Raw genomic sequence first — 55,024 nt, 5'->3', positions numbered from 1 at the left:
CGAAGCCGCTGTCGCCGGCGTCACCGTGGGTGCAGCTGACCACCACCGACGCCGACTGGGACGACCTCTCCGCCGGGGATCTGCTGCGGATGACCGCCCACACGCTGTGGATCCGGGTCTTCGAGGAGTATGTGCTCTCCCTGGCCGCCGAGGGCCTGGTGCACGGGCCCGCGCACTCGAGCATCGGTCAGGAGGGAGGCGCGGTCGGCTCGATCCTCGACCTGCGTTCCGATGACTACGTCAACGGCTCGCACCGCGGCCACCACCAATTCCTGGCGAAGGCGTTCGGTCACGTCATGGAGGCCGCGACCGACGGCTTTCCGGAACTCACCGACGACGTCCACACCGTGCTATCCCGCGCGTTGGCCGAGATCTGCGGCCTGGCGGAGGGATTCTGCAAGGGCCGCGGTGGATCCATGCACCTGCAGTGGCGCGAGGCCGGGGCGATGGGCACCAATGCCATCGTCGGGGGCGGTGTGCCGCAGGCGCTGGGCTTCGCCTTCAATCAGCGGCGCTCGGGCACCGACGCGGTCACGGTCACCTACTTCGGCGACGGTGCCATCAACATCGGCTCGGTGCTGGAGTCGTTCAACCTGGCCGCCGCGATGAAGGTGCCGGTGTGCTTCTTCGTCGAGAACAACATGTACGCGGTGTCGACGCCGCTTTCCACCTCCACCGCCGAACCGAGGCTGTCCGCCCGCGGACTGGGCTTTGACATCCCGAGCTGGCGGGTGGACGGGATGGATCCGCTCGCCGTGCGACTGGCCATGGCCGAGGCGCTCGGCCACCTCCGCGCCGGAGGTGGGCCTGTTCTGATCGAGGCCGAGGTGTACCGCTTCTTCCACCAGAACGGGCCGTTCCCGGGCAGCGCCTTCGGCTATCGGACCAAGGAGGAGGAGAACAGCTGGCGGGCCCGTGACCCGCTGGATCTGTTGTGCCGGAACATAATTCGTCGTGGGCTGATGACCGAAGACCAGATCGACAAGAAGCGGCAGGAGATCACCGACGTCATGACGTCGATCGGCGCCGGCTTCTTCGAGCCGGTGCCCGACGGAGAACCCGGCCAGCGTCGGGTCAGGGCCGACAAGTGGCCCGATCCCGGGTTCGTCGACGTCGGCATCCGCGGTGATCTGCGCGAACTCGAGGGCAGTCGCTACGAGGAAGCCGACACGTTCCCCGGCAAGCTGGCCGAGCGGCGTTTCATCGACGTGGTCAGTGACGTGATGGGCCGGCAGATGGAACTCGACGAGCGCATCGTCGTGCTGGGCGAGGACGTCGACGGGCTCAAGGGCGGCACCAACGGTGCCACCAAGGCCGCGCTGGCGAAGTTCCCGGATCGCGTGCTCGGCACGCCGATCAGCGAGAACGCCTTCGCCGGGATGGGTGGCGGCATGGCCATGGACGGCCGCACCCGCCCGGTCGTGGAGTTCATGTATGCCGACTTCATGTGGGTGGCCGCCGACCAGATCTTCAACCAGATCGCCAAGGCCCGGCACATGTTCGGCGGCCACGGCACGGTCCCGCTGGTGCTCCGCAGCAAGCTGGCGGCGGGTACCGGCTACGGCTCCCAGCATTCGATGGATCCGGCGGGCATCCTCACCACCGCAGCGGGGCTGCGGGTGGTGGCACCGTCGAATCCGTTCGACTACGTGGGCCTGATGAACACCGCACTGCGGCTGGACGACCCGGTGGTGGTGCTCGAACACGTCGACCTCTACGCCGGCACCGGGATCGGACCCGTCGACGACCTGGACTACCTGATCCCGGTCGGCAAGGCGGCGTTGCGCAGCACCGGTGACGACGTCACCGTCATCTCCTACCTCTCCATGGTCGGGCACTGCCTGGAAGCACTGCAGCAGGTTCCCGAGGTGTCCGCAGACCTCATCGACCTGCGCTGGCTGGACCGCGCCTCCCTGGATTGGGACACCATCACCGCCAGCGTCCGCAAGACCAATCGGGTGCTGATCGTCGAGCAGGGAGCAGTCGGCACGTCCTACGGCGGCTGGCTCGCCGATGAGATCGGACGTCGCCTGTTCGACTGGCTGGACGCGCCCATCGCGCGGGTCACCGGCGGCATCGCCTCACCCAGCATCAGCAAGGTTTTGGAGCGGGCCGCCATCGCGCGGACCGAGGAGGTCGTCGAAGCACTGCGGCGACTGCCGAATTTCTGACCCCCGAACCAGACGAGGAGAGCACCCATGGCGACGTTGTTCCGCGTGCCCGAGGTTGCCGCCGGCGCGACCGAGGTCACCGTGTCGGAGTGGCTGGTAGACGACGGTGCCGACATCCAGACCGGCGCCGCGGTGGTGGCATTGGAGACCGACAAGGCGATGGTCGAGGTAGAGGCCGAGACGGGCGGTGTGCTGCTGCGGCGCCTGGTGGAGCCCGGCGCGTCGGTTGCGGTGGGGGCCCCGTTGCTGCTGCTGGGCAGCCGGAACGAGATCGGCGCCGACATCGACTCGTTGCTGGTCGAACTCGGCGTGCAGGGCAGCGCGCCGGCACCGCCGCCCCGGGCCGAGACCAACGGCCGCGGCCGCATCTTCGCGACACCGCTGTCGCGGCGGTTATTGGCCCAGGCCGGCATCGACCTCCAGGACGTGACCGGCACCGGACCGAACGGCCGGATCACCAAGAAGGACGCGTTGCAGGCGGCGGCGCGCAGGGATCATCAGCCACCGTCGACACCCGCGCCGGCGGCCGAGCCCGCACCGGTGCCGGAGCCTGCACCGCGGCCCGCCGGCGCCGCCGCGGGATCGTTCACCGAGATCGAGCACAGCCGCCTGCGCCGGGCGGTGGCCGCCCGCCTGACGTCCAGCAAGCAGACCGTGCCGCACTTCTACGTCAAGCGCTCCGCGCGGATAGACGCGTTGCTGCGGCTGCGGGCTGAGCTCAACGACGTTTCGCCACAGCGTATTTCGGTCAACGACCTGGTGATCCGGGCGGTGGCGGCGGCGCACGTGGCGGTGCCGGAGGCCAATGTCATCTGGACCGACGAGGCGATGCGGTCGTTCGCTTCGGTAAATATCGGGGTGGCCATCGCTTCGGAGCGCGGTCTGGTGACTCCGGTCCTGCGCAACGTGCAGGACACCACGCCCGGCGGGGTGGCCCGAAAGGTGCACGAGTTCGTCGAGCAGGCGAACGCCGGACGCCTCGCGCAGCGCGACCTCGAGGGCGGCGCCATCACGGTCACCAACCTCGGCATGTACGGCGTCGAGGAGTTCGCCGCGATCATCAATCCGCCGCAGTCGGCCATCCTCGCCGTCGGTGCCGGGGTGAAACAACCGATCGTCATCGAGGACAAGATCGACGAGGCGGACAAGGTCGAGATCGCCACCGTGGTCAACCTCGTGCTCTCGGTTGACCACCGGGCCATCGACGGCGCGTTGGCGGCGCGCTGGATGGCCACCCTCGTCGACATCGTCGAGAAGCCGCTGCGTCTGCTCATCTGACGCGCGTCCGTCGATCGCGGCGGGGGGTGAACCGTCTCGCACCCGGTTGGTGCAGAGTTCGAGATTTGTCACACTGTTTCGCATGACCGAGTTGGCCGCGAAACCCCAGCGCACCGACGATGCCCTGCCGTTGGGGCCGCGGTCGCTGGTGTGGCGCTATTTCGGCGACAACCGGATGTATCTCATCGGGCCACGACCCGCCGTGCTGCAGAACATGCTCGCCGAACTCGGCCAGGGTGTGCGTGACCACTCCACCTTCTTCGCCGACACCGCGGAACGGCTCAGGCGCACGATCCCGCCGATCTTCGACACCGTCTACGGTTCCGACGCCGACAACGCGGGGACGCAGGTCCGCGACTTTCATCACCACGTCAAGGGCGATCTGCCCGGCCCGGACGGGTCGGCCGGCCGCTACCACGCGCTGGATCCGGACACCTACTTCTGGGCGCACGCAACGTTCGTCGAGCAGGTGCTGTACTTCGCCGACACCTTCGTCAAGCGGCTGACCGATGCGGAGAAGGAACAGATCTACCTCGAATCCAAGACGTGGTACCGGCGCTACGGGGTCAGCGACCGCCCGATGCCGGCGAATTACGCCGATTTTCAAGAATATTGGGACCGGATGATGAACGAGATCATCATCGCGCACCCGACCGCCAAGTACGGGGTCGGCTACGTCACCAAGGGCTTTCCGCGCCCCAGGGCGGTGCGGCCCGCACTCTGGCGCGTCATCGCACCCGTCTTCAACCCGGTCGCCGCCTTCCTGACCACCGGTGGGCTGCCACCGCGGGCCCGCGTCCTGCTCGAGCTGCCATGGACCGAGCGCCAGGAGCGCCGCTACCAGCGCTTCGCCGGGGTCTGGCGCTCGCAGCCGGTGAACTGGGTGTGGGATCTTCTGCCAATGCGATTGCGCTACAACCGCTATGCGCTCAAGGGCTATGCCCGTTCCTGATCGGCGGCCTGACCCGACGACCCAAGCCATCGTCGACGCCGCCGTCATCGAGCGCGAGACCGTCCGACTGTTCGCCGACATTGCCGCCGAGCTCAAACAGGCCGCGCCGCAATCCAACTACTACGTCGAGGCGTTCACGCTGTCGATCCTGAAATTCCGCCGCCACCGGGTGCTGGGCCGGATGATCACCGACGACCCGGCCTGGTGCTGGCGTTGGCGTCCAGTCACCACGCCGCGGCGATCCAGCGGATGGCCGAAGCGCTGCGGGTGATCCCCCGACGGTTTGGCCGAGCGGATCGGCGAGCAGGGGGTCGACGAAATCGCCGATACGATTCTGCGCTACGCGGCCATGGTGCTGCTGCTGCCGAGCGCCCAACCTCTCGAGTCCGCCGACGACATCCGGGCGTTGCCACCGGCACTTTCTCCCCAGCCTTTTCGCGGTGTTAGGCGCTGTACCGGCCAAAACGCGTGCCACTGTTTCGTAGCTCACACTTTCGGGCAGCCACAGGCGCATGAGCACAGACGAACGGGAGCGGACCGAAAAGCCGGAAGTGACCGAGGAACACACCGCAAAGGCCAAGGAGATGGCCAAGGCGTATGACGAGGAACGTCCGACGACCACACTGCCCGGCAGCGGGGGAACTGTGGCGGGCACCGCCGTCAACGACTGGGTAGACGACGAGGACAAGGGGAAGGTCGACTTTTCCGGCCAGGAAGAGGCCAAGGAAGAGGCGGAAAAGGAATCCAAGCAAGAAATGAAGGAGCGCCGGGAGGCGGGCGAATTCCGTTAGGTGCCGTACAGTTTCGGCGTGACCTCTCTCGACCGGATCGCACCCGCGTTCGTTCAGATGGCTCACTCGATCGTGTGGGCGTCGGTCGCCACCGTCGGCGCCGACAGTCGCCCGCGCACCCGAATCCTGCATCCGTTCTGGGAGTGGGACGGCACTGATCTCTTCGGCTGGATCGCCACTGTGCCGAGTCCGGTCAAGCGGGCACATCTGGCGGCCCATCCCGAGGTGTCGGTGAGCTACTGGACCGGCAACCACAACACCTGCAGCGCAGAGTGCCTGGTCGAGTGGTACTCCGACGAGGAAACCCGCCGCGCAGTATGGGACAGGTTTGCCGGCGCGCCCGAGCCCGTGGGCTACGACCCCGGCATCATCCCGATGTGGGCCGACGGCCCCACCTCCGCTCAGTTCGCCGTGCTGCGGCTGAGCCCGTATCGGCTGCGCGTGATGCCCGGCACGGTGATGACGAAGGGCGAAGGCGAGACTCTCACCTGGACCGTGAGGTGAACCGGACAACGACCCGGCCCACCGGCGTCAGCGCGCTGCGGTTGGTCCCGAGGAATCCGCTGCCCCTCCGAAAGTTGCTGAAAGCCGTCCGGCACCTGGACAGGGGCCAGGAACTGATCCGCGACGGCGGCGGCGCGATCACCCGGCTGCAGGTAGGCCCCAAATGGCTGTTTCCGCCGCTTGTGGCGGTGTTCTCACCCGACGGCATCCGCGACGTGTTGGGACGCAACGACGCCCTGTCCGAGCGGTGCATCGTCCACAAAGAGGTCCGGCACATGGCGGGCGACAGCTTGTTCGTCCTGCCCAATGAGCAGTGGCGTCCGCGCAAACGCGCCCTGCAACCCGTGTTCACCCGGCAGAACGTCCGGCAGTTCGGCGGCCACATGTCCACGGCGGCCGACGCTTTCGTCGAGCGCTGGCGCGACGGCGGCGAAGTCGACCTGGACGTGGAGTGCCGCCGGTTGACCATGCAGTCTCTGGGCCGGTCGGTGCTCGGCGTCGACCTCAACGACCGCGCGGAGGTGATCGCGGAGCACATGCACGTCGCGTCCTCCTACACCGCCGACCGCGCGCTTCGGCCGCTGCGGGCACCGCGATGGCTGCCGACACCGGCACGCCGCCGAGCGCGTGCCGCGGTCGCGTCGATGCGCGCCTTCACCAACGACATCCTGCAGGCGTGCCGTGCCGATCCGACACGCGATGCGCCGCTGGTTCACGCGCTGATCGCGGCCGGCGATCCCGCATCCGGGCAGCCACTCTCCGACGACGACATCTGCAATGACCTGCTGATATTCATGTTGGCCGGCCACGACACCACCGCGACCGCGCTCACCTACGCGTTGTGGGTGCTCGGGCACCACGCCGATGTGCAGAACCGGGTGGCCGCCGAGGTGGCCGAGATCGGCGACCGCGAGCTGACCCCCGAGGATGTGTCCCGACTCGGATACACCGTTCAGGTGCTGCACGAGGCACTGCGGTTGTGCCCGCCGGCTGCCGGGGTCGGCCGGCTGGCAGTGCGCGACATCGAGGTTGACGGCTACCGCGTTGAGGCCGGTAGCCTGCTGGCGGTCGGCATCTATGCCCTGCATCGGGATCCGGCCCTGTGGAAGGACCCACTCGTCTTCGACCCCGATCGGTTCAGCCCCGAGAATTCGAAGGATCGCGACCGCTGGCACTTCATCCCCTTCGCCGGCGGGGCACGTGCGTGCATCGGTGAACACTTCGCCCGGTTGGAGACCACCCTCGCACTGGCCACGATCGTCCGGTCGATGGAGATCCGCTCGGTGGATCAGGACTTTCCGTGTGAGGTGCCGTTCACCACGGTGGCCAAGGGGCCGATCCGGGCGAGTGTCAGCCGACGCGGGTGAACAACACACCGCGGGCTCGAACGGCAGGAGCGCGAAAAGCGGTCGCCACGGCCCCTTGACCGTCTGCGCCGCCTCCGCCTTCGGCACCACCCGCGGATTGGTCAGTTCGATGGTTTTGCCGTAGCGCCGCATCCGGCCGCCGCCGGCGGCCATGGCGTTCTTCAGCCAATCGCGGTTCGGGCCGTACGTCAGCAGGACGGCAATGCCGTCGTCGGTGGTGAATACGGTCAGCGGGGTGCGGTACGTCGTGCCGGATTTGCGGCCGACGTGCTCGAGGATGCACATCGTCGGTGCCCACCCCGCCCATAGTCGCTGGACCGGGTTCGTCACGTGCCGGTTGAACCGTGCCAGCCATTGCGGAAGCTGCATGTGGCCATCAAACCCCGGGCGAACGCCGGCCGCGGCGTTCCGGTCGTTTGCGGTGGCCCGATGGGGCGATCAGACTCGTAGGTCATGGCCTACCTCAAGCCGCCCTGGTTCACCCGGACCGTCTTCAACCGGATCGCGATGGCGACCGGCATGAGCGACACCGAAACGCTGACCGTGACCCGACGCAAGAGCAGACAACCGCAGCACGTCCCGGTGATCCCGATCGATGTCGGGGGCACCAGATATGTCGTCTCCACCCGCGGCGAGTCCGACTGGGTGAAGAATCTGCGGGCCGACCCCAATGCCACGATCGGGTCGAAGAGCTACGTCGCCCGTGAGATCCCCGAGCAGGACCGACAGGCGATCCTGACCGCCTATCGGGACAAGGCGGGCCGCGCGGTCGAAGGGTACTTCCGCGATCTGCCCCGCGAGGCCGACCATCCGGTGTTCGTCGTCACCCCGAAGGGGTGACCACGCCACTACACCCTGTAGTTGACGCTGTCGGGGTGGCTGGGACACTGGTGGCCATGCGTGCCGACCACTTATCAGCCGAGGTATCGGCGAGGCTGTTCGCCGACGCGTGTGCCGTCATCCCCGGTGGGGTGAACTCTCCGGTGCGGGCGTTCTCCTCCGTCGGCGGAACCCCGCGGTTCATCACCTCCGCGTCGGGTTACTGGCTGACCGATGCCGACGGCAACCGCTATGTCGACCTGGTCTGCTCCTGGGGGCCGATGATCCTGGGTCACGCGCATCCGGCGGTCGTCGAGGCCGTCCGGCGGGTGGCCGGCGACGGTCTGTCGTTCGGCGCCCCGACGCCGTCGGAGACCGAGCTGGCCGCCGAGATCATCGGGCGCGTCGCCCCGGTCGAGCGGCTGCGGATGGTCAACTCCGGGACCGAGGCCACCATGAGCGCGATCCGGCTGGCCCGCGGCTACACCGGACGCGCGAAGATCATCAAGTTCTCGGGGTGCTATCACGGTCACAGCGACGCACTGCTCGCCGACGCGGGCTCCGGCGTTGCGACGCTGGGACTGCCGTCCTCGCCGGGGGTGACCGGCGCCGCCGCTGCCGACACCATCGTGTTGCCGTACAACAACATCCCCGCCCTGGAGGATGTGTTCGGCCGGTTCGGCGATGAGATCGCGTGCGTCATCACCGAGGCCAGCGCGGGCAATATGGGCACCGTCGCGCCCTTTCCCGGATACAACGCCGCGCTGCGCCGCATCACCGCCGCCCACGGCGCACTGCTGATCGCCGACGAGGTGATGACCGGATTTCGGGTGAGCCGCTCAGGTTGGTACGGAATCGATCCTGTCGACGCTGACGTGTTCACCTTCGGCAAGGTGATGAGTGGCGGGCTGCCGGCCGCGGCGTTCGGTGGCCGCGCCGAGGTGATGGAGCGCCTCGCCCCACTCGGGCCGGTGTACCAGGCGGGCACGCTGTCGGGCAATCCCGTCGCCATGGCGGCCGGGCTGGCGACGCTGCGGGCCGCCGACGATGCCACCTACGCCGCACTGGACGCCAATGCCGACCGGCTGGCCGGACTGCTGGCCGCGGCATTGACGGATGCCGGTGTGGCGCATCAGGTTGCCCGGGCCGGCAACATGCTGTCGGTGTTCTTCTCCGAGGAGCCGGTGACCGATTTCGCGGCGGCCAGGGCCACCCAGACGTGGCGGTTCCCGCCCTTCTTCCATGGTCTGCTCGACGCCGGCATCTACCCGCCGCCCAGCGCATTCGAAACTTGGTTCGTGTCAGCCGTGCTGGATGACGATGCCTTCGACCGTATCGCCGCTGCCCTGCCTTTGGCGGCCCGTGCCGCGGCCGAAGCACAGGATCCCAACGTCTGATGGTCGAGAAGACGACCGTGCACGTGATGCGGCACGGCGAGGTGTACAACCCGGACAAGATCCTCTACGGCAGGCTCGCCGACTACCATCTGTCGGATCACGGCCGGGCCCAGGCTCAGGCCGCGGCCGACTGGCTGGCCGGCAACGACATCGTCTACGTCGTCGCCTCACCGCTGGAACGCGCTCAGGAAACGGCGGCGCCGATCGCCGCGCGCCACGGTTTGTCGGTCGACACCGACCCCGAGCTGATCGAATCGTGGAATTCGTTCGAGGGATTGAAGGTTTCGCCGGGTGACGGCGCATTGCGCGATCCCCGTAATTGGAAGCTGCTGCGCAACCCACTCAAGCCGTCTTGGGGTGAGCCCTATACCCAGATCGCCGCGCGGATGGCCGAAGCGGTGCACCGCGCGCGTATCAAGGCCGCCGGTCACCAGGCGGTGTGCGTCAGCCACCAGCTGCCGGTGGAGACGCTGCGCCGCGCGCTGACGGGGTCGAGGCTCGCGCACGTTCCGACCAACCGCATGTGCAACCTGGCGTCGCTGACCTCGTTCCAGTTCGACGGCGAGCGGCTGGTCGGCTGGGGATATTCGGAGCCAGCGGGACGTCTGTGAAGCGGTTGGCGATGGTTCTGGCTGGCGCGGCGACGGTCGCGCTGGTCGGATGCTCGACCGGTGCCGACGCCGTGGCACAAGGCGGCACCTTCGAGTTCGTCGCACCCGGCGGCAAGACCGACATCACTTACGATCCGCCCGCAAGCCGTGGCCGGCCCGGCCGATTGACCGGACCCGAGTTGATGGATCCGGCGAAGACGGTCTCGGTCGACGATTTCCCGGGCAAGGTCGTGGTGATCAACGTGTGGGGGCAGTGGTGTGGACCGTGCCGCACCGAGATCACCCAGCTGCAGAAGGTCTACGACGCCACCCGCGCGCAGGGCGTGGCTTTCCTGGGCATCGACGTGCGCGACAACAACCGTGACGCCGCCCGCGATTTCATCGTCGACCGCAAGGTCACGTTCCCGTCCATCTATGACCCGTCGATGCGCACCATGATTGCGTTCGGGGGCAGATACCCGACCACGGTCATCCCGTCCACCGTGGTGCTGGATCGGCAGCATCGGGTCGCCGCGGTGTTCCTGCGCGAGGTTCTCGCGCAAGACCTGCAACCGGTGGTGGAACGACTGGCTGCCGAAGACGCGAAGGCGCCGTCGACATGACACTGGACCACGTCGACCGGTTGATGGCCGGCGGGCCCGTGATGCTGGCCTTTCTGGTCAGCGCGCTGGCGGGCCTGGTGTCGTTCGCCTCGCCGTGTGTGGTGCCGCTGGTACCCGGTTACCTCTCCTATCTGGCCGCCGTGGTGGGCGTGGAGGACGGGGTCGAGCCATCGGGTGCGGTGACGGTGGCCAGGAAGGCCCGTGTCCGGGTGGCGGGTGCCGCCACCCTGTTCGTCGCGGGTTTCACCTCCGTGTTCGTGCTGGGTACGGTCGCGGTGCTGGGCATGACGACCACACTTATCACCAATCAGGTTCTGCTGCAACGGATCGGCGGAGTCCTCACCATCGTGATGGGCCTGGTGTTCATCGGTTTCGTCCCTGCGCTGCAGCGCGATACCCGGTTCACGCCCCGGCAGTTGTCCACGATCGCCGGTGCGCCGCTGCTCGGCGCGGTGTTCGGCCTTGGCTGGACCCCGTGCCTGGGGCCGACGCTGACCGGGGTGATCGCGGTCGCATCCGCCACCGACGGCACCAATGTGGCCCGCGGCGTACTCCTGGTGATCGCCTATTGCCTGGGGCTGGGAATTCCGTTCGTGCTGCTCGCCTTTGGTTCGGCGCGGGCGGTGCAGGGGCTGAGCTGGTTGCGACGACACACCCGCGTCATCCAGATCTTCGGGGGAATACTGCTGATCTTGGTGGGGACTGCGCTGGTGACCGGGGTGTGGAGTGATTTCGTCTCATGGGTGCGCGACACATTCGTCAGTGATGTGACTTTGCCGCTATGAGAAGGATTTTCGCGTACTGCCGCAACACCTGGCGCACCCTGACCTCGATGGGGACGGCGCTGGTGCTGCTGTTCCTGCTCGCGCTGGGGGCGATACCGGGTGCCCTGCTGCCGCAGCGCAGCCTCAACGAGTCCAAGGTCGAGCAGTACCTCGCCGAGCATCCGGCCATCGGGCCGTGGCTGGACCGCGTGCAGGCCTTCGACGTGTTCTCCAGCTTCTGGTTCACCGCCATCTATGCGCTGTTGTTCGTCTCTCTCGTTGGCTGCCTGACGCCACGGCTGATCGAGCACGCCCGCAGCATGCGGGCCATGCCCGTCCCCGCGCCGCGAAACCTCAGCCGGCTGCCGAAGCACGACACCGCACGGGTGGCGGGCGATCCCGGGGCGACCGCGACCGCCATGGCAGACCGGTTGCGCGGCTGGCGCCGCACCACGCGGACCGAGGGCGGCGTCATCGAAATCTCGGCCGAGAAAGGCTATCTGCGCGAATTCGGCAACCTCGTCTTCCACTTCTCCCTGCTCGGTCTGCTGGTCGCGGTCGCCGCCGGGAAGCTTTTCGGCTACGAGGGCAACGTCATCGTCGTCGCCGACAGCGGCCCCGGATTCTGCTCGGCATCGCCGGCAGCTTTCGACTCGTTCCGGGCGGGCAACACCGTCGACGGCACGTCGCTGTTCCCGATCTGTCTGCGGGTCAACGATTTTCAGGCCCACTATCTGCCGACCGGTCAGGCGGTCTCGTTCGCCTCGAACATCGAGTATCAGGCGGGTGAGGACCTCGACACCGACACCTGGCGGCCGTACCTCCTCAAGGTCAACGAGCCGCTGCGGGTCGGCGGCGACCGGGTGTACCTGCAGGGCCACGGTTACGCCCCGACGTTCACCGTCACCTTTGCCGACGGACAGACGCGGACCCAGACGCTGCAGTGGCGGCCGGAGGATCAGATCACGTTGCTGTCATCGGGGGTCATGCGCTTCGACCCGCCGGGCGGCACCTATCCGGACGCCGGCGAACGGCGCAAGCACCAGATCGCCATCCAGGGACTGTTCGCGCCGACCGAGCAACTCCAGGGCACGCTGCTGTCGTCGAGCTACCCCGCGCTGAACGACCCGGCCGTGGCCGTCGACATCTACCAGGGCGACACCGGCCTGGACACCGGTCGGCCGCAGTCGCTGTTCGATCTCGACCCCCGCCTCATCGAACAAAAGCGGCTCACCAAGATGACCAGGATCAACCTGCGGGCAGGCCAGCAGGCCCGCCTCGAGGACGGCACCGTCGTCCGCTTCGACGGTGCCGTGCCCTTCATCAACGTTCAGGTGTCCCACGACCCCGCCCAGGTCTGGGTGCTGGTGTTCGCGCTCACGATGATGGCCGGGCTGTTGGTGTCGCTGGTGGTGCGGCGCAGACGGGTCTGGGTTCGGCTGACACCGGCCGCCGCGGGTACGGTAAGCGTCGAGCTGGGCGGCTTGGCCCGCACCGACAACTCGGGGTGGGGCGACGAGTTCGAGCGGTTGACGCAGCGGCTGGTGACCGACCGTGACGTGGCCGCCGCCGCTAAGGAGAAGGTCTGATGAACACCGAGCACATCGACGTGGGACTGGCCCGCTACTCCGACTGGGCCTTCACCTCATCGGTGGTCGTGCTGGTCGCCGCGCTGCTGTTGCTCGCGGTCGAACTGGCCTACAGCAGCGGCCGCAAGGTCGAGGAGAGGGAGCTGGTGACGGCGACGGTCGGCGCCGACAGCACCACACCGGGTGTCGTCGCCGCGGCGCCCAGGCGCCCCCTCGACGAACGCGTCGGTAAGTCCGGTCTCGCGTTGGTGTACGTGGGCATCGGGCTGCTTTTCATCTGCATCGTGCTGCGAGGTCTGGCCACTTCGCGGGTGCCGTGGGGCAACATGTACGAGTTCATTAATCTGACCTGCTTCTCGGGGCTGCTCGCGGCGACGATCGTGCTGCGCCGCCCGCAGTACCGGGCGCTGTGGGTCTTCGTCCTCGTTCCCGTGCTGATTCTGCTCACGGTGTCGGGCAGGTGGCTTTACACCAACGCGGCGCCGGTGATGCCCGCACTGCAGTCCTACTGGCTACCTATCCACGTCTCGGTGGTGAGCCTCGGCTCGGGGGTGTTCCTCGTTGCGGGCGTGGCCAGCATCCTGTTCCTTCTCAAGATGTCGCCGCTCGGCAGGCTGGACCTGGCCGATGGCACGCTCGCCCGCGTCGTGGGGCGTCTGCCCGACGCCCAGACGCTGGATCGGATTGCTTACCGTACAACGATTTTCGCATTCCCCATCTTCGGCTTCGGCGTCATCTTCGGGGCGATCTGGGCTGAGGAGGCGTGGGGCAGGTATTGGGGCTGGGATCCGAAGGAGACGGTGTCGTTCATCGCCTGGGTGGTGTACGCGGCATACCTGCACGCCCGGTCGACGGCGGGCTGGCGCGACAGGAAGGCGGCCTGGATCAACGTCGTCGGGTTCGTGGCGATGGTCTTCAACCTGTTCTTCATCAACCTGGTGACGGTCGGGCTGCATTCGTACGCTGGGGTCGGCTGAGAACGGCCGAGCCGATGAGAGGGGACTAGCCGGTGATTGACCAGCCGGGCGGCTTTCGCGGGCAGCAGCGCTTCACCGATCCGGCGGCCGCCCCGCCGGCGGAATCGGCCGACTCGACCCCGCCGAACGGGACGCCGAGCAGAGTTGGGCCGAGGCACGAGGCGGCGCCGAAGCACGAGGCGGCGCGGGACCCCGACGCGGCACCCCTGGAGAATCCACCGCCCTATCTCGACCTGTCCACGGTGGCCCTGCTGGGCCAGCCGAAGCGGGCCCCGTCGGAAGGCTGGCGGCGGTGGCTGTACCTGGCCACCTTCAAGCTCGTCAATGTCGGCGAAAGCCCGAAGGTCAAACGCCGCACCGAGCTGGAGGCGCAGGTACAGCGCCCGCTGCGGGGGTGCTACCGGATCGCCCTGCTCTCACTGAAGGGCGGCGTCGGCAAGACCACCATCACCGCCACCGTCGGCGCGACGTTCGCGTCGATCCGGGGCGACCGTGTCGTGGCCGTCGACGCCAACCCCGACCGTGGCACGCTGAGTCAGAAGGTGCCGCTGGAGACGCCGGCCACCGTGCGCCATCTGCTCCGCGACGCCGAGGGCATCGAGGCCTACAGCGATGTTCGCGGCTACACGTCGCAGGGGGCGAGCCGGCTGGAGGTGCTGGCTTCCGAGAGCGACCCCGCGGTGTCCGAGGCATTCAGCTCCGACGACTACATCCGCACCCTCGAGGTTCTGGAGCGCTTCTACAGTCTCGTGCTCACCGACTGCGGCACCGGGATGCTGCATTCGGCGATGTCGGCGGTTCTGCACAAGGCCGACGTGCTGGTGGTAATCAGTTCCGGGTCCGTCGACGGCGCCCGCAGTGCGGCCGCCACCCTGGACTGGCTGGACGCGCACGGCCACCAGGACATGGTCCGCAATTCCATCGCTGTGATCAACGCGGTGCGGCCCCGTTCGGGCAAGGTCGACCTGAAAAAGGTGGTGGATCACTTCTCCCGGCGCTGCCGCGCCGTGCGACAGGTGCCGTTCGACCCGCATCTGGAGGAAGGCGCCGAGATCAGCCTCGAACGTTTGCGGCCCGAAACCCGCGAGGCCTTGCTCGAACTGGCGGCTGTTATCGCCGACGGGTTTCCCGGCGCACCCCGCTCCAGCGATCTGTCCAATTAGGTATTCGCGGCGCTACTGCCGGGGATTGTTGTCCCCGTGGCCGAGCCGCCGCAAGAAATCCGGGTCGTCGTCCGGGCCGATCACACGCGTTTTCGGCCGACTCGCGACAAGCCGCGTCAGCCGCCAGACGGCATATGCCAGGCCCGCGACAACCAGAATCAGGAGCAAATACGCCACGCAGAAAACCTCCTTGCTCCGAATATACGCGCCGTGAGTAGGCTCGGGCCGTGTCTGAGGATCGGCCCGCATCTCGCCTAGTGGTGGACGTCCTGGTGTACGTCCTGGCCCGACTGCTGCTGGTGGTGATCTTGACCGCGGTGATCTTCGGCGCCGCACGTCTGATCGGCCTACATGAATTCCCGCTCGTGGTGGCACTTCTGTTCGCGTTGGTGATCGCGCTGCCGTTGGGCATCTGGATCTTCGCTCCGCTACGCCGCCGCGCCACCGCCGGCGTCGCCGCCATCGACGCGCGCCGACGCAGAGACCGGGAGCAACTGCAGGCCCGGTTACGCGGCGAAGAGTCGGCGGGAGACGACGACAAGCCCGGCAAAGAATGACGGCGGCCGCGGCCCGTGAGGCGTTCGGGGCCGAATTCATCGGCGCAGCAGGATTTTTGAATACCGCCACCTACGGTTTGCCTCCCCGCTTTCTCACTGACGCGTTGCAGACATGTCTGACGCAGTGGCAGGCGGGCACCATGGATGCGACTTCCTTCGACGAGCCGGTGCATGCGGGCCGCGCCGGATACGCCGCGCTGGCCGGGGTCCCGGTCGACTCGGTGGCCATGGGCGGGACGGTCTCCGCCCTGCTGGGCCTGGTCGCCGCCGCGATCCCCGACGGCAGCCGGGTCGCCACGCTAGTGGGCGAATTCACAAGCACCACATTCCCGTTCGCTGCGCAGGCCGCTCGCGGTGTGACCGTGACCGAACTCACGGCCGACGAGTTGGTGTCGAGCGCGGGTCGGTTCGATGTCGTGACTGCGAGCCTGGTGCAGTCCGCCAACGGCGCAGTGCTCGACGCTGCGGCCCTGCGCCGGGCAGTGGCCGGCACCGACACGCTGACCGTGATCGATATCACGCAGGCGCTGGGCTGGAAGAAGCTCGATGTCGGCTGGGCCGATGTGACCGTCGCCGCGGTCTACAAATGGCTGTTGTCGCCACGCGGAACCGCGTGGATGTCGTTGAGCGAGCGGGTGAGTCGCATCATGACGCCGCACGCCGGGAACTGGTATGCGGGCGAGCTGCCGTGGCAGACGATCTACGGACTGCCGCTGCGGCTGGCGCACAGTGCGCGGCGCTTCGACGCCTCGCCCGCCTGGTTCAGTGCGCTCGGCTGCGGGCTGACATTGCCGTGGTTTGCGTCACTCGACGGTGACGCTGTCGAGCGCCACGCGGTCGGTCTGGCGAATCGTGCTCGGCTAGAACTGCAACTGCCGCAGCATGATTCGGCAATCGTATCGATTCCGATCGCTGATGCGGCCGAGCGCCTGGAACGGGCGGGCATCCGTGCCTCGGTCCGCGCCGGGGCGGTGCGGGTCGGGTTTCACCTGTACAATTCCGACAACGACCTTGACCGGCTTCTCGACGCGCTGGGGGATAACGGGTAACCATCGTTGGTGGCAGCAGCGACGACATCCGTTGGCACAACGGGCATTCTGGAGTCATGAAAATCCGGAACTTCATGGCACCCCTGCTGATCTCGGGAGCGGCCGCGGCCGCGGTGGCCTTCTCGCCAGTGGCGCTGGCCGCCCCGTCGGGACCCGACTGCACGAGCACGGGAACAGCAAGCGTCTGCCAGTCGGACGGCAACGCCCAAGTCATCGCCACGCCGCCGTCGGTCAACTATCAGACGCAGTACCCCTTCTTCGGGGGGCTCGGGCTGATCTTCCACCACGGTGGTCACTGAGGTCACAAGAACGTCGGGCCTATTGATTCTGGAGCGGGATAGTCACCTCCAACGCCGTCCCGCTCCATGGGGCGCTGGCGATCGTCAGGCGCCCCGCGATCGCCTCGACCCGGTCCTTGAGGCCGATCAGCCCGGAGCCGTTGCCGGCGATCGCACCGCCGATACCGTCGTCCCTGATGGACAGATGAAGCTCATCGTCATCGGCGCAGGCCCGGACGCGCACCTCGCTTGCCTGGGCGTGCTTGGCGGCGTTGGTCAACGCCTCGGCGACCACGTAATAGGCGGCGACCTCCACCGATTCCGGCAACCGACGGTCGACCTCGAGCTCCAGATCGACGGGGACGGCGGACCGGCGGGCCAGCGTCTTGATCGCGGGCCCCAGACCACCCTTGGACAGAATCGCCGGGTGGATGCCTCGGGAAATCTCCTGCAGTTCCGTCGACACGGATGACAGGCCGTCGACGACGTGGGACAGCCGGTCCCGCAGCTCTTGCTGTTGCGGCCCGATCGACGCCTCGATCGCCCTGATCTCGAGGCTCAGTGACACGACTCGTTGTTGTGCCCCGTCGTGCAGATCCCGTTCGAAGCGGCGACGCGCCTGGTCGCCCGCGGTGACGATACGTGCGCGGGATGCGGTCAGCTCGGCACGGGTCTGTGCATTCGATATCGCGGTCGCGACAAGGTCGGCGAAGTCACCGATGCGCGCCTCGGTCTCCGGCGGCATCGGTTCGAGTCGCGAGGACCCGATCACCAGGGCCCCCCAGGTCCGTCCGTCGACGATGATCGGCGCGCCGACCGCCGAGCGGATCGCGAGCCGACGGATGCGTTCCGCGGTGGCCCCGGCGGCACCCTCGTAGCTGTCCATCCGCGCCGGCTTGGCGGTGCGGTGGATCATCTCGGCCACGTTGTCGCCGTCGAGCGAAATACGCTCTCCGATCGAAAGTTTGGTGACGCCACGTTCGTCACGGGTCGCGAGCAGCACCAGCGCCTCGTCTGATTCGTACTGCAGCAGAACGACGTTGTCGATGCCGAGGCCGCGGGACAGTTCGGAGACCGCCGCCGGATAGATGTCGGAGGGGCTGACACCGCGCGCCACCAGCGTGGCAACACGCCGCAGCGCCGCCTGCTGCTCGGCGAGAGCGCTCACCTCGGCGTGACTGGCCTCGATCATGCGCTGGGCTTCGCGAAGCCGATCCTGTTCGCGCCTGCGATCCGTCACGTCGCGAGCCGCGCCGTAGAGAAGTCCCTTCTCCGCGACGACGCTCCACTCCAGCCATCGTTCGGCGCCGTCGCTTCGGACGCACCGGTTCTCGAACTGGGCGGTCCCGCCCGAACTCAGCAGCGCGTCGATCAGGGAGCCGGTGCGGTTCCGGTCAGCCGGATGGACGAACTCCAGGAACGGCCGCGACAACAGCTGGCTGGCCGTGTAGCCGAACGTCCTCTCGAACGCGGGGTTGACCCGGCGCATGAAGGCTTCGCCGCCGATATAGAGCAGCTCGGAGGTCAGGTCGAAGAACCGCTCCAATTCCCTTCGGCTGGCTTCGAGTTCCGCGTTGATCGCTTCGCGGTCCCGTGCCGCGGCGATCAATGCCTCCAGCGACGGCACCAGCCGGTACAGGCGTTGACGCATCGGCCTCGGCAGGTTGCCCGGCACCAGCAGCGTGCCGAGCGGACCGGGGCCATCGTGTAGCGGTATCGCCGACTGATGCTCTCCGGCCGGAACCGTGTCGGGTTCGATGATGGCGAAGGGCAGGCCGAGAACCTCGGCCATCCTGCGTCCCGCGGTATGCAGCGCAGGCCGCAGATCGTTGGTGCGCAACATCATGCGGGCCAGCTCGGAGGCGAGGTCCGCCTCGCGGCGCCGCTGTTCGGATTCTGCCGCGCGAAGCCGGGCCTGGCCGACCAGAACGTTGGCCAACAGTGCGACCGGAAGGAAGATCAGGATTGCGACCGCATCCTGTGGATGCGTCGGCACGAATGATCCGTTGGTCTCGAGGTGGAAGTACACATAGACCACTGCACTGAGCAAGGATGTGGTGACTGCGAGGCGGAATCCCCAGCCGGCGGACACGACCAGGACTCCCAGCAGGAACAGCGCGCCGAAGGCGTTCTCGGGCGCGATCTGCCGGAGCCGGTACACCAGAAGTGTCTCGACGAGGATGAACGCCCCGGCCACCACGATCCCCAGCCACACGGGCGGTGCGGTCGGTCGGACCAGCATGGACAGCAGCCGGTCTCGAAGTGTTTGACCGGGCTGACTGAGGTCCGCAGGCGGTGGGGTGGTTCGGTGCTGGCTCATTTGGTATCAACTCCAAGTCCAACACACGATGAGCTTGGATTTATTGCCAGTGCCAGCGAATTCCGCGATAGCGTCCATAAGCGCACCTTCACGCGACGATCCACGCGGAGAAAACGTTCAATAGTTCTGGGTAACGGGAATGCCAGGAAGATGGAGTTCTGCGAAGCTGAACAGATGTGTAGCGGTGGATCTCGCCTTGCGCTGCGTAATCGTTGACGACAGCGCGGATTTTCGCGACGCCGCGAGCGCCATGCTCGAGCGCGCGGGTTTCAGCGTTGTCGGTACCGCTTCCAATGGCGATGAGGCTCTTAAGTGTTACGCCGAGCTGCGTCCCGACGTCGTTCTCGTCGACGTGGACCTGGGCGGGGAAGACGGGTTCGAGGTCGTCGAGCGACTTCATCACGCGGACGCGCTTGGCGCATTGGCTGTGATCCTCGTCTCCACATATGCCGAATCGGACCTAGTCGACATGATTGCCACCAGCTCAGCCGTCGGTTTCGTGCAAAAGTTCGCGCTTTCGCCCGAGGCCATTCGCAGTCTTCTGAATCACCGCGCGTCGAGGTAGGTGATCACGGCCCGCACGCGGCGGTGGTCGTCACCCGTCTCGGGCAGGTTCAGCTTGGTCAGGATGCTGCGCACATGCTTTTCGACGGTGCCCTCGGTGACCCAGAGCCGCCGGGCGATGCCGGCATTGGAGCGGCCCTCGGCCATCAGCATCAAAACCTCCTGTTCGCGCCCGCTGAGGACCGCTAACGGGTCGTCACGCCGGCGGGCGGAGACAAGCTCCTGGACCAGTGCGGGGTCCACCACCGAGGCGCCCTTGGCGATCCGTTCCAGGGTGTCGACGAAGTCTGCGACGTCGGTGACCCGGGTCTTGAGCAGATAACCGATGGCGTGTCCACTGGCCAGCAGTTCGGTCGCATGCTCCACCTCGACATGGGCCGAGAGCACCAGGATGCCCGTATCGGGGAAGTCCGTGCGGATCACCCGAGCGGCATCGAGACCCTCGGTCGTGTGCGTCGGCGGCATCCGGATGTCGACCACCACGAGGGCGGGCTTGCGCTCACGCACCAAGGTGAGCAGCTCCGTGGCATCGGCCGCCTGACCCACCACATCGAAGCCCGACCGCTCGAGCAGGCTGGCCAACCCCTCCCGGAGCAGCACGTCGTCGTCAGCGACGACCACCTGCACGGCACTCATGTCGGTCCTCTCAGTGGGCGCGTCTGTCACAATCCCAACAATCTTGCAACGACTTCACAGATGAGTCAGCAGGTTTACCGCTAGCAGGTACAGCAAGTGGAGGCCACCAGGGGCTGCGGATGGCAGTCAGCGTTGACGACATCCGGACTGGCATCCATAAGAATAAAAGCTCATGACCGTGTGGCAGCGGCAGCTGCTTGCCGAGCCTTTCGACGGCAACGAATCCACGGCAATCATCGAACATTTAGACGCGATCGGCAAGTATGCGCTCGAACTGCTCGGAACATTCTGCCTGCTCGTGACGGTCGGGGTGGCGGTGTGCACCGCGGAGCCCTTTGCCGCAGTGGCCCTGGGCGGGGTTTTGATGGCGATGATCTACGCAGGTGCTCAGCAAGCCGGCGCGCATTTCTCCCCGGCGATCACGTTGGCCGGCGTGCTGTGGGGCCGGATTTCATTGCGCGCGGCGGCAGGTCACTGGTGCGCGCAATTCGCCGCAGGCTTGGGCGCGGTGCTGGTCTGGCACGTGATCATCGATCCTCGGCGGATGGCGGCAGTGACCGCGACGACGTTGACCGGGCGACCGCTGCTGGCCGCGTTCGCGGCCGCGGCGTTGTTCACCCTGGTGCTGAGCTACGTCGTGTTCAGTTGCGCCTCCGACGGTCCTAGGCGGTCAAACCTGATGCCGGACTTAGCCGTTGCAGTGGGTGTGACCGCCGCCGCCGTCGATGTCGGCGCGTGCCTCGGCGACGTGTATTTGGTGAGCCAGATCATCGCGGGCGCGATCGCCGCGCTCGCCTTCCTCACCTTCGGATCGACGGGGCTCTAGATGCGCGCAGTGGTGGTCGAATTGCGCGTGCTGGGTCACTCGCTGGTATTCACGCCGAGATCGCAGGCTCGACGTCAACGGTGGGTGGACGTCGCCATGGAGGGTACAGCCCAGGGCCGAGCCCGCCACCGGCTAGCCCGCGGCGTCCTCCATGAGTTGCCTCAGCCGGTCGATCGGGTCGCCGTTGCCGGGATTCAACCGCAGCCCGGACTCCGGCACCTCTGACTCCGGCGCCACGGCTGCGGATGGGGCGGGCGGCGGCGCGGCCGGCGCGGGCACGGGCGGCGGGGCGGCCGGTGCGGGTGCGTCCAGAGCGGCCACCTTGGCGGCGAGACGGGCCGCCGCCTCGTTGCGGATCTCCCGTCGTTGGGCGTCGGGGTCGGTGTTGCCGCCGAAGCACCCCGGGGACGCGGCCTCGATGATCGCCAGTGCCGCGCCGTAACGCTCCCTGGCCTGATCCTTGCGGCCTTCCCAGGCATCCACGTCACCCTGCCTCTCGCGCACCAGTTCGAGGTTGACCCGCACCGGGCACGACTTCGCGGCGTCGGTGCGCGACAGGTTCTCGGAGAAGTGCGTATCGGCCTCGTCGAGTCGGCCGTCCAGAACCGCGAGGGCGCCGACGGCGAACGATACCTTCGCCGGTTCGATCACATTCAGCACGTTCAGCATCGCTACGTCGTCGCGCATCGCCCCCGCATCGCCATCGGCGAAATCCGACGCCGCCGAACCGCCCGCGACGGTGACCGAGATCAACTTGGCCGCCAAGAGCACGGCGAGGATCGCCGCCGGCGCCGAGAACATCACCAGGCGCCGCCGCAGCCGCAGCCGATACGGCACCGACGATCCGGCGCGCGTCACAGCGCCTCATTCCGGGCCGCGTCCGGACGTGCCATGCGGCTACGGCGGAACTCGCGCAGTGACGCGTACAACTCGGCGAGTAGCAGTGCTGCCGCTACCGACGTGAACACCCAGTACAGTTCGCGGCGCTCGGCGACATCGCCCGATCCGGCCGCGGCAGTGGGTGGCGAGGCGGCGGCGTTGGTCTCCGGTATGGGTTGGCCGTCCTGCCGGTGCACGTACGGGACGCCGAGTTGCCGGGCGATCCGCGTCAGCGCCGATTCGTCGGGTGCGCCGTAACCGAACACCGATCCACCGTCCACCGATCCGGCGACCGGATCGAACTCACCCTGAGGTGCCCGTGAATTCGGGGCGCCCGAACCCAGATAGAACACGAGGTTCGTGGAATCGGGGTACTGCTGGCCACTGGCGATCAGTTGGTAGCGCAGCACATTGGCGGCGGCGGCCGCGTTGACTTGATATTGCGCGTCTGGCGTCTGGTCGGCGTACGGGGCGAGGCGTGCGACGACGGGGTCGAGGCTGAACGCGTCATCGGAGAGTGGCCAGTCCAACGAAGGCCGCGACGCGAACGCGATCACCGCGAACCGGCCCCGCGGGTGGTCCCTGATCAGCGCCGCCATGTCGGCCCGCATCCCCGCGATCCGCGGCTCGCCGTCACCCCAGTCGGTCGCCCCGGATGCCGCCGACCGGTCGACGATGAAGAAGACATTCGCGTTCGAACTGTCCCCTTGCGGCGCGGCCACGTTCCCGCCGGGCGTGAGAACCGGCCTGGCGGCGGCGATCAGCAGCAACAGCAGCGCGAGAGTCAGTCCGCACCAGCGCAGCACCGTGGCCCGACCGGAGGGAGCGTTCATCAGCTGCCTCATGGTGATCAGCCGCGAGGCGATCACAGCCACGGTGATCACCGCGAGTATCGCAGCCGGAACGACGGGCTCGAACGTCATCGTCGCAGCACCACCAGCGCCACACCCAAAATCGCCGACGCCGCCAGCGCCACGCTCAACGCAATGGCCGGTGCGTCCTCCAGCCGGCCGACCGCCACCTGTGCGCCGATCGCCGGGGGCTTCGCCCGGATGGCGTCCAGATTGCCGTCGAGGTTGGTGCCGGAGCGGTCCGTCCCGTTGCCCTCGAGCCGGAAGAACTGCCCCCCAGTGGATTTGGTGACCGAACGCAGGGTGTCGGTTCCCCGCGCCGGGGTGGCGATCGCGTTGACCTGAACACCGGCCTCACGCGCCATGTCGGCGACCCGCTGATCATTGAACAGGGCCGGACGCTTTTCGGCCGGGTCGCCGACGGCGCCGGGCCCGAGGTAGATCAGTGTCCGGCTGCGGCCGCCCCCGGCTTCGAACGGCGGAAATCCGGTCAGGCACAGCGCCAGGACGTCGGCGACACCGGGCGCGTAGTCGACATACGACACCGGTGGCGAGAACGCTGCTGACCGGTCCCGGAGTGCGGTCGACTCGGCAACCGACAGCGGGTTTCCCGCATCGCGCGCGGCCTGTATTCGTGCCAGTTCGGCGAACTTCCCGAATTGTCCTGCGGCGTACTGATAGTCGCGGGTCAGCGGCACGACCCGTCGGTTCGGCGACGTCAGCCCGATGCGCTGACTGCCGAACGCGGCCACCTGCCGCGCGTAATAACTGAGCAATTCCCCGGTCGCCGCGTCGGTCACCGGTTGTGCAATGCACAGCATGATGTCTTCGTGCTCGGTGGCATCCGCGGTCGCCCACCAGCTTCCGGTCGGGCGGGCACTGGCCAGCATCGCGGCGCCGAACAACAGCACGAGCAGCGCGATGGTGACGACCGCCGCGGCCGCTCTGGTCCGGGCCAGTCGTGCATATTCGGGCAGCCGGGTCAGCCGCGAGGTGTGGGCCAGAGGTAGCAACCTCCGGCGGATCTGCTCCAGCGGGAGCAGCGCCGCGAGCATGACAGCCCCTGCCAGGCAAGCGAACCCAGCGAGAGCGACCGGCCACCATCTCAAGTCCACGTGCGGATCAGCTCCTCGGCCCGGACGCCCGCCTGGCCGACGTCCACCGTCGATTCGGTGTTGAACTGGGCGTCGTTGAGCGCTGACACGAGAGGAGCGGCCTTGGCCAGATCACCCGCCGCGATGTCGTCGACGTGCATGTACTGGGCCCGCGTTCCGGTGGCCTGGTGCAGGAAGCTGCGGAGCGTCCGGCTCAGCTGGGCACCCGCCCTCGCAGGCGGCAGTGCGCCGGCGCGGTAGTGCTCACCGATCGTGCGCACGGTCCGGGCGTAGCGGCGTCGCAGCACACGGGCATGTACGGATCGCACCACCGGAAGCCGGCGCAGCTGAGCAGACGGCAGAGTCCATACGAGAACTGTGAGGTACCAAGCGATCACGACGGTGAGTAGGCCCAGTCCGATCCACAGCCACCACGGCGAATAGGGCGTCGGCCCGCTGACGAAGCGGAGCAGGTCATCCGGCACGGGCCAGCACCTCGGTCAACGCGACCAGCCGCGGACGGATCTCGTCGCTGCGGGCGATGGTGGTGTACGGGATCGCATGGGCGGTCATGAACTCCGCCAGCCGATGGCGCCGGGTCTGCTCGGCGCGACGGTAGGCGGCGATGACGCGCGGTCCCAGAGCCGCACCGTTGAGCACCAACCTGCCGCTGGACACGTCGTAGCCATCGCGGTCGCCTTCGGTCACCGCCGGCATGTCGGGCACCATTGCCCACATCACGTCGTGGCGCGCGGCGAGACGGGTGAGGATGTCGTCGAGGCGCGCGTCGACGTCGGGTTCGTCCGAGACGACCACGATCAACATCCGGTGGCGGTAATGAGCGCCGGCGTAATCCAATTGGCAGACGATGTCGCTGGGGCCGGCGTGTTGTCGGCTGTGCAGATCAAAGCGGTGCAGCATGCTCTCGATGTGGTTCTCGCCACGGCGCACGTGGATGTTGACGCTGCCGCGCGAGTCGCCGTACACCATGCCGACCTGATCCGAGCGCCCCAGGGTGATAAGGCCGATGGCGCCCAGGATGTTGGCGGCCACATCGCGTTTCGGCTCGCCGGCCGATGTCAGCGCCGACATGTTGCGGCCGGCGTCGGTGATGAGCAGGATCTTGTGGTGCTTCTCCGATACGAACCGCTTGATGAGGACGGCGCCTGATCGGGCCGACGCCTTCCAGTCGATGTCGCGCACGTCGTCGCCCGGAACGTACGGGCGCAGATCGTCGAATTCCATGCTGCGGGTGTGCAGCAACGCGTACCGGCCACCCTCGAGGAGACCGCGGGTGTTGGTGCCGAAATGCGCCTTCGCCTTGTTGAGGTGCTTGCCCACTGTGTTTCCCGCTGTCCGTTGCGCGGCCTCAGGGCACCCGGACCGCTTGCAGGACCGCGTCGACGATCACCGCGGGGGTGATGTCGGCGCCGGCCGCCTCGAAACCGAGAATCAGCCGGTGCTGCAGTACGCGATGGGCCAGCCTGGCGACATCTTCGGGGATGACGTGACTTCGGCCCGAGAGCACCGCCAGCGCACGAGCGGCCTTGCAGAACGCGATGGTGGCCCGCGGGCTCGCGCCATACTCCACCAGCCGGGCCAACTGGGCGGGCAGGTAGCGCTCGGGAGTCCGGGTGACGCTGACGAGCCGGCTCGCGTAGTGCATGAGCTCGCGGTCCATGTGCACGGTGCGGACCACGGCCTGCAGCCGCCGCACCTCCGCGAGGCCGATCACGGGCCGGCTCCGGCGCTCCTTGTCATAGATACCGGCGTCCATTCGCGCCATCACCTCCACCTCCTGTTCGGGGGAGGGATAGCCGACGATGTCCTTGAGGAGGAACCGGTCGGTCTGGGCTTCCGACAGCGAGTAGGTGCCCTCCTGATCCACCGGGTTCTGGGTGGCGATCACCAGAAACGGTTCGGGGATCGGGAACACCGTGCCGGCAATGGTGGTCTGGCGTTCCTCCATCGCCTCCAACATCGCGCTCTGAGTTTTGGCGCTCGAGCGGTTGATCTCGTCGAGCAGCACGATGTTGGCGTGCACCGGCCCGAGTTGAGTGGCGAACGAGTTCGTCGCCGACTCGTAGACCTGCGTCCCGATGATGTCGCTCGGGAGCAGATCGGGCGTGCACTGGATTCGCCTGAACCGGCCGTCGATGGATTCCGCGATGACCCGGGCAGCTGTGGTCTTGGCCAGTCCCGGCACGCTCTCGATCAGCACATGCCCGCCGGCGAGCAATCCGATCAGCAGCGACTCGCGCAGATTGTCCTGTCCGACGACCTTTGCGGTGAACGCTTCGGTCACGGCGGCGACGATGCGCCGTGCCTCGTCGGCGTCGCGGCGGTCGGGCTGTATTCGGGCTGCGGTCATGCGTCCTCTCGAACTGATCTTGGAAAGTCGTGGCACGGAGTACCCGGACCCGAACGGTTGAACACCGTACCGCGACGAAGTGTCAACTTTCCTTGACACCGACGAGATGTCAACCTAACTTGACACGTCATGGAGATGCAGTCGTTGAGCCACTTGAGCGACGGCGCAGGTAGTGCTGACCCGGCAGAGGGCCTGCGCGCGGTGCGCGCACTGCAGCGATTGCAGGAGCGCCTCGAGGCGATCCACGTAACCAACGCCCGCGAGCAGGGCTGGAGCTGGCAGGCCATTGCGGATGCGCTCGAGGTGAGCCGCCAGGCGGTGCACCAGAAATACCACCGGAGGAGCTGACCATGTTCGAGCGCTTCAGCCGCAGTGCCAGGGTCTCGGTCGTGCTGGCGTCCGAAGAGGCTCGCGAGTCGAACTCCGATGAGATCCGGCCGGAACATCTCTTGGTGGGCGTCCTGCAGAGCGCCGGCCGCGACCTCTCGGGTGTCCTGGGCGCGCACGGCCTGACGGCGGTCGTGATCCGGGACCGGCTCGCCGCCGCGGGATCACCCGGCGAGGAGTCCTTCGCTGAGGACGCCGAGACGCTGCGCTCGATCGGGATCGACCTGCGGGCGGTCCGCGACAGTGTCGACGATTCTTTCGGGGCGGGCACATTCGACAACGCCCTGCGCAGGTCCGGCCGACGCAGGCGGCGTCGCAGCCACCTTCCGTTCACCAAACCCGCCAAGAAGGTGGTCGAGTTCGCGCTGCGAGAAACCTTGGCGCACAAGAACAGCTGGATCGGCTGCGAACACCTCATCCTGGGCATCCTGCGCGGAGGCGACACGTTCACGATGAGCGTGATCGCCGAGTACGTCGATGCGGCACGGTTGCGTGACGCCGTCGACGAGTTGCTCCGGCGCGCGGCCTAGCCGATCGATGCCAGGGCCAGCGCGACCGCGACCGACCACACCAGCATCGTCAACCCGGTGTCGCGCAGCACCGGGATGAGATCCCGGCCACACAGGCCCTTGCGGACCGGGCCCGCGGCCCGCACGGCCAGCGGCAGCGCCACCAGACCGACGGCCGCCCACGGGGTGGCGAGCATCAGCACCAGCGTGAGCACGAAGGCCGCGATGAGCAGGCCCTGATACAGCATCCGGGTGCGGGCATCGCCGAGTCTCACGGCGAGCGTGATCTTGCCGGCTTCTGTGTCCGTCGGGATGTCGCGCAGATTGTTGGCGACCAGCACGGCCGACGACAGGCTTCCCGTCGCCACCGCCAGCGCGGCCCCGACCCAGTCGATGCGCAGTGCTTGCGTGTACTGCGTGCCGAGAACCGCGACGAGCCCGAAGAACACGAACACCGCGATCTCGCCAAGCCCGAGATAGCCGTAGGGTTTCGAGCCGCCGGTGTAGAGCCACGCGCCTGCGACGCACACCACCCCGACCGCGATCAGCCACGGTGCGCTGAACCAGGCGAGGACCACTCCGGTGACCGCCGCGACCCCGAGGCTGACGACCGCTGCGGTCAGCACGGACCGGGGCGCCGCCAGCTTCGAGCCGACCAACCGCAGCGGCCCTGCCCGCACGTCGTCGGTACCGCGGATGCCGTCGGAGTAGTCGTTTGCATAGTTGACGCCGACGATCATCGACAGGGCGACCACCAGGGCCAGCAGCGCCCGCCACCAGCAGGCGGCGCCCAGCCAGGCAGCCGCGCCGGTGCCCGCGATCACCGGGGCGACGGCGTTCGGCAGCGTCCTGGGCCTGGCGCCCTCGATCCACTGCGCGAGACTGGCCACGTGCGTCATCGTCGCACGCCGGCATCGGACGCCTGGCGCTCATGCCGCCCAGCGGCAAGACTGAGCACATGGAAGAACGGCTCAGCAAGGTAGAAATCCGCAAGGACGCCCTCCAGGAGACGGTTGAGTCGGTGGCCTCGACGGTCGGGGAGGTGGCCTCCATCATCACCACCGCCGTCAAGGACGTCGCCGGCGCGATCGGCGGCCTGGCGACCGACGTGTTCGAGATCCGTGACGGGGCTCGACGGGCCGCGGAGCGCACCGAGGAGGAGTGATCCGTCGCTTGCCGGCGGCGCGCAGCCGGCATGGACAATGGTCCGATGATCGGAGTCATCGGCGGCAGCGGGTTCTATACGTTCTTCGGTCCTGACGCCCGCAGCATCAGTCTGGACACCCCGTATGGTGCACCGAGCGCTCCGATCACCGTCGGCACCGTCGGCCGGCATGAGGTGGCGTTTCTGCCCCGTCACGGCCTCAAGCACGAATTCTCGCCTCACACCGTGCCCTACCGCGCCAACATGTGGGCGCTGCGTGCGCTGGGGGTGCGCCGGATCTTCGGGCCGTGCGCGGTCGGTAGCCTGACCTCCGAACTCGGGACGGGGGCGTTGGTGGTGCCCGATCAGTTGGTCGACCGAACCAGCGGGCGTGCGGATACCTACTTCGACTCGGGCGGCGTCCACGTCGGGTTCGCCGACCCGTACTGCCCGTCCCTGCGCGCCGCGGCGGCGGACCTGCCCGGCGTCGTCGACGGCGGCACGATGGTGGTGATCCAGGGGCCGCGGTTCTCCACCCGCGCGGAGAGCAAGTGGTTCGCGGGACAGGGCTTCACGCTGGTCAACATGACCGGTTACCCGGAGGCGGTACTGGCGCGTGAACTCGAGATGTGCTATGCCGCAATAGCTTTGGTCACCGATGTGGACGCCGGGATCGACGCCGGAACCGCGGTGAGGGCCGTCGACGTGTTCGCCGAGTTCGAGCGCAACCTGGGGCCGTTCAAGAAGCTGGTGCACGAGGCGATCAACAACGTGGCCCAGGAGCGCACCTGCACTCACTGCCTTCCCCATGAGGGTGTCGAGTTGCCGATCGAACTGCCGTGAGGGTGCTGCTGACGGGCGCCGCCGGCTTCATCGGGGCGCGGATCGCCGCGGCGCTGGCCGGGGCCGACCACGAGGTCGTCGCCGTCGACGCGATGCTGGCCGCGGCGCACGGCACGGAGGCCGAGGTGCCCACCGGTGTGCAGTTGGTCGACGTGCGCGACGCCGACGCGCTGTCGCCACTGCTCGACGGTGTCGACGTGGTGTGCCATCAGGCCGCTGTCGTCGGGGCCGGGGTGAACGCCGCTGACGCGCCGTCATACGGCAGCCACAACGACTACGGCACCAGCGTGCTGCTCGCGGAGATGTTCAAGGCGGGCTGCGGGCGCCTCGTGCTGGCCTCGTCGATGGTGGTCTACGGGCAAGGCCGGTTCGAGTGTCCGGCACACGGATTGGTGGACCCTCTGCCGCGCAGGCGGCAGGATCTCGATGCCGGCGCGTTCGAGCATCGGTGCCCGCTCGGCGGCGAGCAGGTGGGGTGGCGGCTGGTCGACGAGGACGCGCCGCTGCGGCCGCGCAGCCTGTACGCCGCAAGCAAAGTCGCCCAGGAGCATTACGCGCTGGCGTGGGCGGAGTCCAGCGGTGGTTCGGTGGTGGCGCTGCGCTATCACAATGTCTACGGACCCAATATGCCGCGGGACACCCCGTACTCCGGGGTTGCGGCGATCTTCCGGTCGCAGCTCGAAGCGGGCGATGCACCAAGGGTCTTCGAGGACGGCGGGCAGATGCGTGACTTCGTGCACGTCGACGACATCGCCGCTGCCAACGTGGCGGCGGTGGGTGCGGCGCTCGACGGCTTCGCCGCCTTCAACGTCTGTTCGGGACGGCCGATCTCGATCCTGGACGTGGCCACCGAGTTGTGCCGGGAGCGTGGCGACCTGTCCCCGGCGGTCACCGGCCAGTACCGCAGTGGCGATGTCCGCCACATCGTCGCGGACCCGGCGCGGGCCGCCGACGTCCTCGGCTTTCGAGCCGTCGTCAACCCGCGGGATGGGTTGCGCGAGTTCGCCCAAGCGCCGCTGCGGGGTTAGGTGCTCGACCGGGTCTGGGCGCTGCAGCGGCGGTTGATCTACTTCCCGACGCGGGGACCGCTCCCGGCCGCGGCCGCGGTGTCACCGAATGGCCGCGATGTGGTGTTGCGCACCGCCGACGGAATCCGTTTAGGCGCTTGGTATTTCCCAAGGCACGGCGACGTAGCCATGCTGGTGTGCAACGGAAACGCAGGGGACCGGTCCATGCGGACCGGTCTGGCGACCGCACTGAATCGGATGGGGTTTTCGGTGCTTTTGTTCGACTACCGCGGCTACGGTGGCAACCAGGGCCGCCCCTCCGAGAACGGTCTGACCGCCGATGCGCAGGCGGCCCAGGCCTGGCTGGTCGCACACCACGACGCGGACCGGATCGTGTACTTCGGCGAATCTCTCGGCGCGGCAGTGGCAGTCGGTCTGGCGGTGCAGCGGCCACCGGCGGCACTGGTGCTGCGGTCGCCGTTCACGTCGCTGGCCGATGTCGGCGCGGTGCACTACCCGTGGCTGCCCGTCGGCCGACTTCTGCTCGATCGCTATCCGTCGATCGATCGCATCGCGTCGGTAGAGGCGCCGGTCCTCGTGATCGCCGGCGATCGCGACGACATCGTGCCCCCCGCCCTGAGCGAGCGACTCTACGAGGCGGCGCCCCGGCCCAGGCGGTTCGTCCTGGTGCCGGGGGCGGGCCACAACGACGCCGAGCTCGTCGACGGCCACCGGATGCTCACCGCCATGGCGGGGTTCCTGTCGGAGACCGGTGTCACTTGGTGATACTGGTGACGTGACGCCCGCCCTCTGTGAGCAGTTCGGTATCGATTTCCCGCTCTTCGCATTCAGCCACTGCCGCGACGTCGTCGCCGCCGTGACCAATGCGGGCGGGTTCGGTGTGCTGGGCGCCACCGCGTACACGCCTTCGCAGCTGGACCAGGAACTCGCGTGGATAGACGATCACGTCAGCGGCAGGTCGTACGGCGTCGACTTGATCGTGCCCGCCACGTTCGAGGGCAAGGGTGAGAAGCTCACCCCGGCAGATCTGGCCGCGCGGATCCCGGAGAACTACCGCGGTTTCGTCACCGAGCTGCTGGCCGCCCACGACATCGCGCCGGATCCGGCCGCGCGCGTCGGCGGATCGTGGCTGTCCGGGAACACCGGCGGCGAACTGCTCGACGTCGCGCTGAGCCATCCGGTCAAGCTCATCGCCAATGCCTTGGGGGTTCCGCCGGACTACATGATCGAGGCGGGTAAGGAACGCGGCATCCCGGTGGCCGCCCTGGTCGGCGCCAAGGAGCACGCGGTCAAACAGGTCGGCGCGGGGGTTGATCTGATCGTCGCCCAGGGCACCGAGGCCGGTGGCCACTGCGGCGAGGTGACCACGATGGTGTTGATCCCCGAGGTGATCCAGGCCATCGATGGCGCGGTTCCGGTCCTCGCCGCCGGTGGAATCGTGACGGGCAGGCAGATGGCGGCGGCGGTCGCGATGGGCGCCGACGGTGCGTGGACGGGTTCGGTGTGGCTGACCACCGAGGAGGCCGAAACGGCACCGCACACCGTGCGGAAGTTCCTCGCCGCGACCTCGCGTGACACCATCCGGTCCGCCGGGCGGACCGGGAAGCCCGCGCGGCAACTGGTGTCCGAGTGGACGGATGCCTGGGCGCCGCACGAGGGCGGCCGGAAGCCGTTGCCGCTGCCGTTGCAGTCGATGCTCGCCGAGCCGGTCATCCGGCGCGTGGACCTGCTTGCATCGCAGGGTCATCCAGGTGCGCAGGCGCTGGCCACGTACTTCGTCGGGCAGGGGGTCGGCCTGATGAACAAGGTCAAGCCCGCCCGCGAGGTGGTGCGGGAGTTTATCGAGGACTACCTGGCCGCGACCGAGCGATTGAGCAACTCGCTGCCCGATTAGCCGGCCAGTCGTGTGCTCACCGGCCACTCGGCGCATCAGTCGGCGTAGGTGATCCGCACCGAGACCGGGTCGCTCTCCATCGCGCGCATCGTCAGCGCCGTCGCGGACCGGCGGAGCCTGCTGGAGCCGCCGAAACTGCGGGCGCGCGCCCGCACGTCGTCGTCGGGCTCGAAAGTGGCTGTGCCGGTGCGCCATTGATTACCGACGCGCACCCGCACCCGGGGGTCGGCGGCGATGTTGTGGGCCCACCCCGCGCGGCGTCCGTGCTGCGAGATCACCCACACGCCGTTCTCGTCGGCGCGGCCAGCCAGCGGCACTGTCCGTGCCTCACCCGATTTGCGGCCGGTGGTTTCAAGATCAACCACCAGAGATGCGCGAACACCGATCTTGTCGAGTGCCGCGACCACCGGGTTCATCACGACGCGACCCATCTGCCGCTCGAACTCGAACTTGCGCAGCGCCCTGCGGGAACTCGTCGTCGCCATGGTTAACGACGTTAGTAGAACGTTCTCTCAATTACAAGACGCCGAAACAATATTCCAGGTCGTTGAGACCGCGAGTTGACGACCCTGGGTTAGGTCTCGCGAATCAGTCGTCGACGGCCAGCGGCAGCCGGACCTCGAACCGAGCGCCGTTGGCCAGGTTGTGCGCCGATAGCGTGCCGCGATGGGCCTGCACCAGGCCCGCAGCGATCGCCAGGCCCAGGCCCGAACCGCTGGGCAGCGACGAGTCCGCCCGCGGCACCCGGTCATTGGAGCCGCGGTAGGCGACGTCGAACACCCGGGGCAGGTCGGCCTCGTCGATGCCGACCCCGGTGTCGTCGACGCGCGCCCATGCGCCGTTCTCGTCCGACCCCAGCGCCAATTCGACCCTGCCGCCCTCGGGCGTGTGCGCTATCGCATTGGCGACCAGGTTCGACAGCACCCGAACCAGCGCGCGGTCACTGCCGACCACCCGCACCGGTGTCTCGGGCAGTTCCGCCATCAACTGGACGCCCGCCCGCTCGGCGGCGATCCGATGCGCCGCCAGCACATCGTCGATTACCTCGTCGAGCGCCACGTTGTCGAACAGGGGCTGCACCGCGCCGGCATTGATCTTCGACATCTCGAACAAGTCGTCGACCATCTCCGACAGCCGAACCGATTCCTGCTCAATGTGTTTGGCATGCACCCGGACTTCCTCGTCGGGAACCACGCCGTCGGCGATCGCCTCGGACACCGCGCGGATCCCGGCCAGCGGCGTGCGCAGGTCGTGGCTGACAAAAGCGACCAGCCGGCGTCTCGACTGCTCGGCCGACCGCTCCGAATCCCGGATCTCCTGCTCCCACACCGTGCGGCGGGCCTGATAGCGGGCCAGCATCACCGCGGCCGGGATCGTCACGATGGACACGATCACCAACACGACCACCGTCCGCTCGAACGTCTCGGTGATCATGAAGCCGCTGGCACCCAGCACGCCCGTGAACGTCGCCAACACCGGAATGAGCACCAGGGCCACCATGCTGACGGCCAGCGACCACGACCGCGCCAGGCGGATGATGATCGCCCCCGCCAGAACTACCGGCACGGAGCAGGACAGCGCCCAGCCGACGATCTCCCAGAAGTCATTCGCGGGCATGCCCGCTCCACAAGTACCCACGGCCCCACACGGTCTGCACCCGGTGGTGCTCGCCGAGCTTGGACCGCAGCCTCTTGACGTGCACCGTCACCGTCGATAGATCGCCAAAGTCCCAGCGCCACACCAGTTTCAGCAGTTCTTCCCGGGAGAAGACGGTGTCGGCATGGGTGAGGAAGAAGAGCAGCAGGTCGAACTCCCGGTTGGTCAGGCTGACCGGCTGGTCCTTGATCGTCACCGAACGCGACGCGGTGGACACGGTCAGCTCGCCGACATGAATGTCCAACGAGAGAATGCCCGCCGACGACGGGGCACGCCTCAGCACCGACCGTACCCGTAGCGCAAGCTCACGCGGGCTGAACGGCTTGGTCAGGTAGTCGTCGGCGCCGGCCTCCAGCCCGGCGATGCGGTCCTCCTCCTCGCCGAGCGCGGTCAGCAGAATCACAGGCACCGTGTAGTCGCCGCGCTGACGCAGGCTGCGGCACAGCGAGAGCCCATCCGGGCCGGGCATCATCACGTCGAGAACCGCGACATCGATCGGCTGCGAACCCAGCAGTCGCAGCGCCTCGGTGCCGTCGTGGGCGATCGCCACCTCGAGGCCGTCACGCTCGAGGTAACGGCGCACGACGTCGCGTACGACGGCGTCGTCGTCGGCGATCAGCACCCGGGTCACACCTCCGAGATTAGCTTGGCAGCTTTGCTACCAGCGCTGACGTCATCGATTCGTCACGGTTGACCGTGGTGGACCGCGGCCGGCTCACCTAACGTCGACAAATATGCCCGACTGTCCCGTCACGGTGGTGCTGCCTTGCCTGAACGAGGCGGCATCGCTGCCGGGCGTGCTGGCCGCCATGCCAGAGGGCTATCAACCGCTGGTCGTGGACAACAACAGCACCGACGGCACTGCGGACGTGGCGCGGCGACACGGCGCCCGGGTCGTCGCCGAATCGCGGCCAGGCTACGGATCGGCGGTTCATGCCGGCGTCGAGGCGGCGACCACGCCGATCGTCGCGGTGATCGACGCCGACGGTTCGCTGGACCCCCACGACATTCCACGGTTGGTCGACGAACTCGGCCGTGGTGCGGACCTGGCGGTCGGCCGCCGGCGGCCGGTTCCGGGCCTGCGCTGGCCCTGGCATGCGCGACTGGGCACCGCAGCGGTCTGTTGGCGGTTGCGCACCCGTCACGGCCTGCCGGTGCACGACATCGCTCCGATGCGGGTGGCGAACCGTGAGGCATTGCTCCGGCTGGGAGTAGCAGACCGAAGGTCGGGGTATCCGCTCGAACTGCTGGTCCGGGCGGGTGCTGCGGGCTGGCGCGTGGTCGAACACGACGTCGGATACGGGCCCCGCACCGGAGGCAGGTCCAAGGTGAGCGGTTCCCTGCGCGGCAGCGTGGTGGCGGCCCTGGACTTCTGGCGGGTGATCTCGTGATACCGGTCACGGTGCTGGTGGTGGCCAAGGCGCCGGTGCCGGGGCTGGCGAAGACGCGGCTGGCGGTAACGGTGGGTGAGCAGGCCGCCGCCGACATCGCCGCAGCCGCGCTGCTGGACACCCTGGACGCTGTCGCGGCCGCCCCGGTTCAGGCGCGAGTGGTGGCGCTCACCGGCGATCTCGACGGTGCGAGCTGCTCCGGTGAAATTCGGTCGCGGCTCGCCGATTTCACCGTGGTGGCGCAGCGCGGCGACGGCTTCGCCGAGCGACTGGCCAATGCGCACGAGGACGCGTCACGAGTCGCGCACGGGCTTCCGGTTCTTCAGATCGGCATGGACACCCCGCAAGTGACCGACGCGCTGCTGGCGGAATGCGCGCGCACCCTTGTTGATTCGGAGGCGGTGCTGGGGATGGCCCGCGACGGCGGCTGGTGGGTCCTCGGTGTGCAGGACGCGACCCGCGCGGGCTGCCTGCGCACCGTGCCGATGTCGCAGTCCGACACCGGTGAGTTGACGCTGTCCGCGTTGCTCAGCACAGGCATGAAGGTGGACCTGGTTCTCGAATTGGTCGATGTCGACACCGTCGACGACGTCGACGACGTACGTCGGGCCTGTCCGCCCGGCGGCCGGTTCGCACGTGTCACATGGAAGGCAGGGGTCTAGATATTGTTGGGCAACCTTTACGAACGCGCCCTCGACGGTGAACGATGTTGGATCCGCGAGGACGACGGCGCCGTGCGCAGGTTGCCCGTGCGCCGATGGCTTGGCGGCAGGCATGCCGACGAAGCCTTCGATCAGGCGGTGGTGAAGCTGTGCGAGGGCCCGACAATCGATCTCGGCTGCGGTCCCGGGCGCCTGGTCGTCGATCTGATCCGCCGCGGTATCCCTGCGCTCGGTGTCGACCAGTCGGCGACGGCGGTGGCCATGGCTCGACGCAGCGGTGCGCCTGCCTTGCGCCGCGACGTCTTCGGCGCGCTTCCCGCCGCGGGTCGCTGGCAGACCGCCCTGCTGGCCGACGGCAATGTCGGACTCGGCGGGGATCCGTGGCGAGTGCTGCGGCGGGCTGCCGATTTGTTGCGGCCGGGCGGCCGCTGCGTTGTCGAGTTCGATCCCTTCATCGAGGGAGTGCGCACCGCCTGGGTCCGCCTGGAGTCATCGAGAACCATTGGCCCGTGGTTTCAGTGGGCATCGGTGGGCCTCGACTGCGCGGCGAGCCTGGCCGAGGAGGTGGGATTGAGCCTGACCGCCATCTACCCCGCAGGCGCGCGGGCGGTGGCTACCCTGAGCGCTCCTTAGCACGGCGGGAAAGTGTCAGCCGCACCGCGTAAACCACTGCGCTGGTTGCGAACATAGCCGCCGTGAGCAGCAGCCACCTGCCCAGGAACGGGTCTTGCGTGAGGCCCGTTGCGGCAACGAAGGTGGCTGCGCCCTGCTTGATGATGCCGGGCAGGAACAACAGGAACGTCAATCCCGCTCCGAGTGCGGGAATCCGGATGTAGTTCAGCACCGGAACGTCGACGTCGCTGCGGTCATGTCGCCGACCCCGTTGTGCGGCAAGATGTATGCGGTCGACCAGCGCGTAGATCGGGAACAGAACCAGGTCGTGCGCGATGATCGCCGCCGCGAACCACACGATGATCGACTGCCACCACGTCCGCGGATTCCACAGCGGGGCGAGTCCGATGGTGGCGACCACGTAGCCGAACAGCGCGAAGCCGGCCACCAGTGTCAGCAGATGCAGAGGATGTGATCCATAGACTGCGCGAAATCGGCTCAACATGTGATCACACCATCCTGAAGTCAATAGCGGCAACCCATTTGGTGTTGTGCACACCGGGCAGCGCGGGAACGATGATGCGCGCCGGGTAGCCGTGGTCGGGGGAGAGGTCGGCGCCGTTGACGCGCAGCGCCAGCAGCGAGTCCTCGTCCATCACCTGATTGCCCTGCAACGTCGCCCGGTTGAAGGCGCCGAAGCGCTCCACCGATGCCACGAAGGCCGACCGCGGCTCGGGCACGCCGGCCAGCCGGGCCAGATCCCGTAGCCGGACGCCGGTCCAGGCTTCGGTGGTGGACCAACCTTCCACACATGCGATCGGCAACAGGGCGGTGTGCTGCGGCATCGCGGTGAGCGCGGACCGGTCCAGCACCACCGGTTCCGGCCCGCCCTTGAGGGTGAGCCGCCACTTGTCGCCCGTCACGTCCGGTGATATCCGCGCGGCGAACGCCGTCCTGTTGACCTGGAAGTCGTTGGGACCGCTGCCGCGGATGCGCCCGCGGGGCAGCAGCAGCGCGGCCTGGCGGGTGATCCCGCCGATGGTTTGGCCGGCGGTCAGGACGGCGACGAACAGCGCGCCACCACCGACGAGCGCGAGCGCCCCGCGCCGGCTCATGGTCGCCGGCGCGGGATCGGCGGCGACGAGCCCGTCGGGTTCGAACGGCTCCGGGCGGGTGTCGGCCCGGTCGGTGCGCAGGACGTCACGCAGCGACATCGACCGCAGCCCGGCCCACATGCGCGGAATCTTGATCGCGATGTGGATCAGGAAGCCCGCGATGAAGACCCAGGCGCCGTAGTAGTGCGCGGTGTAGAAGCTGAACCCGAAGATGTAGTCGTACTGGATGTTCAGTACCCCGGTGATGATCTCGAAGAGAATTCCGCCGACCAGCATCAACAGCGAAAGGCGTTCCAGCACTTGTGCTATGGACCGCGCCGGCGGCCAGGAGAACAACCGTGGAATCACCGACCAGAGCTTGGCGAGCACGACGGGGATCACGATGAGGCCGAGTCCGACGTGCAGGCCCTGGGTGAGCCGGTACAGCCACGACGGTTCGGTGGGCCAGTCGAAGGTGGGCAGCTTCAACCAGCCGACGTCACCCGGTATGGCCTGATGGAACTGCGGGCCGTAGGCGATGTAGGACAACAGCCCGGTGATGATGACGATCGGCAGGGTAACCAGCAGTAGCGAGCCGAACATCGATGTCAGCCAGAGTCCCCGCAGCGGACTGCGCCACCGCTGCCGTCGGACGCCGGGCGGAGCGAATCGGTCGAGGGTCCGCCAGAAACGCACGGGGAAGCCGTAACCGCCGGTGTCGGTCGGCTCGGGTTTGTCGGGACTGTCGGCGTCAGCCATGACTCAAGGCTCCACAATTCGGGCGGCACATGGAGACGTAGTGCCTGATTTATCGGTTCGCGTTACCAATTGGTCAGAATCAGATGGTTGAGAAGTAGCGCACCGATGACGTTGAGGGCCAGCCACCACCGTTGAGATCGTGCCGGCAAGAAGGCTCCGGCCGCGGTCAGCCACACGGTGAACGGCAGCCAGATGCGCTCGGTTTCGGCCTTGCTCAGCATCGAGAGGTCGGCGAACAGGATCGCCAGCAGTGCGGCCAGCACCACGTGATTCAGGCCGGCGCGCCGCCTGATCGCCGCGATGTCGAAGACACGGCCGATGCCGGCGACGCTGCCCAGCCCGATGGCGCACACGACCGAAGCGAGGTTCGCCCACGACCAGTATTGAAAGGGTCGGTCATCGGCGATGCCCTGCCAATAGCGTCCCTGCACCAACGTGTAGCCGTCGAACCACCAGAAGCCCGCGACCGCGAACACCGCGACCACGGCGAGCGCGGTGACGACGGCGGGGACCAGAGCCGAGACCGCCGCCCTCCAGTTCATCGCGGACAGCAGCACCGCCACCGCGGGCACGGCCATCAACGCCAGGCCGTAGTTGAGGTAGATCCCCCATCCCAGCAGCAGGCCGGCACCGGCAGCCGCCAGCACCGGCAGGCGCACCGCGCGGCGGACAGCCAGCACCAGCAGCGCGATGCCCCACGCCGCGACACCGGCGTAATAGCCGTCGGCCGAGACGGCGATCCAGATGGCCGTCGGCGCGACCGCGACGAATGGCGCCGCCAGCCGGGCGGTGTTCTCGTCGGCGAGGGTACGCGCCGCGACGACGATGGCGGCCGCCGCGCTGGACCCGACGAGCAGGCACAACACTGCGGCCCATGCGCCGCCGCCGAGGCCGATGCGGTCGAGCCAGACGAACGTCAGCAGCGCGCCGGGCGGATGGCCCGACACGTGGGTGATCCACGAATCCGGTTGAAAATCGGGGATTCTGCGGGCGAACGTGCGGACCGCCTCGGGGATGTCGGAGACGGTCGGGACTTGGCGGAGGTATTCGTGGCGGGCGGTCAGCCTGCCGGCAAACCCGCGTTGCCAGCCGTCGATCATGGCCAGCGAGAAGGCCCACGCGCAGGCCGTTGCCCATGTCACCCATGGCAGCACACGCCACGGCAGCCGCCCGGCGACCGCCTGACCCCACATCACGGCCGCGGCCCCGATGACGATCGCCGGGACGGTGCCCCAGCCGACGTGGGCGTTCCACCAGCCGAAGATCGGGGCGGTGTCGGCGAAGCTGTAGAAGCGCTGGGCGTTGGCTCTGATCAGCGGTGTGACGGTGGTGAGGTGCAGATGAGGTATGGCGAACGCCGCGACCACCAGCACCATGCCGATGGCGACCGCCACCCCCTCCCTGCGAGCCTTCCGCACGACCGCCAGCCTATTGGCCGTCGCTGAGTACCGGCCTGACCATTCCATGACGCCTCCCGTTCTTTCGCGAGCGTGCGTGTCTGCGGCTGACACGCCGCGAAAAAACCCGAGAATCCGCACGCTGGTGGCAATAAAAGCGTTCGTCGAGCGGCGGCCGCACCGGTAGGGTGCCTCGCGATGACCATCGACGACGCGCCGCTGTTCGGCAGCATCGCGCTGGCCGAGCGGATCGAACGGGTGGAAGCGCAATTCATCACGGCCGGGGCCGCGGCCGCCGGCGCGCGCACCGGCAAGACGACCTTCGTCATTCCGGTGGCAGGAGGCGCGGCGTGTTTCGCCGACGAGGGCTCGCCGCTGAACAAGGTGGTGGGACTCGGATTTCACGGCGTGCCCGATGCGGACGCGCTGGCAGAGATCGAGCAAGCGTTCGCCGCCGCGCGCGCACCCGCGACCCAGGTCGAGCTGGCCAACCTGGCCGACCCGGCCATCGGTGCGCTCCTGACCGGCCGCGGCTATCGGCTGGAGGCCTTCCAGAACGTGCTGGGACGGGCGCTGGGCGGCGAGGTGTCGCCGGTGGCCCCACCCGGCGTTGAGGTCCGGTCGGCCGGTGACGAACTCGAGGCCTGGCTGGATGCGGTGGTCTCGGGGTTCGCCCACCCCGACACCGATGGGGCGCCGACCCACCAGGATTTCCCGCGCGAAATCGTCGAAAAAGCCGAACGCGATGCCGAACAAGCCGGCGCCACACCGTATCTCGCGTACTACGACGGCGTCGTCGCCGGGGGCGGCAGCCTGCGGATCTCCGATGGCGTCGCGCAGTTGACCGGCGCGGCCACCGTGCCGGTTTGCCGCCGCCGTGGTGTGCAGACCGCGCTACTGGCGGCACGGCTCGCCGACGCCACCCGCGCCGGGTGCGATATCGCCGTCGTCACCACCGCCCCCGGCTCGAAATCGCAGCAGAACGTGCAGCGCCGTGGCTTTCACCTGCTCTATACCCGCGCGGTGCTGGTCAAGCCGACGCATGCTAACGGACTGATCGGTCCATAACCGCGTATCCTGGCGTCATGCCCCGTCCCCGCAAGTTCCACGAGACCGATGTCATCGCCGCGGCGCGCGATGAGTTCTGGTCGCGGGGGTACACGGCGACGTCGGTGGACGACCTGACCGCCGCCACCGGTCTCGGCAAGGGCAGTCTCTACGGGGCGTTCGGGGACAAGCACGCGCTCTTCCTCCGTGCGCTCGACGACTACATCGACTCCTCTCTCGACGATGTCCGCGCCCAGCTGCGCGATCCGAAGCACAGCGCATACGACCGGCTGCTGCGCCACATCCGCGCACAAGTCAAGGCCATCGTCGCGGACACATCGCACCGTGGCTGCATGATGGCCAAGAGCGCCGCCGAACTCGGCGGCACCGACGCCGCCGTCGAAAAGACGGTCGAACGCGCCTATGCACGGTGGACCGCGGACCTCGCCGAGTGCGTCGAGGAAGCCCAGCGCGACGGGGCGGTCGACGCGTCGCAGAGCTCCCAGGCGTTGGCCACGACGCTGCTGGCCTTCATGCGCGGCCAGGAGGCGCTGCACAAGGCCGGTGTGAAGCCCGCGCAGCTGAAGACCGCGGCCGAGGAGATGATCGCCCTCATTCCCCGAGGCTGACCCGGCGCAGAAGTCATGACCAGCACAAGCGCTCCGCCCCTGCCCACATCTGCGCGGAATATAACCGGTGCCTCGAATGTCATAGTTTTTGACTGATTAGTCCAGAACTTATGAAAGGCATGGACATGGCTCTTCTCGAAGGCAAGACGGCAGTGATCACGGGAGGCTCGACCGGCATCGGTTTCGCCACCGCAAAGCGATTCATCGACGAAGGCGCCTACGTCTTCATCACCGGCCGCAGGCAGGCCGAACTCGACTTGGCGGTCAAGGAACTCGGCGACAATGCCATCGGCGTCCGCAGCGACGTGAGCAAGGCCGAGGATGTCGATCGGCTGTACGCCGCGGTGGCCGACAGCGGCCGCAGCATCGACATCGTATTCGCCAATGCCGCGATCCTCGACGTCGCGCGGGTCGGCGAAATCACCGAGGAACAGCTCGACCGCCAGCTCGGCGTCGACTTCAAAGGTGTGGTGTTCACCGTTCAGAAGGCACTGCCGTTGCTCAACGACGGCGGGTCGATCATCCTCAACGCATCGAATGTCGCCGCTCGCGGCTCGGACGGCATCGGGGTATATGCGGCGATCAAGGCCGCCGTGCGCTCGTTCGCCCGGACATGGGCAAGTGAGTTGCGACTCCGCAACATTCGCGTCAACGCTGTGAGCCCCGGGGCGACCGAAACGCCCGGCATCGAAACGCTTGCCGGCCTGATGTTTCCCGGCCCGGACGCCAAGCGGAAGTTCGACGACTACCAGCACAGCGTCGTGCCGATGGGACGGCTCGGCAACGCCGACGAGGTCGCCAACGCGGTGTTGTTCCTGGCCTCGGATATGAGCAGCTACACCACTGGCGCCGACATCCCCGTCGACGGTGGCATCAACCAGATCTGAATCCGGCACTTGAACCGCTGCGACCCGCCGACGGGCGCAGCGGTTCGACTGCGGTTGGTTTCCCTCGGTTCGCCGCCTGTGGTTCACCGGTCGGCGCGAGTCCGCGAGATCGGTCCGTCTCGAGCCCTCACCTGCCCCGTCGGAAGCCGCCGGTCAGCCGGTTGACCTCGTCGGGACCGATCGGTGCCAGGTACTCGCCGAGCAACTCGCGCCGCCACCACACGCGATGCGACAGGAGCTCGCGTCTAGTGCTGAAGCGGTAGCGGTACAGAGTTGCCCGGATGTATGCCGGTGGACGGGCAGCGAAGGGATTGTTCCCCAGTAGCCGCATGATCGCGGGCTCGTTGGTCAGCATGCCCCGACACAAGGGGCCCAGCCACGACTGAGCGTAGGACGGCGAAATCGCAGCGAACCACATCAGCCAGTCGAGCCGAAGGTGGTACGGACTCCATTGGCGCGGCCGCCGTCGAACGTCGCCGGGCTTGCCCTTGAAGTCGTACTCGATCCACATCGTCTCATCGGACAGGCTGGCATCGGCGGTGCCTTCGAAGATCACCTCATCCCTACTGCGGCCGACGGTGCCGAACGCGCCGTAGGCATTGACCAGATGCAGCGGTTCGAAGGTGCTGTTCATGCGCTGTTTGCGGGACACGAGGTTGCGCGCCGGCCGCCAGCTGAGCACAACCACCACCACAGTGAAGACCATGACTATCGCGATGAACCAGAGTGGCTGTGTGACAGGCGAATTGGCCGGAGTCTCGATGCCGAACGCTGATGCCCATGTCGACGTATCGATCACGCTCGCAGCCAGAACGATCGTCAACCAGTTGAGCCACGCGAAGTTCCCCGAAAGGACGAGCCACACCTGTGTCACCACGATGATGGCCGCAGCGAAGCCGGCGACCGGCTGCGGAGCGAACAAACCGAACGGAACCACGAGCTGTGCCAGATGATTGCCGGCAACTTCGATGCGGTGAAATGGGCGCGGCAACTGATGGAAGAACCAGCTGAGCGGGCCCGGCATGGGTTGCGTCTCGTGGTGATAGATCAGGCAGGTGAAGTCCCGCCAGCACCGGTCGCCCCGCAGCTTGATCAGCCCGGCGCCGAACTCCACCCTGAACAGAAGCCATCGCGTCATCCACATCACCAAAGCGGGTGGAGCGGTCTCGTCGTTGCCGAGAAACACCATCAACAATCCGGTCTCGAGCAGTAGGGATTCCCAGCCGAACGCGTACCAGATCTGCCCGACGTTGACGATCGACAGGTACAACGCCCACAGCGCGAGCCACAGCAGCATTGCCAGCCACACCGGCACCGCGTCGGCCAGGCCTGCCACCACAGCCGCCGAAACTGCCACGCCGGTCCAGCTGACGCCCGCGAAGAAGCGGTCCGAGTAGTGGAGGTGAAAGACGCTCGGTGCGTTCCGAAACGAACTGCGAGCCACAAACTCCGGCACGGGCAGCAGCCCGCGACTGCCCAACAGGCCGCGGAACTGGCGGGCCGCGCAGACGAAGGCGACGACGTACACTGCAGCGACGCCTCGTTCCAGAATCTCCCTGCCCCACCACCATTCCGGGGCGACGAGCCAGTCCATCGCTGGATCCTTCCGGATCGCTCAGCCGCTGTGCATCACGGAGGAGTGACGCCGCGGGCAGATTCCGGGCTTCCCATGGCACCGGTGCCACTGTGGATGGCGTAGCGGCCGAGCAATGCGCCCAAACCGATCATGCCCACCGCCAGTCCCAGGTGTAACCAGTTGTCGGCGGTATTGACCGGCACGAAATTCGCCGTGCTCGAATGGTCGATCGCCAGGCCGTAGAGCCACAGCACGAGGTAGATGACTCCGCCACCGATGAGGTATGCCTTGGCCGCAGCGAAGGTCCGCGCGAACGCAATGCCGGCGACACCGAACAGAAGGTGCAGCACCGAAACCGCGAAGATGCCGAGGAGCATGCTGCCGGAATGATGGCCGGCCCAGGTCAGCTCATGCAAGCCGGTGGTCAACCCGGGAACGAAGCCGGCGATACCCACGATGACGAACACCACCCCGACCATCAATGCGGCCAATTGAACCGGTGGCCGTCCACGAGCGCCGGTGGATTCGTGAGTCGTCATGCCAGGAACTCTCTTCGGTGATTGTCGAACGCGGTCACGTCGAGCCACGTACCCCCGCAGTCCGTGATCAAACGATGTCCGCCGCGAAGGTCTTCGCGGTGCAAACGGTTACCGAGGCCCCCACGATGCATCACACCCGGTCAGACGCCGCAGTGCGCGGTGCATAACGCAGTACCGCTGCGATGCCGTCGCGCGGTTGGGTAGCGTCATCTGCTCTTACCAGCGCAGCATCGATGGCGACCGCTGCCAGCGGCAAGGCTTCGTCGGCTCGCACAATATGGGCCGACGTGCTGCCGAGCTCTGACAGCACATTGGCATTGGGCCCGATGTGCGTGCGGCTGTCGCCGAGCACCACCGTGGAGTCGCCGAGGTCACCGATGATCAACGTCTCGACCGCGCCCTCGCGGAGCGCCGCGCACACACCCGGCAGTCCTTCGGTCGCCAGCCCGGATTCGCGTCCGGTCTCCGCTCGGAAAATTCGCACCGCCTCGTCGACGACCTGGTGTCGGAGCCGTGCGAGATGGTCGGTGATCTCGGCCTGCAATGCCTCATGGTCGACGCTGTGACGCGCTCCCGCGTGGACTTCGACGACGAGATCGGCGACCCGTCTCGGCAGCATCTCGGTGAAGTGGGAACAGGAGGCGATCTCACCGACGACGAACAGTGCCACCGGAGCGGTGTCATCGATCGCCGAGGTGACCTCGGCCGCTGCAGCACGCAGATTCTTCCGCCCGGCTTCCTCGGCGCGCCGCTGGGGATCGCCGTAGCCGGGCGTCTCCGCGCCCGACGCCTTGTGCACCGGATATCCGCCACCGTCCACCGCAGTAGTGCGGTCGTGCCCGCCGCGATGCACCGTGATGTCGGCACCGGCGTGATCGACAACGGCCGTGACGTATGTATCGTCGGCCACCCCGTCGGCGACCATGGGAATCAAGTAAGGCAGGTCGGACACCCGGATCTCCGACATTTCGGGGGAACGAGCCAGCCGGCCCGACAGCAGCACTCCACGCCCTGCGATCACGCCGCGGCCGCTTCGGCCCACCGCCGGCGCTCGCTCGAGTGCAGCGCGTTGCACCGCAGAGGTCAGGTCCGCATCGGCGCCCTGACGCTCGAGCTCGGAGGCGATGTCCTTCCACCGCACTTGCAGCTGTGCAGCGGCGTCCTCGGTGTCGTGCGAATCGTCGAAGTACACGGACGCAAACGGGCCGTCCGCGTCTGCGAGCGGTCGAAATCGCTCGGGTTGCATACATACTCCTTTCGTTCCGTCCTGCACGTCGGATGCCCGCAGCCGACCGAGTCAAACCGCGACGTCGATGCGCGGAAGGGGTCGGTAGACAGACTTCATCGCCTGATCGTCACCTCGGATCTGGGGAGCTTTATCACGGGTGCCGACATGTTTGCACCGATCTGCCGTAGAAGTGCAGCGGTGCGCACGGGGTCGTCCGCGGTGTCATCTTCGGAAAGCTCCGCAACGGCACAGATTTGGGAAAACACCGGGGTGCGGGCGGTCATGCTGTTGTGCCCGACGACCACCACGACCGGTGTCGGCGCCGCCCATCGCGCCACTACCACAGGTAGCTTGCCCGCCAAAGTCAGGTCGTCGAGGCGTCCCTCGCCGGTGATCACGAGGTCGGCGCCGTGCGCGCGTCCGTCGAAGTCGAGCAGATCGAGAAAGTAGTCGCCTCCGGAGACGATACGTCCGCCGACCATGAGCGCCGCAAATCCGATCCCTCCTGCCGAGCCGGCGCCGGGCGTCACAGCCCACCGCCCAGCGTCCGGCCAGCCCGTCCTCTTGATGCCCGAAACAAGCTGTCTGAGGCCTGTTTCCAGATGCTCGACGTTGGCGGCCGAGGCACCCTTCTGGGGCGCGAACACCATGGTGGCGCCGTCGGGACCGAGGAGGGACTGGCGACGTCGCCGGCGACCACGAGTTCAACACCTCGGAGATCGACGGCATCGTCGGCGCTCACCGACTGGATGTGATGAAGGACGGCGGCCGATGGTTCGACCTGTCCTCCGTCGGCGTCGGCAAAGGTGAGGACTCGCACGTCTACCTTCCCTTTGTCGAATGACTACGAGCGCGGCGTCGAGCCGACGAGCGCCGACGGTGCGGCCGGTGATGCACCGAAGGCCGGCGGTGAGTCGCCGTCCGCCTCGGTCGTCTTCTCGGTGGGCTCGTCGAGCGGCGGCACTTCATCACCGGCGAAGACTTTTCGCGCCCGGTCGACGTCGAGTTCCCCGTTCCACCTGGCGACAAAGAGGGTGGCCACTGAGTTGCCGATGAAGTTGACCAGCGCTCGACATTCGGACATGAACTTGTCGATGCCGAACACCAGCATGATGCCGATCGCCGGGATGTGCCCGATCGTGCTCAACGTCGCGGTAAGCGCGATGAAGCCGCCGCCCGCGACGCCCGCGGCACCTTTGGACGTCAGGAGCATCACCGCGAGCAGGCCGATCTGCTGACTGACCGACAGCGGCGTGTTGGTGGCCTGCGCGATGTACAGCGCCGCGAGGGACAGATAGATCGCGGCACCGTCGAGATTGAAGCTGTAGCCGGTCGGAACCACGAGGCCGACGGTCGGCTTGTTGACGCCGGCGTATTCGAGCTTGCGCATCAGTCCGGGCAGTGCAGGCTCAGCGGTTGAGGTGCCGAGGATCAGCAGCAGTTCCTCACGCAGGTAGCGAAGCATGTGGAAGATGTTGAGCCGCAGGTAGGCCATCACCGAGCCGAGCACCACGAACACGAAGAGGGCGGAGGTGACGTAGAACAGCAGGATGAGGCTGCCGAGGCTGGTCAACGTGGACACGCCATACTTGCCGATCGCGTATGCCATCGCGCCGAACGCACCCAGCGGTGCAAGCTTCATGATGTAGGACAGCACCTTGAAGACGATCTTGGTCAGCCGGTTGACGGCGTCGAGTACGGGGCCGCCGATCTGACCGACGGCGTTGAGTGCGACACCGAAAATTACTGCCAGGAAGATGATCTGGAGGATGTCACCCTCGACGAAGGGACCGAACACACTATCGGGCACGATATGGGTGACGAACTCCCACCAGTGCTGCGTCTCGCCCGTGCTGATCAGCTTCTGCGCGGACTCGCTGGCCTCGATCTTGCCCGGGTCGGCGTTGACACCGTCACCGAGCCGGAACAGATTGATGGCGACCAGACCGGCGATCATCGCCAGGATGGTGCCGACCTGAAAGTAGGTCAGCGCCTTGATCCCGGTCAGCCCGACCTTTTTCAGATCGGCGACGCTGGCGATGCCCCCGACGATCGTGAGGAACACGATCGGACCGATCAGCATCTTCATCGCGGTGACGAACGTGGTGCCGATGGGCTCCATCGCCTGACCGGCGGTCGGGGCGACCCAACCCACCAGGACGCCGATCACGATGGCGAATAGCACCCAGAAGTACAGTTGCCGATACCAACGTTTCTTTGGGGTCTGTGTTGTCATGACGTAACCTCTTGTGTCCGTTGCGGTGTGGGTCAGGCGGGCGTCAGGGCCGGGGTCAATGCGGCGATCACCGCGTCGGTCATTTCGTTCGTGTCGGCCGAGCCGCCGATATCACGGGTCAGCACACCGCTACCGGTGGCGGCCTCGATCGCGGCCTCCACTCGACGGGCCTGGTCGTGCAGTCCAAAGTGGTCCAGCATCAATGCCGCACTGGCGATGGCGCCGATGGGATTGCTTACGCCCTTACCCGCGATGTCTGGCGCGGAGCCGTGCACCGGTTCGAACATGCTGGGAAAGCGTCGCTCAGGGTTGAGGTTTGCACTCGCGGCCACGCCAAGGCTGCCGGCCAACGCCGAACCGAGATCGGAGAGGATGTCGGCGTTGAGGTTGGACGCCACGACGACCGACAGGTCCTCAGGGCGCAGGATGAACTTCGCGCTCATCGCGTCGACCAGAACGCTCTCGTTCTCCACGTCCGGGTAATCGGCTGCTACACGTTTGAAGACCTCGTCCCACAGAACCATTCCGTATTGCTGGGCGTTGGACTTGGTGACGCTGGAGACTTTCTTGACCCGACGGGTCCGAGCCAGATCGAACGCGTAGCGGATGATCCGCTCGCAACCCTTCTCGGTGAACAGCGCGGTCTGCAGGGCGACCTCATTGCCCGGCCCGCGGCCTGCCAGATTCCGCCCGCCAAGCCCGGCGTACTCACCCTCGCTGTTCTCCCGAAGGACTACCCAGTCGAGATCGTGGTCGTCGGCCTTGCGCAGTGGCGAGACGACGCCGGGGAGGAATTTCACCGGACGGATGTTGGCCCACTGGTCGAAGTTCTGCGTGATGTTCAGCCGCAGACCCCAGAGGCTGACGTGGTCGGGGACGTTCTCCCAGCCCACCGCGCCGAAATAGATCGCGTCGAAGGCTTGCAGGGTCTCCAGCCCGTCGGCGGCCATCATCCGGCCGGTTCGTTCGTAGTACTCGCAGCCCCACGGGAACTCTGTCCACTCGAAGGAGAACGTGCCACCGGAGCGCGCGGCCAAGGTGTCGAGCACGCGGCGACCGGCGGCGACGACTTCCTTGCCGACCCCGTCGGCGGGAATCGCTGCGATCTTGAAGACTTGCTGAGTCACGGGAATCTCCTGGGTTGGTTGTTGTGCGCATCACAAGTGCGTGGATTCCATTAGGACGCCACAGGCCACGCTGCGTCTAAGACCAACTTGCGATTCGGGGTATAGGCTGGGCCTATCAACGCTGATCAAAGAGGTGGCGATGGAGGTTCGGCAGCTGAAGTTCTTCCTCGCGGTGGTCGATCACGGCGGTTTCAGCAAGGCTGCCGAGCAGTTGATGGTGGCGCAGCCGTCGCTGTCACAGGCCATCGCCGGCTTCGAACGCGAGTTGGGGATGCCGCTGTTTCACCGGGTCGGACGCGGCGTGGTTCTCAGCGACGCGGGTAAGGCGCTGGTCGGGCCGGCCCGGGTGGTGCTCCGCGACGTCGACGAGGCCGCGGCCGCCATGCGCGAGCTGAAGGGCCTGCGCGGGGGCCGGGTGGATGTGATCACGATGCCGTCACCCGGCATGGAGCCGCTGACCGCGATCCTGACCGCGTTCGCGCGTCAGCACCCCGACGTCACGGTCAATGCCGAGGCTGGTTTCACCCCGGACGAGGTGCTGGACAGTGTTCGCAGCGGTGCCTGCGAGATCGGCATACTCGGATCGGCTGAGCCCACCCGTGCAGCAGATTTGGACGTCGTTGAGCTGGAAAGTCAAGCACTCGTGCTGATCTCGGGACCAGACGCCGAATGCCGGGAGGGGCCCACCATGCGGCGCGACGAGCTGAGCGGTTGTCGGCTGATCGTGTCGCAGCGGGGCTCGCTCATGCGGGCCCTGGTCGACGATGTGCTCGCGCATGGCATCGATATCACAATCGTCGCCGAGATCGCCCATCGGACTTCGATTTTGCCAATGGTCCTCAACGGCCTGGGCCGGGCGGTGATGCCGTCATCGTGGACGCAGACCGCCCAACGGGCAGGAGCGACGGTGCAGCGGATCGTGCCGGAGTCCTACCTGCACGTGGCAGCCGTGAGCCGGCGAAGCCATCTGACGGCCCCCGCCAAGGCGCTGATGGCCGAGGCCCGTCGTTACGGCGTGTCGGCCGCAGACACGCACGCTCGCGCCAATGACTAGTAGAGGACCCGGCGCATGTTGTCCTCGGCGTAGTACTTCTCGAGCTCGGCGAGGCTCATGTCTTTCTTGAGTGCCTGGGTGAGCTGAGCGACGCTCGGCACCGCGGTCGGGTTCCAGGTCGACGGGTCCCAGGTGTTCGAGCGCAGAAATGCCTTGGCGCAGTGGAAGAAAACCTCCTCGACGTCGATCTCCAGCGCCAGGATCGGCCGATTGCGCTCGACTTCCAACGCATCGAAGTAGTCCGCGTCGGCCACTATTCGTGCGGAGCCGTTGATCCGGAGCGTATCGCCGCGGCCGGGGATGAGGAACAGCGTGCCGACGTACGGGTGCTCGAGCACGTTGAGATAGCCGTCGACCCGTTTGTTGCCTGGCCGTTCCGGGATCGCGATGGTGGTGTCGTCGATGATGTGGACGAAGCCGGGCGGGTCACCCTTGGGAGACACGTCGACGCGGCCCTTCGCGTCCGTCGTCGCAACGAAGCCGAGCGGGGCATGTGCCAGCCAATGCTGTTGGGCCGCTGTGAGCCTGTCGCCGACCTTGTTCGCAACGTACTTGTTGGGATGCCCGACGATCTCGCGGAGCTCGTCGACGGTACGGACCTCGCGGCGCATGCGTCTATCATGCCTGCCCGTTGCCGTTCGGTGGGCTCCCGTTCATTTTGCCGACGCAGGCCGCTGTCAGACTTCGGCAATGACCGACGTCCTACCCGCACCAGCCGGCGACGCTGCCGACAGCCACGAACACAGTCGCACCGGCCTGTCCGCCGATGCATTGCGGCGAGGCATTCTCGACCATCTGCGCTACTCGATCGGTCGACCGGCGGCCGCACTGCGGCCCGAGCACTACTACCGGGCGACGGCACTGGCCGTGCGCGACCGCATGCAGGACAACCGGGTGGCGTCCACCCAGACATCGCTTGATCTCGGCCGCAAGGTGACGTGCTACCTCTCGGCCGAGTTCCTGATGGGACCGCAGCTGGGCAGTAACCTGCTGAACCTCGGAATCGAGAAGCAGACCCGTGCTGCGCTGGCCGAACTCGGCCAGGACCTCGACGAGGTGCTGGCGTGCGAAGAGGAACCCGGGCTGGGCAACGGCGGTCTCGGGCGGCTGGCCGCGTGCTACCTCGATTCGCTCGCCACCCTGGAGCGCCCGGCCATCGGCTACGGCATCCGTTACGAGTACGGCATCTTCAACCAGCAGATCCACGACGGCTGGCAGGTCGAGAAGACCGACAACTGGCTGGTCAACGGCAACCCGTGGGAGATCCCCAAACCCGATGTGAACTACCTCGTCAAATGGGGCGGTTACGCCGAGCACTACCCCGATGACGCGGGCGAGGACCGGGTCCGGTGGGTGCCCGGGCGGGTCTTGAAGGGCGTCGCCTACGACACGCCGATTCAGGGCTACGGCGTGCACACCTGCAACGTATTGACACTGTGGAGCGCCCGGGCCGTCGAGTCGTTCGCTCTGGACGCCTTCAACACCGGCGACTACTACAAGGCGGTCGAAGACGAGGTCAACTCGGAGACCGTGACGAAGGTGCTGTACCCCAACGACGAACCCGAGGTGGGTAAGCGGTTACGCCTGCTGCAGCAGTACTTTTTCGTATCGTGCTCACTGCAACACGTCCTGCACATCATGGATGATCTGGCGGACGCGTCGGTGTTGGACCTACCTGAGCGGTTCGCGCTGCAGCTCAACGACACTCACCCGTCGATCGGCGTCGCCGAACTGATGCGGTTGCTGGTCGACGAACGCCGGCTGGACTGGGACGAGGCCTGGGACATCACGGTGGCCACGTTCGGCTACACCAACCACACCCTGCTGCCGGAGGCGCTGGAAACGTGGCCGCTGCCGATGTTCGGCGAATCGTTGCCCCGGCACCTCGAGATCATCTACGAGATAAACCGCCGATTCCTCGACGAGGTGCGCGCGATGTTCCCCGGTGACGACGACCGGCTGCGCCGCATGTCGTTGATCGGCGAGGACGGGGGCAAGAGGGTGCGGATGGCGCATCTGGCCACTGTCGGCAGCCACGCCGTCAACGGCGTCGCCGCGTTGCATTCCGATCTGCTGAAAACCAGTGTGTTGAAGGACTTTTACGAACTCTGGCCGGAGCGGTTCAGCAACAAGACCAACGGCGTCACGCCGCGCCGCTTCCTCGCGGTGGCCAACCCGGGCTTGCGTGAACTGCTCGACGAGACCATCGGCGGCGGCTGGCTGTTCAACCTGCAGAAGCTTCGCGGCCTCGAGGCCGTCGTCGACGATGCTGCATTTGGTGCGAAGTGGCGCGCGGTCAAGCGCGCCAACAAGGCGCGCCTCGCCGACTACGTCCGCGCGAACACCGGTGTCGAGCTGGATCCTGATTGGCTCTTCGACATTCAGGTCAAGAGAATCCACGAATACAAGCGCCAGCACCTCAACGTGTTGCACATCGTCGCTCTCTACCACCGGCTCAAACAGACCCCCCGCCTCGAGATCCCGCCGCGGGCCTTTGTCTTCGGCGGTAAGGCTGCGCCCGGGTACTTCATGGCCAAGCGCATCATCAAGCTGATCAACGCGGTCGGCGAGACGGTCAACGCCGATCCGGAGGTGAACCGGTATCTGAAGGTGGCGTTTGTCCCGAACTTCAATGTGCAGAACGCCGAGCTGATCTACCCGGCCGCCGACCTCTCCGAGCAGATCTCGACCGCGGGCAAGGAAGCGTCCGGCACGGGCAACATGAAGTTCATGATCAACGGCGCCCTGACCATCGGCACGCTCGACGGAGCCAACGTCGAAATGCGCGACGAAGCCGGCGCCGAGAACTTCTTCCTCTTCGGGCTGACCGAATCCGACGTCGAGCAGGTCAAGCGTGATGGATACCGGCCGATGGACTACGTGGACGGCGACGACGAGCTGAAGGCGGTGCTGGGACTGATCGGCAGCGGCGCGTTCTCCCGCGGTGACACCGAGGTGTTCCGCCCCCTGGTGGACAATCTCTGCTACGACGATCCCTTCCTCGTGCTGGCCGACTACGCGTCCTACATGCAGTGCCAGGGCGCCGTGAGCGCAGCGTGGCGGGACACGGACGGGTGGACACGGATGTCGATTCTGAACACCGCGCGCAGCGGCAAGTTCTCGTCGGACCGCGCCGTCACGGAGTACAGCGAGGACATCTGGAATGTCTTGCCGGTGACCGTCACCAGATAATCGTGAGGCTTTCTCGAGGTGCAAATGTCGCACCGCGGCGATGGGCAACGTGTGATACTGACACGGCATGAGCACCCCGACAACATCTCTTCTTGCCGATGACGTGGAGATCGTTCGACGACTCTTCACGCATATCGATGCGGGGACCACGGACGAGGGCGAGGCGTGGCGCGAACCCGTGGCGAATTACCTCGATCCCGACCGATTTGCGGCCGAACGCGCGATGCTGCGCGCCATGCCGAGCGTGTTCATTCCGTCGGCGGCGATCCCGAAACCCGGCGACCACGTCGAGCGGGACTGCTTCGGTGTCCCGTTGTTCGCGGTCCGGGGGCGCGACCAGCGCGCCCGCGTGTTCCGCAACGCCTGCCGGCACCGGGGATTGGCCCTCGTCGAGAGCGCAGGTTGCGCGCAGGCGCTGGTGTGCCGCTACCACGGCTGGACCTATCGGCTGGACGGCGCGCTGTCACACGTTCCGCATGCCGACGCCTTCCGCGATCTCGACCCCGCGAGCCGGGGGCTTGTCGAGGTGCCCAGCTGGGAGGTCGACGGCCTCGTCGTCATCGGACCGCTCGAACCCAGGTCGACCGGCGCTGCCGATGAGGCCAGGGCGGCCTTGGCGGACGGCACCCCGTGGCGGCACAAATTGTTACCCGCTGATCGGCTTCTGGTCGTCAACACGAACCTGCGCGCGATGAACTGGAAGGTCCTCGTGGAGCAGTTCCTCGAGGGCTACCACATCCGCACCACACACAAGGACACCTTCTACCCGCTGCAGTACGACGACCTCAACATCGTCGAGCCGTTCGGGCCGAACAGCCGAGTCACCTTCCCGTATCGCAACATCGAACGACTGCGCGATCGACCGGAATCGACCTGGCGAACGGGTCACCGGGTGACGTACGTCTACCACCTGTTCCCCAACGTGATGATCGGGACGTTCCCCGACCAGGTGCTCGTGATCGTCATCGACCCAGTGGACATCGATCATTCCACGGTGACCATCTATGCCCTCGCCACCAAGGGGGCTGCCGAGAAGCGTTCGGCTGCAATAGCTTCGCGGCCCCGCGAGAGCGGCGCAAGTCTGCTCGTCCAGGCGGGCATCGAGGACAACGAAATGTCGGAGGGGGTTCAGCGCGGATTCCGTGCGGGCGCGAACACGTTCGTCGAGTTCGGCACGCACGAAAGCGCCCTCGGACATTTTCACGCGATTCTCGATGGCCGCCTGGCGTCCTTCGCCAAGTAATCTCAGCCGTCGTTCGACGGGCACGACACGTCCACGAAGACCTGCGTGTGCTCCTTTTCCTGGAGTGTGGCCCTATCGTCGAGCGACGGGTGCACACCGGTCGCCGTGCATTCCGACAGGGGCGCCTGGACGAGCCCGTTGATCTGCACGTTGTAGCCCTCCGCCTTCAGTTCGTCAATGGCGTCCGCCGCCGTCTGCGCGTGGGGGAACGCGCTCGCCGTGCCCGCCAGTCCGAGTGCCGCCGCGACCAGCGCGCCTGCCGTGAGCGAAGTGGTGAGGAAGTTCTTCATTGCCGTTCCTTTCCGAGAACCTGTTCGGCTCAACGGCTCCTCGAAAAGAGAGGTTCAACGCGGTGATCGTGGCGACAAAGGCGCCCGGAGGTCACCGCACACAACACTCAAGCGCCGAACCGGGCGGCCAGTCCGCGCCGGTCGACCTTGCCGATGCCGCGGCGCGGCAACTCGTCGAGAACGTGAAACT

Annotated in this window: 59 protein-coding genes and 3 pseudogenes (2 of these 62 running past the window's edge); 36 read left to right on the top strand and 26 right to left on the bottom strand. The window is 67.1% G+C overall.

Annotation, left to right across the window (positions count from 1 at the left end; all coding sequences use genetic code 11):
* From ACVWWN_RS38205 to ACVWWN_RS38175, 7 genes and pseudogenes are all read left to right on the top strand, one after another.
* On the top strand, positions 1-2,171 hold the 3' portion of the coding sequence (locus ACVWWN_RS38205) for an alpha-ketoacid dehydrogenase subunit alpha/beta (protein WP_457148506.1). 10 nt of this gene lie to the left of the window's left edge; 2,171 of the gene's 2,181 nt are visible here — the last part of the coding sequence; its start codon lies beyond the left edge, outside the window; its stop codon occupies positions 2,169-2,171.
* Between the two features lie 27 nt (positions 2,172-2,198).
* The gene (locus tag ACVWWN_RS38200; RefSeq protein ID WP_457148505.1) at positions 2,199-3,449 is read left to right on the top strand and encodes a dihydrolipoamide acetyltransferase family protein; all 1,251 of its coding nucleotides are present in this window, start codon (positions 2,199-2,201) and stop codon (positions 3,447-3,449) included.
* 82 nt (positions 3,450-3,531) lie between these two features.
* On the top strand, positions 3,532-4,401 hold the full coding sequence (locus ACVWWN_RS38195; RefSeq protein WP_457148504.1) for an oxygenase MpaB family protein: 870 nt from the start codon (positions 3,532-3,534) through the stop codon (positions 4,399-4,401).
* Positions 4,402-4,438: 37 nt separating this feature from the next.
* A pseudogene (locus ACVWWN_RS38190) lies at positions 4,439-4,886 on the top strand (TetR/AcrR family transcriptional regulator); the annotation flags it as partial.
* 27 nt (positions 4,887-4,913) lie between these two features.
* Positions 4,914-5,192, top strand: coding sequence for a hypothetical protein (locus tag ACVWWN_RS38185; protein WP_457148503.1), 279 nt, complete (start codon positions 4,914-4,916; stop codon positions 5,190-5,192).
* 18 nt (positions 5,193-5,210) lie between these two features.
* Positions 5,211-5,696: a pyridoxamine 5'-phosphate oxidase family protein gene (locus tag ACVWWN_RS38180; RefSeq protein WP_457148502.1), complete on the top strand. Its 486-nt coding sequence runs from the start codon at positions 5,211-5,213 to the stop codon at positions 5,694-5,696.
* Entirely contained in the window at positions 5,693-7,063 is a 1,371-nt protein-coding gene (locus ACVWWN_RS38175) for a cytochrome P450 (RefSeq protein ID WP_457148501.1), read from the top strand. Before ACVWWN_RS38180 ends, ACVWWN_RS38175 begins: the two co-directional genes overlap by 4 nt.
* Here ACVWWN_RS38175 and ACVWWN_RS38170 read toward each other — a convergent pair.
* Positions 7,055-7,432, bottom strand: a pseudogene (locus tag ACVWWN_RS38170) (nitroreductase family deazaflavin-dependent oxidoreductase); the annotation flags it as partial. The gene ACVWWN_RS38175 and the pseudogene ACVWWN_RS38170 sit on opposite strands and share 9 nt — an antisense overlap.
* Before the next feature lie 84 nt (positions 7,433-7,516).
* Between ACVWWN_RS38170 and ACVWWN_RS38165 the strand changes: the two are divergent.
* Genes ACVWWN_RS38165 through ACVWWN_RS38130 form a run of 8 tightly spaced genes read left to right on the top strand, consistent with a single transcriptional unit; the run spans position 7,517 to position 14,985 of the window.
* Positions 7,517-7,903, top strand: coding sequence for a nitroreductase/quinone reductase family protein (locus ACVWWN_RS38165; RefSeq protein WP_457148500.1), 387 nt, complete (start codon positions 7,517-7,519; stop codon positions 7,901-7,903).
* A gap of 56 nt (positions 7,904-7,959) precedes the next feature.
* Positions 7,960-9,279: a glutamate-1-semialdehyde 2,1-aminomutase gene (hemL, locus tag ACVWWN_RS38160; protein ID WP_457149436.1), complete on the top strand. Its 1,320-nt coding sequence runs from the start codon at positions 7,960-7,962 to the stop codon at positions 9,277-9,279.
* Positions 9,279-9,890, top strand: coding sequence for a histidine phosphatase family protein (locus ACVWWN_RS38155; protein ID WP_457148499.1), 612 nt, complete (start codon positions 9,279-9,281; stop codon positions 9,888-9,890). The genes hemL and ACVWWN_RS38155 overlap by 1 nt, the downstream gene beginning before the upstream one ends.
* 11 nt (positions 9,891-9,901) lie before the next feature.
* Positions 9,902-10,492, top strand: a complete 591-nt coding sequence (locus ACVWWN_RS38150) for a TlpA disulfide reductase family protein (protein ID WP_457148498.1) — start codon at positions 9,902-9,904, stop codon at positions 10,490-10,492.
* A complete protein-coding gene (locus ACVWWN_RS38145) occupies positions 10,489-11,277 on the top strand; it encodes a cytochrome c biogenesis CcdA family protein (RefSeq protein WP_457148497.1) in 789 nt (262 codons plus the stop codon). The genes ACVWWN_RS38150 and ACVWWN_RS38145 overlap by 4 nt, the downstream gene beginning before the upstream one ends.
* A complete protein-coding gene (resB, locus tag ACVWWN_RS38140; protein WP_457148496.1) occupies positions 11,274-12,845 on the top strand; it encodes a cytochrome c biogenesis protein ResB in 1,572 nt (523 codons plus the stop codon). The genes ACVWWN_RS38145 and resB overlap by 4 nt, the downstream gene beginning before the upstream one ends.
* A complete protein-coding gene (gene ccsB / locus ACVWWN_RS38135) occupies positions 12,845-13,822 on the top strand; it encodes a c-type cytochrome biogenesis protein CcsB (protein ID WP_457148495.1) in 978 nt (325 codons plus the stop codon). Before resB ends, ccsB begins: the two co-directional genes overlap by 1 nt.
* Before the next feature lie 32 nt (positions 13,823-13,854).
* Positions 13,855-14,985 carry a MinD/ParA family ATP-binding protein gene (locus tag ACVWWN_RS38130; RefSeq protein ID WP_457148494.1) on the top strand — a complete coding sequence of 377 codons (1,131 nt, stop codon included), beginning with the start codon at positions 13,855-13,857 and terminating at the stop codon, positions 14,983-14,985.
* 12 nt (positions 14,986-14,997) lie between these two features.
* Here the strand turns inward: ACVWWN_RS38130 and ACVWWN_RS38125 are convergent, their stop codons facing one another.
* On the bottom strand, positions 14,998-15,162 hold the full coding sequence (locus ACVWWN_RS38125; protein ID WP_457148493.1) for a hypothetical protein: 165 nt from the start codon (positions 15,160-15,162) through the stop codon (positions 14,998-15,000).
* A gap of 50 nt (positions 15,163-15,212) precedes the next feature.
* Here ACVWWN_RS38125 and ACVWWN_RS38120 point away from each other — a divergent pair, with 50 nt between their 5' ends.
* From ACVWWN_RS38120 to ACVWWN_RS38110, 3 genes are read left to right on the top strand one after another with little or no spacing between them, the layout of a single operon-like run.
* Positions 15,213-15,542, top strand: a complete 330-nt coding sequence (locus tag ACVWWN_RS38120) for a DUF4229 domain-containing protein (RefSeq protein ID WP_457148492.1) — start codon at positions 15,213-15,215, stop codon at positions 15,540-15,542.
* On the top strand, positions 15,539-16,591 hold the full coding sequence (locus ACVWWN_RS38115) for an aminotransferase class V-fold PLP-dependent enzyme (RefSeq protein ID WP_457148491.1): 1,053 nt from the start codon (positions 15,539-15,541) through the stop codon (positions 16,589-16,591). The genes ACVWWN_RS38120 and ACVWWN_RS38115 overlap by 4 nt, the downstream gene beginning before the upstream one ends.
* Positions 16,592-16,647: 56 nt before the next feature.
* Complete coding sequence (locus ACVWWN_RS38110; RefSeq protein ID WP_457148490.1) at positions 16,648-16,890, top strand: hypothetical protein; 243 nt, start codon at positions 16,648-16,650, stop codon at positions 16,888-16,890.
* A gap of 19 nt (positions 16,891-16,909) precedes the next feature.
* On the opposite strand, the gene ACVWWN_RS38105 is transcribed toward ACVWWN_RS38110, so the two are convergent.
* Positions 16,910-19,111 (bottom strand): DUF4118 domain-containing protein, encoded by a 2,202-nt coding sequence (locus tag ACVWWN_RS38105; RefSeq protein WP_457149435.1) that lies wholly within the window; start codon positions 19,109-19,111, stop codon positions 16,910-16,912.
* Positions 19,112-19,373: 262 nt separating this feature from the next.
* Between ACVWWN_RS38105 and ACVWWN_RS38100 the strand changes: the two genes are divergently transcribed.
* The gene (locus tag ACVWWN_RS38100) at positions 19,374-19,754 is read left to right on the top strand and encodes a response regulator (RefSeq protein WP_457148489.1); all 381 of its coding nucleotides are present in this window, start codon (positions 19,374-19,376) and stop codon (positions 19,752-19,754) included.
* Here the strand turns inward: ACVWWN_RS38100 and ACVWWN_RS38095 are convergent.
* Positions 19,736-20,389 (bottom strand): response regulator, encoded by a 654-nt coding sequence (locus ACVWWN_RS38095; RefSeq protein ID WP_457148488.1) that lies wholly within the window; start codon positions 20,387-20,389, stop codon positions 19,736-19,738. The two genes, ACVWWN_RS38100 and ACVWWN_RS38095, sit on opposite strands and share 19 nt — an antisense overlap.
* A gap of 172 nt (positions 20,390-20,561) precedes the next feature.
* Between ACVWWN_RS38095 and ACVWWN_RS38090 the strand changes: the two genes are divergently transcribed.
* Positions 20,562-21,215 carry an aquaporin gene (locus ACVWWN_RS38090; RefSeq protein ID WP_457148487.1) on the top strand — a complete coding sequence of 218 codons (654 nt, stop codon included), beginning with the start codon at positions 20,562-20,564 and terminating at the stop codon, positions 21,213-21,215.
* Between the two features lie 132 nt (positions 21,216-21,347).
* Here ACVWWN_RS38090 and ACVWWN_RS38085 read toward each other — a convergent pair whose 3' ends face one another.
* From ACVWWN_RS38085 to ACVWWN_RS38060, 6 genes are read right to left on the bottom strand one after another with little or no spacing between them, the layout of a single operon-like run.
* On the bottom strand, positions 21,348-22,073 hold the full coding sequence (locus ACVWWN_RS38085; RefSeq protein ID WP_457148486.1) for a hypothetical protein: 726 nt from the start codon (positions 22,071-22,073) through the stop codon (positions 21,348-21,350).
* Positions 22,070-23,017, bottom strand: coding sequence for a vWA domain-containing protein (locus ACVWWN_RS38080; protein WP_457148485.1), 948 nt, complete (start codon positions 23,015-23,017; stop codon positions 22,070-22,072). Before ACVWWN_RS38080 ends, ACVWWN_RS38085 begins: the two co-directional genes overlap by 4 nt.
* Positions 23,014-24,000, bottom strand: a complete 987-nt coding sequence (locus tag ACVWWN_RS38075; protein ID WP_457148484.1) for a hypothetical protein — start codon at positions 23,998-24,000, stop codon at positions 23,014-23,016. The genes ACVWWN_RS38080 and ACVWWN_RS38075 overlap by 4 nt, the downstream gene beginning before the upstream one ends.
* 50 nt (positions 24,001-24,050) lie before the next feature.
* Positions 24,051-24,524 carry a hypothetical protein gene (locus ACVWWN_RS38070; protein ID WP_457148483.1) on the bottom strand — a complete coding sequence of 158 codons (474 nt, stop codon included), beginning with the start codon at positions 24,522-24,524 and terminating at the stop codon, positions 24,051-24,053.
* Complete coding sequence (locus ACVWWN_RS38065; RefSeq protein ID WP_457148482.1) at positions 24,514-25,380, bottom strand: DUF58 domain-containing protein; 867 nt, start codon at positions 25,378-25,380, stop codon at positions 24,514-24,516. Before ACVWWN_RS38065 ends, ACVWWN_RS38070 begins: the two co-directional genes overlap by 11 nt.
* Positions 25,381-25,408: 28 nt before the next feature.
* On the bottom strand, positions 25,409-26,410 hold the full coding sequence (locus ACVWWN_RS38060) for an AAA family ATPase (protein WP_457148481.1): 1,002 nt from the start codon (positions 26,408-26,410) through the stop codon (positions 25,409-25,411).
* A gap of 135 nt (positions 26,411-26,545) precedes the next feature.
* Between ACVWWN_RS38060 and ACVWWN_RS38055 the strand changes: the two genes are divergently transcribed.
* Positions 26,546-26,758 carry a helix-turn-helix domain-containing protein gene (locus ACVWWN_RS38055; protein WP_457149434.1) on the top strand — a complete coding sequence of 71 codons (213 nt, stop codon included), beginning with the start codon at positions 26,546-26,548 and terminating at the stop codon, positions 26,756-26,758.
* A 2-nt stretch (positions 26,759-26,760) separates the two neighbouring features.
* On the top strand, positions 26,761-27,327 hold the full coding sequence (locus tag ACVWWN_RS38050; RefSeq protein WP_457148480.1) for a Clp protease N-terminal domain-containing protein: 567 nt from the start codon (positions 26,761-26,763) through the stop codon (positions 27,325-27,327).
* Here ACVWWN_RS38050 and ACVWWN_RS38045 read toward each other — a convergent pair.
* Entirely contained in the window at positions 27,324-28,196 is an 873-nt protein-coding gene (locus tag ACVWWN_RS38045; RefSeq protein ID WP_457148479.1) for a 1,4-dihydroxy-2-naphthoate polyprenyltransferase, read from the bottom strand. The genes ACVWWN_RS38050 and ACVWWN_RS38045 overlap by 4 nt on opposite strands.
* Before the next feature lie 68 nt (positions 28,197-28,264).
* Between ACVWWN_RS38045 and ACVWWN_RS38040 the strand changes: the two genes are divergently transcribed.
* Genes ACVWWN_RS38040 through ACVWWN_RS38020 form a run of 5 tightly spaced genes read left to right on the top strand, consistent with a single transcriptional unit; the run spans position 28,265 to position 32,215 of the window.
* Positions 28,265-28,471 (top strand): hypothetical protein, encoded by a 207-nt coding sequence (locus ACVWWN_RS38040; RefSeq protein WP_457148478.1) that lies wholly within the window; start codon positions 28,265-28,267, stop codon positions 28,469-28,471.
* 45 nt (positions 28,472-28,516) lie between these two features.
* Positions 28,517-29,293 (top strand): S-methyl-5'-thioadenosine phosphorylase, encoded by a 777-nt coding sequence (locus tag ACVWWN_RS38035; RefSeq protein ID WP_457148477.1) that lies wholly within the window; start codon positions 28,517-28,519, stop codon positions 29,291-29,293.
* The gene (locus ACVWWN_RS38030) at positions 29,290-30,321 is read left to right on the top strand and encodes an NAD-dependent epimerase/dehydratase family protein (RefSeq protein ID WP_457148476.1); all 1,032 of its coding nucleotides are present in this window, start codon (positions 29,290-29,292) and stop codon (positions 30,319-30,321) included. The genes ACVWWN_RS38035 and ACVWWN_RS38030 overlap by 4 nt, the downstream gene beginning before the upstream one ends.
* Entirely contained in the window at positions 30,322-31,086 is a 765-nt protein-coding gene (locus ACVWWN_RS38025; protein WP_457148475.1) for an alpha/beta hydrolase, read from the top strand.
* A gap of 10 nt (positions 31,087-31,096) precedes the next feature.
* Complete coding sequence (locus ACVWWN_RS38020; RefSeq protein ID WP_457148474.1) at positions 31,097-32,215, top strand: NAD(P)H-dependent flavin oxidoreductase; 1,119 nt, start codon at positions 31,097-31,099, stop codon at positions 32,213-32,215.
* Positions 32,216-32,250: 35 nt separating this feature from the next.
* On the opposite strand, the gene ACVWWN_RS38015 is transcribed toward ACVWWN_RS38020, so the two are convergent.
* The 3 genes from ACVWWN_RS38015 to ACVWWN_RS38005 all read right to left on the bottom strand — a co-directional run bounded on the left by ACVWWN_RS38015 (position 32,251) and on the right by ACVWWN_RS38005 (position 34,502).
* Positions 32,251-32,700 (bottom strand): nitroreductase/quinone reductase family protein, encoded by a 450-nt coding sequence (locus ACVWWN_RS38015; RefSeq protein WP_457148473.1) that lies wholly within the window; start codon positions 32,698-32,700, stop codon positions 32,251-32,253.
* A 103-nt stretch (positions 32,701-32,803) separates the two neighbouring features.
* On the bottom strand, positions 32,804-33,832 hold the full coding sequence (locus tag ACVWWN_RS38010) for a sensor histidine kinase (RefSeq protein ID WP_457148472.1): 1,029 nt from the start codon (positions 33,830-33,832) through the stop codon (positions 32,804-32,806).
* Positions 33,819-34,502: a response regulator transcription factor gene (locus tag ACVWWN_RS38005; RefSeq protein ID WP_457148471.1), complete on the bottom strand. Its 684-nt coding sequence runs from the start codon at positions 34,500-34,502 to the stop codon at positions 33,819-33,821. Before ACVWWN_RS38005 ends, ACVWWN_RS38010 begins: the two co-directional genes overlap by 14 nt.
* Positions 34,503-34,605: 103 nt before the next feature.
* Here ACVWWN_RS38005 and ACVWWN_RS38000 point away from each other — a divergent pair, with 103 nt between their 5' ends.
* Genes ACVWWN_RS38000 through ACVWWN_RS37990 form a run of 3 tightly spaced genes read left to right on the top strand, consistent with a single transcriptional unit; the run spans position 34,606 to position 36,557 of the window.
* Positions 34,606-35,262 (top strand): glycosyltransferase family 2 protein, encoded by a 657-nt coding sequence (locus tag ACVWWN_RS38000; RefSeq protein ID WP_457148470.1) that lies wholly within the window; start codon positions 34,606-34,608, stop codon positions 35,260-35,262.
* Complete coding sequence (locus ACVWWN_RS37995) at positions 35,259-35,924, top strand: TIGR04282 family arsenosugar biosynthesis glycosyltransferase (RefSeq protein WP_457148469.1); 666 nt, start codon at positions 35,259-35,261, stop codon at positions 35,922-35,924. The genes ACVWWN_RS38000 and ACVWWN_RS37995 overlap by 4 nt, the downstream gene beginning before the upstream one ends.
* A 3-nt stretch (positions 35,925-35,927) precedes the next feature.
* Entirely contained in the window at positions 35,928-36,557 is a 630-nt protein-coding gene (locus ACVWWN_RS37990) for a methyltransferase domain-containing protein (RefSeq protein WP_457148468.1), read from the top strand.
* Here the strand turns inward: ACVWWN_RS37990 and ACVWWN_RS37985 are convergent.
* The 3 genes from ACVWWN_RS37985 to ACVWWN_RS37975 all read right to left on the bottom strand — a co-directional run bounded on the left by ACVWWN_RS37985 (position 36,538) and on the right by ACVWWN_RS37975 (position 39,807).
* Complete coding sequence (locus ACVWWN_RS37985; protein WP_457148467.1) at positions 36,538-37,041, bottom strand: hypothetical protein; 504 nt, start codon at positions 37,039-37,041, stop codon at positions 36,538-36,540. The two genes, ACVWWN_RS37990 and ACVWWN_RS37985, sit on opposite strands and share 20 nt — an antisense overlap.
* A 4-nt stretch (positions 37,042-37,045) precedes the next feature.
* The gene (locus tag ACVWWN_RS37980) at positions 37,046-38,389 is read right to left on the bottom strand and encodes a molybdopterin-dependent oxidoreductase (RefSeq protein ID WP_457148466.1); all 1,344 of its coding nucleotides are present in this window, start codon (positions 38,387-38,389) and stop codon (positions 37,046-37,048) included.
* 62 nt (positions 38,390-38,451) lie between these two features.
* Positions 38,452-39,807, bottom strand: coding sequence for a hypothetical protein (locus ACVWWN_RS37975; RefSeq protein ID WP_457148465.1), 1,356 nt, complete (start codon positions 39,805-39,807; stop codon positions 38,452-38,454).
* 177 nt (positions 39,808-39,984) lie between these two features.
* Here ACVWWN_RS37975 and ACVWWN_RS37970 point away from each other — a divergent pair, with 177 nt between their 5' ends.
* The 3 genes from ACVWWN_RS37970 (at position 39,985) to ACVWWN_RS37960 (ending at position 42,349) form a co-directional block, all read left to right on the top strand.
* Positions 39,985-40,854, top strand: coding sequence for a GNAT family N-acetyltransferase (locus ACVWWN_RS37970; protein ID WP_457148464.1), 870 nt, complete (start codon positions 39,985-39,987; stop codon positions 40,852-40,854).
* Positions 40,855-40,871: 17 nt separating this feature from the next.
* Positions 40,872-41,462, top strand: a complete 591-nt coding sequence (locus ACVWWN_RS37965) for a TetR/AcrR family transcriptional regulator (RefSeq protein ID WP_457148463.1) — start codon at positions 40,872-40,874, stop codon at positions 41,460-41,462.
* A gap of 125 nt (positions 41,463-41,587) precedes the next feature.
* Positions 41,588-42,349 (top strand): SDR family NAD(P)-dependent oxidoreductase, encoded by a 762-nt coding sequence (locus ACVWWN_RS37960; RefSeq protein WP_457148462.1) that lies wholly within the window; start codon positions 41,588-41,590, stop codon positions 42,347-42,349.
* 127 nt (positions 42,350-42,476) lie between these two features.
* Here ACVWWN_RS37960 and ACVWWN_RS37955 read toward each other — a convergent pair whose 3' ends face one another.
* The 6 genes and pseudogenes from ACVWWN_RS37955 to ACVWWN_RS37930 all read right to left on the bottom strand — a co-directional run bounded on the left by ACVWWN_RS37955 (position 42,477) and on the right by ACVWWN_RS37930 (position 49,055).
* A complete protein-coding gene (locus tag ACVWWN_RS37955) occupies positions 42,477-43,943 on the bottom strand; it encodes a lipase maturation factor family protein (protein WP_457148461.1) in 1,467 nt (488 codons plus the stop codon).
* A gap of 35 nt (positions 43,944-43,978) precedes the next feature.
* Positions 43,979-44,464, bottom strand: coding sequence for a DUF4383 domain-containing protein (locus ACVWWN_RS37950; protein WP_457148460.1), 486 nt, complete (start codon positions 44,462-44,464; stop codon positions 43,979-43,981).
* 130 nt (positions 44,465-44,594) lie between these two features.
* On the bottom strand, positions 44,595-45,710 hold the full coding sequence (locus ACVWWN_RS37945) for an Rv2629 family ribosome hibernation factor (RefSeq protein ID WP_457148459.1): 1,116 nt from the start codon (positions 45,708-45,710) through the stop codon (positions 44,595-44,597).
* Between the two features lie 95 nt (positions 45,711-45,805).
* Positions 45,806-46,357 (bottom strand): annotated as a pseudogene (locus ACVWWN_RS37940) (glycerate kinase); the annotation flags it as partial.
* 179 nt (positions 46,358-46,536) lie between these two features.
* The gene (gene dctA / locus ACVWWN_RS37935; RefSeq protein WP_457148458.1) at positions 46,537-47,928 is read right to left on the bottom strand and encodes a C4-dicarboxylate transporter DctA; all 1,392 of its coding nucleotides are present in this window, start codon (positions 47,926-47,928) and stop codon (positions 46,537-46,539) included.
* A gap of 32 nt (positions 47,929-47,960) precedes the next feature.
* Entirely contained in the window at positions 47,961-49,055 is a 1,095-nt protein-coding gene (locus tag ACVWWN_RS37930; protein WP_457148457.1) for a tartrate dehydrogenase, read from the bottom strand.
* Positions 49,056-49,194: 139 nt separating this feature from the next.
* Here ACVWWN_RS37930 and ACVWWN_RS37925 point away from each other — a divergent pair, with 139 nt between their 5' ends.
* Positions 49,195-50,109: a LysR family transcriptional regulator gene (locus tag ACVWWN_RS37925; protein ID WP_457148456.1), complete on the top strand. Its 915-nt coding sequence runs from the start codon at positions 49,195-49,197 to the stop codon at positions 50,107-50,109.
* Here the strand turns inward: ACVWWN_RS37925 and ACVWWN_RS37920 are convergent.
* Positions 50,106-50,720 (bottom strand): MSMEG_1061 family FMN-dependent PPOX-type flavoprotein, encoded by a 615-nt coding sequence (locus tag ACVWWN_RS37920; protein WP_457148455.1) that lies wholly within the window; start codon positions 50,718-50,720, stop codon positions 50,106-50,108. The two genes, ACVWWN_RS37925 and ACVWWN_RS37920, sit on opposite strands and share 4 nt — an antisense overlap.
* Positions 50,721-50,799: 79 nt before the next feature.
* Between ACVWWN_RS37920 and ACVWWN_RS37915 the strand changes: the two genes are divergently transcribed.
* Together ACVWWN_RS37915 and ACVWWN_RS37910 are read left to right on the top strand one after the other, a co-directional pair.
* On the top strand, positions 50,800-53,301 hold the full coding sequence (locus tag ACVWWN_RS37915) for a glycogen/starch/alpha-glucan phosphorylase (protein ID WP_457148454.1): 2,502 nt from the start codon (positions 50,800-50,802) through the stop codon (positions 53,299-53,301).
* 67 nt (positions 53,302-53,368) lie between these two features.
* Complete coding sequence (locus tag ACVWWN_RS37910) at positions 53,369-54,544, top strand: aromatic ring-hydroxylating oxygenase subunit alpha (RefSeq protein WP_457148453.1); 1,176 nt, start codon at positions 53,369-53,371, stop codon at positions 54,542-54,544.
* Positions 54,545-54,546: 2 nt separating this feature from the next.
* On the opposite strand, the gene ACVWWN_RS37905 is transcribed toward ACVWWN_RS37910, so the two are convergent.
* The gene (locus tag ACVWWN_RS37905) at positions 54,547-54,834 is read right to left on the bottom strand and encodes a hypothetical protein (RefSeq protein ID WP_457148452.1); all 288 of its coding nucleotides are present in this window, start codon (positions 54,832-54,834) and stop codon (positions 54,547-54,549) included.
* Between the two features lie 107 nt (positions 54,835-54,941).
* Positions 54,942-55,024: the final stretch of an o-succinylbenzoate--CoA ligase gene (gene menE / locus ACVWWN_RS37900; RefSeq protein WP_457148451.1), read on the bottom strand. 1,009 nt of this gene lie beyond the right edge of the window; only the last 83 of its 1,092 coding nucleotides appear in the window; its start codon lies beyond the right edge, outside the window; the stop codon is at positions 54,942-54,944.

It is taken from the genome of Mycobacterium sp. URHB0021 (assembly GCF_054057895.1).
Note: the sequence above shows the minus strand (reverse complement) of the source record. Positions and strands in the feature narration are given on the sequence as shown.

Coding starts and splice junctions, on each gene's coding strand:
- ACVWWN_RS38200 (WP_457148505.1), top strand. CDS start 2,199: ATGGCGACGTTGTTCCGCGTGCCCGAGGTTGCCGCCGGCGCGACCGAG.
- ACVWWN_RS38195 (WP_457148504.1), top strand. CDS start 3,532: ATGACCGAGTTGGCCGCGAAACCCCAGCGCACCGACGATGCCCTGCCG.
- ACVWWN_RS38185 (WP_457148503.1), top strand. CDS start 4,914: ATGAGCACAGACGAACGGGAGCGGACCGAAAAGCCGGAAGTGACCGAG.
- ACVWWN_RS38165 (WP_457148500.1), top strand. CDS start 7,517: ATGGCCTACCTCAAGCCGCCCTGGTTCACCCGGACCGTCTTCAACCGG.
- hemL (WP_457149436.1), top strand. CDS start 7,960: ATGCGTGCCGACCACTTATCAGCCGAGGTATCGGCGAGGCTGTTCGCC.
- ACVWWN_RS38155 (WP_457148499.1), top strand. CDS start 9,279: ATGGTCGAGAAGACGACCGTGCACGTGATGCGGCACGGCGAGGTGTAC.
- ACVWWN_RS38150 (WP_457148498.1), top strand. CDS start 9,902: ATGGTTCTGGCTGGCGCGGCGACGGTCGCGCTGGTCGGATGCTCGACC.
- ACVWWN_RS38145 (WP_457148497.1), top strand. CDS start 10,489: ATGACACTGGACCACGTCGACCGGTTGATGGCCGGCGGGCCCGTGATG.
- resB (WP_457148496.1), top strand. CDS start 11,274: ATGAGAAGGATTTTCGCGTACTGCCGCAACACCTGGCGCACCCTGACC.
- ccsB (WP_457148495.1), top strand. CDS start 12,845: ATGAACACCGAGCACATCGACGTGGGACTGGCCCGCTACTCCGACTGG.
- ACVWWN_RS38115 (WP_457148491.1), top strand. CDS start 15,539: ATGACGGCGGCCGCGGCCCGTGAGGCGTTCGGGGCCGAATTCATCGGC.
- ACVWWN_RS38110 (WP_457148490.1), top strand. CDS start 16,648: ATGAAAATCCGGAACTTCATGGCACCCCTGCTGATCTCGGGAGCGGCC.
- ACVWWN_RS38105 (WP_457149435.1), bottom strand. CDS start 19,111: ATGCTGGTCCGACCGACCGCACCGCCCGTGTGGCTGGGGATCGTGGTG.
- ACVWWN_RS38095 (WP_457148488.1), bottom strand. CDS start 20,389: ATGAGTGCCGTGCAGGTGGTCGTCGCTGACGACGACGTGCTGCTCCGG.
- ACVWWN_RS38090 (WP_457148487.1), top strand. CDS start 20,562: ATGACCGTGTGGCAGCGGCAGCTGCTTGCCGAGCCTTTCGACGGCAAC.
- ACVWWN_RS38080 (WP_457148485.1), bottom strand. CDS start 23,017: ATGACGTTCGAGCCCGTCGTTCCGGCTGCGATACTCGCGGTGATCACC.
- ACVWWN_RS38075 (WP_457148484.1), bottom strand. CDS start 24,000: ATGCTCGCGGCGCTGCTCCCGCTGGAGCAGATCCGCCGGAGGTTGCTA.
- ACVWWN_RS38060 (WP_457148481.1), bottom strand. CDS start 26,410: ATGACCGCAGCCCGAATACAGCCCGACCGCCGCGACGCCGACGAGGCA.
- ACVWWN_RS38055 (WP_457149434.1), top strand. CDS start 26,546: ATGCAGTCGTTGAGCCACTTGAGCGACGGCGCAGGTAGTGCTGACCCG.
- ACVWWN_RS38050 (WP_457148480.1), top strand. CDS start 26,761: ATGTTCGAGCGCTTCAGCCGCAGTGCCAGGGTCTCGGTCGTGCTGGCG.
- ACVWWN_RS38040 (WP_457148478.1), top strand. CDS start 28,265: ATGGAAGAACGGCTCAGCAAGGTAGAAATCCGCAAGGACGCCCTCCAG.
- ACVWWN_RS38035 (WP_457148477.1), top strand. CDS start 28,517: ATGATCGGAGTCATCGGCGGCAGCGGGTTCTATACGTTCTTCGGTCCT.
- ACVWWN_RS38015 (WP_457148473.1), bottom strand. CDS start 32,700: ATGGCGACGACGAGTTCCCGCAGGGCGCTGCGCAAGTTCGAGTTCGAG.
- ACVWWN_RS38010 (WP_457148472.1), bottom strand. CDS start 33,832: ATGCCCGCGAATGACTTCTGGGAGATCGTCGGCTGGGCGCTGTCCTGC.
- ACVWWN_RS38000 (WP_457148470.1), top strand. CDS start 34,606: ATGCCCGACTGTCCCGTCACGGTGGTGCTGCCTTGCCTGAACGAGGCG.
- ACVWWN_RS37985 (WP_457148467.1), bottom strand. CDS start 37,041: ATGTTGAGCCGATTTCGCGCAGTCTATGGATCACATCCTCTGCATCTG.
- ACVWWN_RS37980 (WP_457148466.1), bottom strand. CDS start 38,389: ATGGCTGACGCCGACAGTCCCGACAAACCCGAGCCGACCGACACCGGC.
- ACVWWN_RS37970 (WP_457148464.1), top strand. CDS start 39,985: ATGACCATCGACGACGCGCCGCTGTTCGGCAGCATCGCGCTGGCCGAG.
- ACVWWN_RS37965 (WP_457148463.1), top strand. CDS start 40,872: ATGCCCCGTCCCCGCAAGTTCCACGAGACCGATGTCATCGCCGCGGCG.
- ACVWWN_RS37960 (WP_457148462.1), top strand. CDS start 41,588: ATGGCTCTTCTCGAAGGCAAGACGGCAGTGATCACGGGAGGCTCGACC.
- ACVWWN_RS37955 (WP_457148461.1), bottom strand. CDS start 43,943: ATGGACTGGCTCGTCGCCCCGGAATGGTGGTGGGGCAGGGAGATTCTG.
- ACVWWN_RS37950 (WP_457148460.1), bottom strand. CDS start 44,464: ATGACGACTCACGAATCCACCGGCGCTCGTGGACGGCCACCGGTTCAA.
- ACVWWN_RS37945 (WP_457148459.1), bottom strand. CDS start 45,710: ATGCAACCCGAGCGATTTCGACCGCTCGCAGACGCGGACGGCCCGTTT.
- dctA (WP_457148458.1), bottom strand. CDS start 47,928: ATGACAACACAGACCCCAAAGAAACGTTGGTATCGGCAACTGTACTTC.
- ACVWWN_RS37925 (WP_457148456.1), top strand. CDS start 49,195: ATGGAGGTTCGGCAGCTGAAGTTCTTCCTCGCGGTGGTCGATCACGGC.
- ACVWWN_RS37920 (WP_457148455.1), bottom strand. CDS start 50,720: ATGCGCCGCGAGGTCCGTACCGTCGACGAGCTCCGCGAGATCGTCGGG.
- ACVWWN_RS37915 (WP_457148454.1), top strand. CDS start 50,800: ATGACCGACGTCCTACCCGCACCAGCCGGCGACGCTGCCGACAGCCAC.
- ACVWWN_RS37910 (WP_457148453.1), top strand. CDS start 53,369: ATGAGCACCCCGACAACATCTCTTCTTGCCGATGACGTGGAGATCGTT.
- ACVWWN_RS37905 (WP_457148452.1), bottom strand. CDS start 54,834: ATGAAGAACTTCCTCACCACTTCGCTCACGGCAGGCGCGCTGGTCGCG.